Below are 57,671 nucleotides of genomic sequence, written 5' to 3'. Positions count from 1 at the left end.
GCCCAGCCGCCAGGCCCAGCCCGTGTGGCGGCGCATGTTCATGCTCGGTTCGGCGGTCAGCGGCCTGACCCTGGCCACGGCAGCCATCGCCTTGGTGCCGGTGGACAGCTTCATGCAACAGGCCTGGGTATTCGGCCTGATTGGCGCCGCGACGCTCTCGGCCAGCGTGGCCTACGCCGTGAGCCTGCCCGCATTCCTGTCCTTTGCCGTGCCGTGTCTTGTACCGGCCATCCTTTACTTGTTTTGGAACGGCGCCCCGCAGCAGCAAGGCTGGGGCGTGCTCGGCCTGATCCTGCTGGCCTCATTGAGTGTGGTGGCGTGGCAGGTCAATCGCCTGATACAGCGTGGGTTGCTACGCCGTTTCCAGAACCAGGCGCTGATCGAACACCTGCAGCAGGCGCAGCAACGCAGCGAGCAACTGAACCAGGAGCTGGTGCGCGAAGTGGAACAGCGCCGTCAGGTCGAGCAGGAACTGCGTGACGCGCAAATCGGCCTGCAAGACCGCGTGGCGCAACGCAGCCAGGAACTGGATGCCGCCAGCCTCGCCCTGAACAAAAGCGAAGCGCGCCTGGCCATGGCGCTGCAAGCCAGCGAACTGGGCCTGTGGGACTGGAACCTGCAGACCGACGAAGTCCATCACACCCAGCTTAAAGAGCTGTTTGGCCTGGAGCCCGAATACGTCACGGCGATGCTCAGCCACCTCAAGCCGCGCCTGCACCCCGAAGACTTGCCATTGCTCAAGCGCGCGCTGGTGGAGCACCTCAAGGGGCGCAGCGAGGACTACCAGGTCGAATACCGCGTGCGCCACGGTGATGGCCATTGGGTATGGATCGAAGACCGTGGCCGCGCCGTGGAGCGTGCGCCCAGCGGACGAGTCACGCGCATGCTGGGCACGCGCCGCGATATCAGTGCCGACAAGGCCCTGGAAGAGCAGCAGCGCCTGGCGTCGACAGTGTTCGAGGCCGCCAGCGAAGGCATCGTCATCCTCGACCCCAACTACGTGCTGATCGCCGTGAACCAGGCCTTCAGCCGTGTCACCGGCTTTGATATCGACGACATGATCGGTCGCAACGTCGTCGAACTGCCCAGCAGCCGCGATGCGCGCCGCCATTTTCCGGTGATCCGCCAGGCATTGCTCAGCCATGGCACCTGGCAAGGGGAGTTGGTGGAGACCCGTAAGAACGGCGAGCTGTACCCACAATGGCTGCAGCTGAACGTGGTGCGCGATGTTCGCGGAAAAGTCAGTCATATAGTGGGCTTCTTCGCCGATCTCTCGGCCCGTCGTGAATCTGAAGAGCGCATGCGCTACCTCACCCACTATGACGAACTGACCGGCCTGGCCAACCGCTCGCTGTTTCGCGAGCGCTTGCGCGAGGCTCATGCGCGGGTGCGTCAGGGCGGGCGCAGTTTGGCATTGCTGCATATCAACCTGGACCGCTTCAAGCTGCTCAACGACAGCCTGGGCCATGAAGTGGCCGACCAATTGCTGCAGAAGATGTCCCGTCGCCTGATCAATGCGCTGCCAGAAGCCGACACTATTGCGCGCCTGTCCGGGGATGAATTCGCCGTGCTGTTTGACGCCTATGGCAACCTGTCGAGCCTGGCGCGGGTGGCCACGCGCTTGCTGGCCAAGTTGCGGGTCCCGGTAACGGTGGAAGGGCATGAGCTGGTGGTGAGTGCCTCCATGGGCGTCAGCTTGCTGCCGGATAACGCGCGGGAAATTTCTGCGTTGGTCAGCCAATCGAACATGGCCATGCAACACGCCAAGCACTTGGGCGGCAATAACTTCCAGTTCTACACCGACAGCCTGCAAGCCAGCACCCTGGAACGCTTGCAGCTGGAAAACCACCTGCGCAAGGCCATCGACGAGCGCCAGCTCACGGTGTTCTACCAACCCAAGCTGTGCCTGGCCACTGGCAAGCTGAATGCCGCCGAAGCGCTGATTCGCTGGGAGCACCCACAGTGGGGCATGGTGCCGCCGGGCGATTTCATCGGCCTGGCCGAGGAGACTGGCCTGATCGTGCCGCTGGGCGAGTTCGTGTTGCGCCAGGCCTGTTGGCAGGCGTGCGAGTGGCAGCGCCAGGGGCTGGCGCCGATCCGGGTGTCGGTGAACCTGTCGGTGCATCAATTGCGCCAGGGCAAACTGGTGAGCCTGGTACGCCAGGTACTCGAAGAAACCGGCCTCGATCCGCAATACCTGGAGCTGGAACTGACTGAAAGCCAGTTGCTCGACAGCGTTGAGCACATCATCGCCACCTTCCAGCAGCTGCGTGACCTGGGGGTGAAGTTGGCGATTGACGACTTCGGCACGGGCTATTCGTCCCTCAGTTACCTCAAGCGCATCCCGGTGGACTACGTGAAGATCGACCAGACCTTCATCCGTGGGCTTGGCCAGGGCCGCGAAGACGCCGCGATCACCCGGGCGATCATCGCCATGGCCCATGGATTGGCGCTCAAAGTGGTGGCCGAAGGTGTGGAAGATCAGCAGCAGCTGGATTTCCTGCGCGGGGAACGCTGCGATGAAGTGCAGGGCTACCTGATCAGCCGGCCGATGCAGGCGCAAGGGCTGGCAGATTTGTTACGTAAAAATGCAGATTTTCCTTAGGGACGCAGGACGCGCCCCTGTGGCTACAAAGCCTGTGCCCTTTGAATCAGAGGGCAGCAGGGCGATTTAGTGATGCATCGGGCGGGCAAAACGGCAATTCTTGTAGTATAACTACAAGCTTGCTACATCCCTGGCGTCTGCCAATAACAAGAGTCCTGCCCTTTGAACCTGTTGCAACATATCGCCCAGTCGCGCCACCTGTTACGCAAATCGGAACTCAAGGTTGCCGATCACGTGCTGCTTGACCCTGCGGCCGTGATGCACAGTTCCATGGCCGACCTGGCCCACAGCGTGGGCATCAGTGAGCCGACCATCGTGCGCTTTTGCCGCGCCATCGGCTGCTCCGGGTTCCAGGACCTGAAACTCAAGCTGGCCCAGAGCCTGGCTGCGGGCGCGAGCTTCGGGCAATTTGCGATCCATGAAGACGACTCCGTCGCCGACTACAGCCTGAAGATCTTCGACACCACGTTGCACACCCTCATGGAAGTGCGCGAGAAGCTCGACCCGGTGGAGCTGCAAAAGGCCGTGACCGCCATGTCCCAGGCCCAGCGTGTCGAGTTCTATGGCTTCGGTGCTTCCGGCGCCGTGGCGGCCGACGCCCAGCACAAGTTCTTCCGCCTGCTGCTCACCGCAGCGGCCTACAGCGACCCGCATATGCAGGCGATGTCGGCAGTGACCTTGAAGCCTACGGATGTGGCGATCTGCATTTCGCAGTCCGGTCGCTCCAAGGACCTGCTGATCACCGCCAACCTGGTGCGTGAAAGCGGCGCTTCGCTGATCACCCTGTGCCCGAGCCAGACGCCATTGGCGGAGCTGTCCACGGTCAATCTGGCGATCGACGTGCATGAAGACACCGAAATCTACACGCCGCTGACTTCGCGCATCGCCCACCTGGTGGTGATCGACGTGCTGGCCATGGGCGTGGCCATGGCGCGCGGGCCGAGCCTGGTCAACCACCTCAAGAGCGTGAAGCGCAGCTTGCGCAGCCTGCGGTTGTCGCCAAAGTCCGTCAAAGCCCTCGACGACTGATCCGACCCCTTGCTGACTTTACACGACCCTTGTAGGAGCCCGGCTTGCCGGCGATTGCGATCTTGAGGGCGCCATCGCCGGCAAGCCGGCTCCTACAGGTTATCGGTGAGAATTCACCGAATTCATCGTCCTGTCATCCCCGCGCCGCTAAACCGTAACCCCCCAAGCCCATCCTGAACTCCCCGTACTCGCATTGGGAGATTCCAAATGGCACGTCCCTACGAAGACAGCAACAGCGCCGTAAAGACCCGTCGTCAGCAGGAAGACCAGCGCCGCATGGCGTTCCGTCGCGCAATCGAAGACCGTTGTGAAGAGCGTCAACTGCTCCAGAGCATCAGTGACTACCCGGAACTCCACTGGCAGGCACCCGTGGCTGCCCAGCGAAACGCTCAGCCAGCACGCTGATCTGCGCCCGTTCGCTGCGGATAAAGCCCAGGAACGCATGGGCCACCGGTGACAAGCGCTTGGCCTTGGCTTGCACCAGGCACCAACTGCGGTACAGCGGCAGTTCTTCCACCGGCAGCTCCTTGAGCCCGCCGGTGGCCAGCTCCATGTTGACCGCATGACGCGTCAGCAGGGCCACGCCCAGGCCTGCACAGACACATTCGCGCTGCGCCTCGGCCGAGGCCACTTCCACCGTCTGGGTGAAGTGCACGCGCTTCTCCTTGAAGTACTCCTCGCACGCCAGTCGCGTACCGGAGCCCGGCTCGCGCAGCAGCAGCGTGTAGGGTTCCAGGTCCTGCAGGCGCAACGGGCCTTGCAGGCTCAAGGGGTGGTCCGGTGGCGCCACGGCGACAATCGGGTTGTTGAGGAAGGGCAGGAATTCCAGGCCCATGTCCTGGGGCACCATGGACATGATCACCAGGTCGTCACGGTTGTCCGACAGCCTGCGGATCACCTGTGCGCGGTTGACCACCGTCAGGTGCAATTGCACCTCGGGATGCTGGCGCTTGAAGGCGGCAAACAGGTGCGGCACGAAGTACTTGGCGCTGGACTCAATCGCCAGCTTTAACTGGCCTTGCAGCGAGCCTTGCATGTCCGAGAGCTGCATATCGAGGTTTTCCAGGCGTCCGAAGATATCGCGGCTGGCCCGTTGCAGCGCTTCGGCGGCTTCGGTCATGTAGAGCTTTTTGCCGACGTAGTCGAACAGCGGCTGGCCGATCAGCTCTTCCAGCTGGCGAATTTGTAGGCTAACGGCTGGTTGTGTGAGGGACATTTCCTCGGCGGCGCGGCTGTAGGAGCGCAAATCACACACTTCGTTGAAGATCTGCAATTGACGCAATGTCATACGCATCAATGACTTACGCATTATTTTTGTCCTTTCGCCCTGGGCCGTCCGGCCAACTATAAGTCTTTACTTATGCGCGACCCAATAATTATTGATTTTTGTTAATCCCTTGCGCGGCTTAGTGTGTGTCTCGCGACTGTCATGAAACATTTGGTCACGCACCGACCCGGGTCTAGCGGGTTGAAGAACGCAGCAATCGGCTCAAGGGAATTTCCAAGTGATAAAAAAGATCCTGATCGCCAACCGTGGTGAAATTGCCGTACGAATCGTGCGTGCCTGCGCCGAGATGGGCATTCGCTCGGTCGCGGTCTTTTCCGACGCCGACCGCCATGCGTTGCACGTCAAACGTGCCGACGAAGCCCACAGCATTGGTGCCGAGCCACTGGCCGGCTACCTGAACCCGCGCAAGCTGGTGAACCTGGCCGTGGAAACCGGTTGTGACGCGTTGCACCCGGGCTATGGTTTTCTCTCGGAAAACGCCGAACTGGCAGACATCTGTGCCGAACGTGGGATCAAGTTCATTGGTCCGTCCGCCGAAGTCATCCGCCGCATGGGCGACAAGACCGAGGCGCGCCGCAGCATGATCAAGGCCGGCGTACCGGTCACCCCCGGCACCGAAGGCAACGTCGCCGACATCCATGAAGCGCTGACCGAAGGCGACCGCATTGGTTACCCGGTGATGCTCAAGGCCACCTCCGGTGGTGGCGGGCGCGGTATCCGTCGTTGCAACAGCCGCGAAGAACTCGAACAAGCGTTCCCCCGCGTGATTTCCGAAGCCACCAAGGCGTTCGGTTCGGCGGAAGTGTTCCTGGAAAAGTGCATCGTCAACCCCAAGCACATCGAGGCGCAGATCCTCGGTGACAGCTTTGGCAACGTGGTGCACCTGTTCGAGCGCGATTGCTCGATCCAGCGTCGTAACCAGAAACTCATCGAAATCGCCCCAAGCCCCCAGCTGACCCCCGAGCAGCGCGCCTACATCGGCGACCTGTCGGTGCGCGCGGCCAAGGCCGTGGGCTACGAGAACGCCGGCACCGTGGAGTTCCTGCTCGCCGAGGGCGAGGTGTACTTCATGGAAATGAACACCCGGGTGCAGGTGGAGCACACCATCACCGAGGAAATCACCGGCATCGACATCGTGCGTGAGCAGATCCGCATTGCGTCGGGGCTGCCGCTGTCGGTCAAGCAGGAAGACATCCAGCACCGTGGTTTCGCGTTGCAGTTCCGTATCAACGCTGAAGACCCGAAGAACAACTTCCTGCCGAGCTTCGGCAAGATCACCCGCTACTACGCGCCCGGCGGCCCCGGCGTGCGCACCGACACGGCGATCTATACCGGCTACACCATCCCACCGTTCTACGACTCCATGTGCCTGAAACTGGTGGTGTGGGCGTTGACCTGGGAAGAAGCCATGGACCGTGGCCTGCGTGCCCTGGACGACATGCGCCTGCAAGGCGTGAAGACCACCGCCGCCTACTACCAGGAAATCCTGCGCAACCCGGAATTCCGCAGCGGCCAGTTCAATACAAGCTTTGTGGAAAGCCATCCTGAGCTGACCAACTACTCGATCAAGCGCAAACCCGAAGAGCTGGCCCTGGCCATCGCCGCCGCCATCGCCGCCCACGCAGGCCTGTGAGGAAAAGAATAATGAGCAAGAAAATCTTCGTAACCGACACCATCCTGCGCGACGCTCACCAATCGTTGCTCGCGACCCGCATGCGCACCGACGACATGCTGCCGATCTGCGACAAGCTCGACAAAGTCGGCTACTGGTCCCTGGAAGTCTGGGGCGGCGCGACCTTCGACGCCTGCGTGCGCTTCCTGAAAGAAGACCCGTGGGAGCGCCTGCGCAAACTGCGCGCTGCGTTGCCCAACACCCGCCTGCAAATGCTGCTGCGTGGCCAGAACCTGCTGGGCTACCGCCACTACAGCGACGACGTGGTCAAAGCCTTCGTCGCCAAGGCTGCCGTGAATGGCATCGACGTGTTCCGCATCTTTGACGCGATGAATGACGTGCGTAACCTGCGCGTGGCCATCGAAGCCGTGAAGGCTGCCGGCAAACATGCCCAGGGCACCATCGCCTACACCACCAGCCCGGTGCACACAGTCGAAGCGTTCGTGGCACAGGCCAAGCAACTGGAATCCATGGGTTGCGACTCCATTGCGATCAAGGACATGGCTGGCCTGCTGACCCCGTACGCCACAGGCGAGCTGGTCAAGGCGCTGAAAGCCGAGCAGACCCTGCCGATTTTCATTCACTCCCATGACACCGCTGGCCTGGCCGCGATGTGCCAGCTCAAGGCCATTGAAAACGGTGCCGACCACATCGACACCGCCATCTCCAGCTTCGCCTGGGGCACCAGCCACCCGGGTACCGAGTCGATGGTCGCCGCCCTCAAAGGCAGCGAGTTCGACACCGGTCTCGACCTGGAGCTGCTGCAAGAGATCGGCCTGTACTTCTACGCCGTGCGCAAGAAGTACCACCAGTTCGAAAGCGAATTCACCGCCGTCGACACCCGCGTGCAAGTCAATCAGGTGCCGGGCGGGATGATTTCCAACCTGGCCAACCAGCTCAAAGAGCAGGGCGCACTGAACCGCATGAGCGAAGTGCTGGCCGAGATCCCGCGTGTGCGTGAAGACCTCGGCTTCCCGCCGCTGGTGACGCCGACCTCGCAGATCGTCGGCACCCAGGCGTTCTTCAACGTGCTGGCCGGCGAGCGCTACAAGACCATCACCAACGAAGTGAAGCTGTACCTGCAAGGTGGCTACGGCAAGGCGCCGGGCACCGTGAACGAGAAACTGCGGCGCCAGGCCATCGGCAGCGAAGAGGTGATCGACGTGCGCCCGGCTGACCTGCTCAAGCCGGAAATGACCAAGCTGCGCGGCGAAATCGGCGCGTTGGCCAAGTCCGAAGAAGACGTGCTGACCTACGCCATGTTCCCGGACATCGGGCGTAAGTTCCTCGAAGAACGCGACGCGGGCACCCTGGCGCCAGAAGTGCTGTTGCCGATTCCTGAAGCCGGCGGCGTGGCTCGCCCGGGTGGCGAAGGCGTACCGACCGAGTTCGTCATCGACGTGCACGGTGAAAGCTACCGCGTGGACATCACCGGTGTTGGCGTGAAGGCCGAAGGCAAGCGTCACTTCTACCTGTCCATCGACGGCATGCCCGAAGAAGTGGTGTTCGAACCGCTCAACGAGTTCGTCAGCAGCGGCGGCAGCAAGCGCAAGCACGCCACTGCGCCGGGTCACGTCAGCACGGCAATGCCGGGCAATATCGTCGACGTGCTGGTCAAGGAAGGTGACGTGGTCAAGGCCGGCCAGGCCGTGCTGATCACCGAAGCCATGAAGATGGAGACCGAAGTGCAGGCGGCCATCGCCGGCAAAGTCACCGCCGTTCATGTGGCCAAGGGCGACCGGGTCAACCCGGGTGAAATCCTGATTGAAATCGAAGGCTGATCCAGCCTTCGACACGACCGCTTAATCCTCGGGGGGGCAGGTGCCCCCCTTTTTTTTCGCCTGGGATTTGAGGGTCAGAACCGCATGCGCCACTGCCCGGTCAGGCTCTGGCTGCTGCTGTGGGTGCCGGACTCGCTGGCGTAGGCCAGGCCGATGCTATGGTTGTTCGTCAGGGCCAGGTCCAACCCCGCCTGCAGGTTGAGGCTGTTGCGGTCCAGAGATGTGCCTTGGACGGTGAAGTCGCCAATGGTGCCGCCGCCATATCGGAAAGATTGGCGTACCCGACTGTCCACATCGCCATACAGGTGTTTCCAGCCGGTGCTCAAATGCGGCGTAAGGATCATCTGGTTATCGAACCGGTACGACTTCGCCAGGCGCAGGCCGAGGGTGCTGTTGACGTTCTGCTGGGTTTGGGCGCGGACATTCAGCGCCGTCAGCCCGCCATGCTCCTGGAAGCCGTCGCGTTGATAGCGCTGGTAGCCAAGGCCGGCAAACGGCTCAAGGCTGAAGTCCCCACGGCCCAGCTGATAGCCGAATTCGGCGAAGGCCGTCTGGCTTGTCGCGTCGTAATTGCCTTTGAGCGAGTTCTTGTAGCCCAGAATCTCGACTGCACGTTTGTTCTGCCCGGCATGGTTGCTGTAGATCGCGCCAAGGCGTACGGCCAGCGGGCCGTCCTGGCGTACGGCGTAGGCGCCTAGGTGCCAGCTGTCCAGTTCGGCGGCGAAGCGTTTGGCGTCCAGGCGATGGGTGGACTTTGCGCCCAGCAGGCCGACCCGCCAGGCATGGTCCAATGCCCAATCCGCACCCAACAGCAGGCCTTGTGTGCCCTGTTTCAAGCCAGCACTGTCGCGCTGTCCGTCGAGGCGGCCTTCATTGCCGAGGTTTTTTACCCAGAAGTGGCCATCGTCGTCCGTCGGCAATTCGCGCAGGGTGGTGAGCAAGCGGTGGCTCAGTTGTTGTGTGGTGTTTTGGGTGGCAGCGGCCAGGTTGGCATGTTGGCTGCCCGCCAGTTGCTCCAGGGCTGCGCCATAGGCACCCGGTTGTCTCTTGAGCGCATCGTCCAACTTTTGCAGGGCCTTGAGCTGTTCGGAGGTCAGTTGGCCTGACTCCAGCAGGCGAATCGGCGCCGGGTCCAGTACCCGGGCCACCTGCAAACCGTTGTAGGTGGTGGCCTGCCGGGCAAGGTAGTTGTCCAAAGGCGCCGCTGGCTCTTCAGGCGGATAGTTCCACTCATCAAGCGCGCCATACGGTTGGATCGAGTACGGCAGGTATTCGATATCACCACGGGCATACGCCAGTTGAAAACCGACAGCAGCCACAAGGCTGATGATGAATGCTGATCTACGGGGTATATGGGGCATGAATTCCCGACCTCTGTTGAATGAGGTCGGGAATTTAGCGGGGTGGCGGGGGGATAACTGTCAGGTCATCGACCCCTGGTTTGCAGGAGTCGTCTCTCGTGCGCAGCGATTAAAAACTCATCTGCCATTGTCCGATCACGGCGTGGTTGCGGCTGTTGCTGCCAATCTCGCCGTTGTAGCCCAGGCCCAGGGTATGGCGGGCCGACAAGCCGACGTCCAGGCCTGCTTCCAGCAGCAGGCTGTCGCGGTCCAGGGCGCTGCCTTCGACATTGAACGCGGTGCCGCCCGCGAGAAAGGCTTGGCGTGTGTTGCTGTCGACATCGCCGTAGGTGTGCTTCCAGCCAGCGCTGACCCGTGGGGTGAGGCTGATGCCGTTTTCCAACTGGCTCAGGTGTGCCAGGCGCAGGCCCAGGGTGCTGTTGACGTTGTCCTGGGTCTGGCCGTCGACATGCAGCGCGGCGGCGCCGCCTTTTTCGTTGTAGCTGTCGCGGTGGTAACGCTGGTAGCCGAGGTTGGCGAACGGTTCGGCGCTCAAGCGCCCGCTGCCCATGGCGTAACCCAGTTCGGCAAAGGCTTGTTGGCTGTTGGCGTCGTAGTCGCCTTTGGGTTTGTCGCTGAACCCATTGAAGGCGACCGTGCGTTTGCTGTCACCCTGGTGCCCGCTGTAGGCCGCGCCCAGGCGCAAGGCCAAGGGGCCGCTCTGGCGCAGGGCGTAGACGCCGGCGTGCCAGCTGTCGACACTGCCGTCGACGCCGGTGGTGTCCAGGTCGGTCTTGGAGTAGCCGCCCAGCACACCCAGGCGCCAGTCGCTGTCGAGTGCCCAGTCGGCGCCGAGAACGCTGCCTTTGGTGCGTTGGGTCAGCCCGCTGTTGCCGTGCTCGCCGTCCAGCTTGCCGTAGCTGCCGATGCCTTGCAGCCACAGGCGGCCGCGAGCGTTCGGGTCGTTGAGGTTACGCGCCGCAGCGGGTACACCGGTGGCCGCCAGTACGGGGGTGTCGCGGCTGTCGAGCCCCACCAGCAACCCCGCGCCGCCGCCCAATTGGTGCATCGCCGCGAGCATGCTGCCGCCCACTTGGGCGCTCGCGCCGAGGGTAGCGCTGGTGAGGTTGGCGGTGCTGCTGCCGGCCAGTTGCTCGATGGCCGCACCAGCGGTAGCGGCCGTGGTGGTGATCAAGGCGTTGTACAGCGCGTTGTCTTTGCCCAGGCCTGCCAGGCCAGCGGCGGCGCTGCTGCCGTTGGCGCTGCTGGCGAAACTGTTGAAGCTGACGTCATTGCGGGTGTAGGTCAGGCCGACTTGGGTGGCGCTGTAGTCCAGGGTTGGGGTCAGGAAGGCATAGTCGCTGGTGACCTTCGCAAACTGCCCGTTGATGTTGCCTGCTTGCAGCAAGGTGTAATGGCCTTGCCACGGTGAATTGCCACTGAGTGCCAACACCGAGTTGCTGCCCAGGACCAGGTCGCGGGTGATGGTGATGGGGCCCTGGGTAGTATTGGCCTGCAGCGTACCGTTGACGGTCAGGCCGCCTACCGAGCCGTTGCCGGCATACACGCCGCCAGCGTCGACCGTCACGTTGCCCGCGATACCGCCCTGGTTGATCAGTGTGGCGCCGCTGAAAATCTCGCCGCCATCGCTGAAATCACCGCTGCCGGTGAGCGTCCAGGTGCCTCGCTTGACGTCCAGCCATTCGAAGTTGCGGCTGTCACCCAAGCTGCCGCCTGCGGCGTCATCCATCGTGACCCGGTCATAGCCGGCGCCGCCATCGACCGTACCGACAAACCGGCTGCCCGCCAGCAATACCAGTTTGTCGTCGCCGCCGCCCAGGTCCAGGGCCAGGCCGTTGCTGCCACTGATGGTGCCGCTGTTGATCACGGTGTCGGCAAAGTTGCCGACGAACTTCACGCCAAAGCCATTCAGGCCCTGGATGACGCCATGGTTTTCCAGGGTGGTGGCGGCCAGGCCCGGGCCGTCACTGCCGTCGTCCACCAGGATCGCGTTGTTCGCGCCGCTGACCAGCGCGCCCTTGGCGTTGTACACCGTGCCGCCACCCAGAGCGATGCCTTCGCTGCCGTTGGCAAAGCCGTTCTTGTCGACGCCACCTGCGCCGACGCCCTGGATGATGCCGTAGTTTTCGATGTGAGCGATCTTGTCGATGTCCACGCCATCGCCGTCGCCGTCCGGTTGCAGCCCGGAAAACGCGCCGGTGATGGTGCCATGGTTGATCACCGTGCCGTCGCCGTCGGAGCCAAAGCCCGAACCGTTGCGGCCGATCACCGTGCCGTAGTTGGTCAGCGTGGCGCCCAGGTCGGTGGTAATGCCGTGGCGGCCGCCGGAAATCAGGCCGTAGTTGGTCACCGTCACGCCGGTGGCGGAGTCGATATCGACGCCGTCGAATTTATCATCGCGGGAAAAGGTGTCGCCGGTGGAGATCTCGCCATAGTTGGTGATGCTGGCGTTGGCCCCGGTCTTCATGCCGTCGCTGGCGTCACCGCGAATCAGCCCGCCTGCGCGGTTGATAATGGTGGTGGCGACGTTGTTGCTGCGAATCGCATCCAGGTCCAGCCCTTGGCCGGTGGCCGAGCGAATGGTGCCACTGTTGTCGATCAACAGCGTGCCGCTGGCGAAATTGCTGTTGATGCGCAGCGCATCGTTGGCGCCCTGGATCACACCGCCCGCAAGGTTGTAGATGCTGTAGTTGCGCGCCCCGGTAATCGTCCCCGAGCTGTCGATACCCCGGCCGCCGCTGGACACCAGCTTGCCCGCGTTGGTGATGACCACGCCTGCACCGCTGGTGCCGTCCTTCAAGGTCACCGCCACGCCGGACGTGGTGATGCTGCCGGTGGCCGAGGTGGTCAGCGCATCACTGCCACCCAGGGTTTGCCCGGTGGTAGTGGGTGCAGTGATTTGCAGGTTCTTCGGCGGCGCAGGGTCTGCTTCAACGAAACCGCTGCCAGCCAATAAAGTGATGGCCAATGCAAGACGGTGGGGTGACGGGGGCATGACGGACGACCTTGTTATAAGAAACGAGTCGACCTGTATAGCGGAGGGTGTTTACAGGAATGTGTCGGGGAGATGACGGGTAGTAAATCTGCAGTTTATTGCTTGAGTCCATGCCATAAAGGGCATGCGCATGCATTATATTGCGCTAATTGCTCGGCGACATTCGAAATTATGCACTATATTGCAGATTAATTGCCCTCCTGATGACTTAAGGTGCATTAAATTGCAGATCGAAACCACGTTCAAATTGACGCTTCAGGTGTTCGATGCCGATGTCTGGCAGGACGCGATGAGTCTGGAATTTACCGAGCCACAAGCCGGTTTCGCCGGCCCTTGTCGCTACGCCTACGAGAGCGTCTATCTAGAGAATCACCTGGACTACATTGAGACTTTGTTTTCCGCGGCGGTCAGCGTACGAGTACCGCCCACCTGGGGACGGGAGTCGCTCAATCAGGCGCCCGCGTTCCTGTACGACATTGCCCCGGCAGGTGCTGCAAAACGCTTTCTCCTGAACCGTATTGGCGCAGAAAAACCTGACAACCTCAGCGCGGACCTGTTCCTGCTGGCGCGCAGTACGCCCGCGCCCATCGGCCATATGCGCATCAAGGAGTCTGTGCGTGCAGAGGCAAGTCGCCCTGTCGTCGGCTTTGCGCGCAAAGAGGTCGTTGAGCGCGATAACCGCTTTCTTGAGTACGCTTATGAGCAGGGAGCTGCCATTGGTGGCGCCACGGGGGCGGGTGGTGAAGCCCCAAAATTGCTGCTTGCTCAAGGCCGTGACGGGCTGCTGTACCCCGATGCGGTACTGGAGGATGAAAACGTTAGCCAGCACTGGTTTATCAAGTTCGCCCGTAACCAAGGCTTGCAGCGCGATCAGGACATCCTCAGGAGCGAATACCACTTCTACAAGGCATTGCAGGCGCTGGGCATTGAAACGGTTGCAGCAGAAGGGCTCGCGTTGGAAGAAGCCAGCAAGCCCAGTGTGTGGATGCACCGATTTGATCGTGCTGTCAGTGACAAGGGCGTAGAGCGTTTTGCGGTAGAGTCGATTTATTCGGCGGCGGGCAATACAGCGCCCGGCAGTTCCATGGATCATGTAAACGTTGTGCAACTGCTGGCCAGTCTTTGGAAAACCGCCGGTCAGGGCGAGCAAATCACGGACCTTATCGTCGATTACCTGCGTCGTGATTTGCTGAACAAAATCCTCGGTAACTCCGATAACCATGGGCGCAATACCTCCATTATCAGGGGCCCCGGCAGCTTGCGCCTTGCGCCTATCTACGACCTGGCCCCAATGGTCATGGATGATGAAGGCATCACCCGTACCACGAAGTGGCCGGGGGCACTGGAAGTTGCGGGGGACATTGATTGGCGAGGCGTTTGCAACGTGCTTTCGCCAGTGGTTGACCCAGGCTTGGTTTACGAGCGCCTTCGTGAAGAAGCGCAGCGTCTGCGAGCCTTGCCCGACATCCTTGTCGCCAGCGGCCTGCCGGAGGTCACCTTGAACCATCCTCGTATCGCGCTGCGTGAGCTGGACCGGCGTTTGGCTGAATGGGGTTTGATATGAGTATTTCCATTGACCAGCGTGCACAGGTCATTGAAGACGTTGAGCTGGGCTTGGCGCAGGGCACACTTGAGTTGGGCGAGGCCGTACGCCGTCTTCGCACCGAAGTCACCGGGCTGCACCAAAGCCAGTTCGCCAGGATGTGCAAAATCTCCGTGCGCACCTTGGTGCATATTGAGCATGGTGAAGGCAATCAGACACTGAAATCGCTGAATGCCGTGTTCAGGCCGTTCGGGCTGAAAATGGGGGTGGTGAAGGTACGACGGGAGGTGTGACAGAACGGTTCCCACTGTTGTGGGAACCGTACAAGGCGCTAGGCCCGGCACTCGGCCAAGGTTTTCAGCTGGCCATCACCCCTCTGATTCCCCTCCGACAACCATTCCTCAAAGCCCGCCCCCACCTTGGGCCATTCCGAGTCGATAATCGAATACCACGCCGTATCGCGGTTTTGGCCCTTGACCACCATGTGCTGGCGGAACACCCCTTCAAAACTGAAGCCCAAGCGTTCGGCCGCATATTTGGAGCGGGCGTTGCCGTTGTTGCACTTCCACTCCAGGCGACGGTAGCCCTGTTCGAACGCATGCTTGGCCAGCAGGTACACCGCCTCGGTGCTTTTTGGCGAGCGCTGCATGGGTGCGCCGAAGGTCACGTGGCCGATTTCGATGCGGCCCTGGGCCGGCACGATGGACATCAGGCTGAGGATGCCCTGCACCTGGCCCGTGGCGCGGTCAATCACGCTGAAGAAATACGGGTCGGCGTGCTGGGCATGGTTGTCGAGCCAGGCATCAAACGCGGCGCGCTCGGGGAACGGGCCATAAGGCAGGTAATCCCACAGTTTCGGGTCGGCGCCGGGGCCTTGCAGGGCCTGGAACAAGTCATCGCCATGGCGTGCAGGGTCGAGTTTTTCCAGGCGGATAAAGCGCCCTTCGAGCCGTTGCACGGTAGGGGCCGGGACGCCTTTCCAGTCGGCGGGGGAAATGGTCATGCTGTGCTCCTTAAAGGCCTTTGCGAAATTGAATGAAACCCGGGCGTTCGGCGATGCGTTCGTACAACTGGATCGCCGTGGCATTGGTTTCGTGGGTCAACCAATGCACCTTGCAGCAGCCGTCGGCCTTGGCGGTGGCGTAGACGAACTCGATCAGCTTGCGGCCCACACCGGTGCCGCGCTGGGCCGGCTCCACCAGCAGGTCCTGCAGGTAGCAGGAATTCTCGATGCTCCAATTGGAGCGGTGGTAAATGAAGTTGACCATGCCCACCGCCTTGCCGTCCTGCCAGGCGAGCGCCGAATGGGTCGGCTCATGGGCGTCGATCAGGCGCTGCCAGGTGCTTTGGGTCACAGCCTCCGGCAGTTCGGTCTCGTAGAACTTCAAGTACGCCTGCCACAGTGGCAGCCAGGCCGCGTGGTCGGCGGCGGTGACTTGGCGGATGTCGATCTGGCTCATTCTGAAACTCCTTGGGGAATAAAGCGTGCGAGGGTCTGGTCACGCACATCGCTGCAGGCGGCCAGGCCTTCGCGTACGCCGGCAACGTCGGCCGGGCTGCGGTTCTGGCTGAGTTTGCGTTTGCCGATCAGGCGTTCGACCGGCAAGGCAAAACCGACGATGGCCTTGAGCATGCCGTCGATGTAGTCGGCCGGGGCGTCACTGACTTTCCATGGTTGGGCGCGGCCGCCTTCATGGCGGTCGGTCAGCGCACTGACTACTGCGAGCAACCGTTCGGCATCGCTAAACACCTCAGCTTTGCCGTAGGCGTGCACGGCGATGTAGTTCCAGGTGGGCACCACTTTGCCGTGCTCGGCCTTGGCCGGGTAGAACGACGGGCTGATGTAGGCCTCGGCGCCCGCAAAAATCACCAATGCATCGCTACCGTTCTGCAGGTCTTTCCACTGCGGATTGGCCTTGGCCAGGTGGCCATAAAGTGTGCCGTTCGGGCCCTCATCGGGGTTGAGCAGCAGCGGCAAATGACTGGCTTGCAGACCTTGCTCACCAAAGGTCACCAACTGCGCCAGGCGGGTGTGCTGGATCAGTTGCTGCAGTTCGGGCAGGTCGTCGAGGGCAAAGGCGCGGGGTGTGTACATGGAAATATTCCTTGGCGAATGCCTGCATCCTAGGCAGGCTAATGGTTCGTTGTAAGAGCCATCTAAGGCCAATTTCATAGGTCCAATATGTCGCCGATCACGCCACCGCTGTCCTTCAACCCCGCCGGGATCGAGCTGGATCGCCGCCACGGTCTGACTCGCCAATTGTATGAAGCCCTGCGCCAGCGCGTGTTGGACGGGCGGTTGGTCAGCGGCACACGTTTGCCTGCGACCCGTGATCTGGCGGCAGCCTTGTCCATCTCCCGCAACAGCGTGGTGCGCGCCTATGACCAGCTGTATGCCGAGGGGTTTATCGAAAGTCGGGTCGGTGATGGCACCTATGTAGCTCAATTGCCGAGCACGAAAAAACTATCCACAAAACTGTCCACAGGGTTATCGACAGGCTTATCCCCAGCCTTATCCACAAAATGGGCAAAATTGCCGGAAGATCTGGACAGCGAAGTTATCCACAGCGCGGGTTTGGCTCGGATAAAAAATAACCATTTGGCGCAGGTCCCATTGGGGCCGCCAAGGGCATTTCGAGTGGGTGTTCCGGCGTTCGACCTGTTTCCGTTCGAGGTATGGGCCAAGCTGAACGGGGCGTTCTGGCGTAAACCCGACCTTGAGCAGCTCTGCTATGGCGACCCCGCAGGCGATGCGCGTTTGCGCGGTTTGATCGCCGCTTATTTACGCAGCTCGCGCGGCATGCAGTGCACAGCTGAACAAATTGTGATCACCAGTGGCGCGCAGCAGGCAATCAGCCTTTGTGCACAGTTGCTGGTGGAGCCGGGTGATGGGGTGGCCATAGAAAATCCTGGCTACCGCGCGGCAGGCCATGCGTTTGCCTTGGCGGGTGGGCGATTGCACGGTGTGCCCGTGGACAGTGAGGGCATCGACTGCCAGGTGTTGAACACCCTTGGTGACTGTCGCCTGGCCTATGTCACGCCGTCCCACCAATACCCGTTGGGCGTGGTGATGAGCCTGGCACGGCGCCTGGAGCTGCTGGCCTGGGCCGAGCGCACGGGCGGCTGGATCATCGAGGACGACTACGACGGCGAGTACCGCTACAGCGGCGCGCCCCTGTCGCCCCTGGCAGCGTTGGACCGTAGCGGGCGAGTGCTGTATGTCGGCACGTTCGGCAAAGTGGCCTTTCCGGCGTTGCGCCTGGGCTACCTGGTGCTGCCGGCGCGGCTGGTGGATGCCTTCTCCCGACGCCGTGCGGTGGACATGCGCCACTCGGAAGTCAGCACCCAGGCCGTCATGGCCGAGTTCATGGCGGCCGGGCATTTTCAGCGGCACATTCGCCGCATGCGCCGCGCCGCCTTGAGCCGGCGTAACGCCTTGCTGGCGGGCTGGCCTCGCGATTTGCCGGGTGTGGGTGCATTGCCTGGTGTAGCGGCGGGGCTGCATATGACCGTGCGCGTGGACAGCCTGGCCCGTGAGCAGCAATTGCTCGCGCAAGCTCACGCGGCGGATGTCGAGATCAATGGCTTGAGCACTTACTGGTTGGCGCAATCGGCCCCGCCCGACGATCAGCGCGCCGGCCTGGTGCTGGGCTTTGCTGCCGTCCCGGAAGCGGGGATTGCCCTGGCGCTGGCGCGTCTGTGCAAGGCCTGGGGGTGTGTCAACTAACTACAGACACCGCAAGGACGCGGGTCCCTACCTTGAGCACGCAAGGCCGGCGGCAATCTGCGCCCGGCGTTTCCTGTGTTTGCCAAGGTAATGATCATGTTCGACCCTTTCATGCTGCAGCTCAGCCAACTGTTTGCCCTGCGCCCCACGCTTCAATCGCTGGGGATTACCCAAGCCCGTCTCGACCAGCACTATCAGGGGGTGCTCGAACACTACTGCGAGCACCTGATCGCTTTTTTCACGGGTGCCGATACCCGCAGGTTCAGCCGCTGGCGACATCTGGCACAGCAACTGGAGCGGCGTTTGCGCACCGCTCGCAGGGCGTTGAATACCGCGTCTTCGCGGGAAATGGTCAAGGCGATCCTGGACTACCCCGACAGTGGCGAGCGCGAGCAGCAGCTTGGCGAGCGTTCGCCGCAGGTTTATCTCACCACCCGGCACGGTTGCCTGGCACTGACCATTACCCATGGCAACGACGCGCCACTGATGTTCACCGTGGCTCGAGGCCTGGACATTGAAGATCACTCCTCGGTGCCGCCGAAACCGGCAGAGCGCCTTGAACATAACGTCTTCGAAGGGTACGCCCTGGGTGCATTGGAGGGGGCGTTGCAGCGCATCGCCTGGATCGATCCCGACGCGTTTTCCTCGTTGGCGGCGTTGGATCGGCAACTGGCCTGGGCATCTGGTTTTGCCGATTTTCTCGGGCTGCAGGCGGAGCAAGACAGCCTGCGTTTCGAGCTGGAACAGCAGTTGCCGCCGTGGCTGAAAAACGCCTCGTCCTCCGGCCGCTTGGCTTATAGCCAGTGGCTGGAAGCGCTGGCGCGGTTCCACGAGAAATCCAGGGGCGCCGGCGCACTGGAGGCTGACGCGGAACAGGCACAGGCGTTGTTTACCCGGCAGTTGGCTCTGCAGCTGCGTCGCCTGGCCCTGGAATGCAGCCTGCGCAATGAGGCCAATGTCACCCATGAGGGGTATCGAACGGTGCGCGCAGCGGTGAATACCTTTGCCGTGCACCGGCGGCTGCGCGGCGTCACCATGGGGTTCATGCCGTTGCTCGATGGCAGCGGCTATCTGCTGGGCCCGCCGACGACCCTGCAAGGTCCCTGGCTGGTGCTGCGGCCCGAGGCGCAACAGGTCATCGAGCAGGTGATGCTCGCGCCGCAGGCCGGGGCGCCGCTGGAGGATCCGTTCAGCGTTCTGTACCACGCCAGCGTCTCGCGATGGTTGCCGCTGTTCGAGCATCCCTTGCATACACTGGCGCGTCTCAAGCAAGTGGGCGGCAACCTTCAGGGAGCCTGCGACGCTGAGCGAGGCTGGCGCTGTGAGGTCAGCCTGCTGCGCAACCTGGCGGTGCTGCTGGTATGTCCGGGTACGGAGCATCCCGTTGAGGCTGCGGATGCACACCCCAGGGTCAGGCGGATGGATACTGCCTGGGCCGGCGTTCGCAAGGCGTTGTCGGTTAAGCAGGAACAACGCTTGGCCGAATTGAAACGCCCGCTACCGTTGCCACTGGGCCAGCCGATTGGTGAAGGGGTTCACAAAGGTCTTCATCGCGTAGGCAATGTGCTCATCTACAACAAAGACGAAAACCACTTCAATGTTTTATCGAATAACCGGTTTGCACCCGTCGTGAACATCAACTTCGTGGAGCACCGAATCGTCGATAACCCCGAACAGCCGACAGTCTACGGGCCCGGCCTTGCTCCGGACGCGCGTGGCCGCTGGCAGTTGCAACGCGCGCCCAGGCTGCGGCGTGACATTGATCAATTGAGCCCGGCGGCGCGCCGTGCCATCAGTGCAGGCACCACCCTCAGCGCCACCTTGCCTGCGCTGCTCGGCGACGCGACCCGGCGGTCCCAGGCGCCGGGTACTTTGGCGGTAGAAGTGGAGGAAGGCCTGGAACGCAACGCGCGTCGTTTCGACGACGCGGCACAGACCATTCAACGCACCAGCAGCGCTGCGCCAATGATCACTCAGTTGCGAGGCGAGGCCGTACAACTGCGCGCCCACGGCCGCTGCCTGCGTATTGAAATGGCTCGGCACACACCCACGCCGACACTGGGTGACGTGCAATTTTTGCTTGAGCAAAAAGTGATCCGCATCCAGCGGGTCGGTGGCCGCGTGCCGGAAACCATCGATGGCGTGGTGGACTACTTGCAGGAATACGAGGTGCTGGACCTCACCGAGGGCGAGCGGCCCTTGTGGTACGCCCACTTTCATTACCCCAGCGTTGAGGCCGCCAGCGACCAACCCACGGCTGCTCACCTGAAAACAGCGGCCCAGCGCAGACTGGGCCGTGAGTACGAGCGTGAGACCGGGCGCAAGGTCTATCGTGGCCCGATCACCAATGCCGCGGGGCGACAGGTCTTCCTGGCCGTTTGAGCCCGGCTTAGGTGCCCGACTTGATCTTGGTCCAGGCCCGTGTCCTGGCCCGTTCCGCGTCACGCCCCAACGGTTTGAGGGTATAGAGCGTGCTCATCGCGGCCTCGGTCGGGTACAGGTTAGGGTTGTTGCGAATGGCCGGGTCCACCTGTTCGGTCGCGTCCTTGTTCGGGTTCGGGTAACCGACAAAGTCACTGATTGGCGCGATCACCTGGGGTTGCAGCAGGTAGTTGATGAAGGTGTAGGCGTCCTGCGGGTTTTGCGCGCCTTTGGGAATGGCGAGCATGTCGAACCAGATCGGCGCGCCTTCCTTAGGCAGGCGCATGTCCACGGTCACACCGTTCTTGGCTTCCTTGGCGCGGTTGGCCGCCTGGGAAAAACTGCCCGAATAGCCCACGGCCACGCAGATGTCGCCATTGGCGATGTCGGCCATGTACTTGGAGGAGTGGAAGTAGGTGATGTAGGGGCGGATCTTCATCAACAGCGCTTCAGCCTTGACGTAGTCCTTGGGGTTGCTGCTGTTGGGGTCCAGGCCCAGGTGCTGCAGGGCCAGCGGTAGAATCTCTGACGGCGAATCGAGGAAGGCCACGCCGCATTGCTTGAGCTTGCTGATGTTCTCTTCCTTGAAGATCAGGTCCCAGCTGTCCACCGGCGCGTTCGGCCCCAGCACCGCCTTGACCTTGTCCGGGTTGAAGCCGATGAGGATGGTGCCGTACATGTAGGGCACGGCGAATTTGTTGCCGGGGTCATTGGCTTCGATCAGCTTCATCAGCTTGGGATCGAGGTGGTTCCAGTTGGGTAGCTGGCTGCGGTCCAGGGGCTGGAACACGCCGGCTTCGATCTGCTTGGCGAGGAACACGTTGGAGGGCACCACCACGTCATACCCGGAGTTGCCGGTCAGCAGCTTGGCTTCCAGGGCTTCGTTGGTGTCGAAGATGTCGTACACCAGCTTGATCCTGGGGTTCTGCGCCTTGAAATCTTCCAGCGCCTTGGGGGTGATGTAGTCGAACCAGTTGTAGACCTTGAGGGTTTTTTCTTCGGCCTGCACTGCACCGCTCAACACGGCGGCGCATAGGGCCAGGGAGGCGAGCATCTTCATCGGGTGGCTCCTTCTTGTTCGAAACCTTCGAGCACGTTGACGGCGTTGATGCCGATTTCTTCTACCGCGTAACCGCCTTCCATCACGAACAGCGTGGGCTTGCCCAGGCGTGCTATGCGTCGGCCCATGGCCAGGTAATCCGGGCTGTCGAGCTTGAACTGAGAGATGGGGTCGTCCTTGAACGTGTCGACACCCAGGGACACCACGATGATGTCGGCGTCATAGCGTTCGGTCTCCTGACACGCCGCGTCGAGTGCGGCGCTCCACACTTCCCAACCGGAGCCGGCCGGTAGCGGGTAGTTGAAATTGAAGCCTTCGCCCGCGCCTTCTCCCAACTCGTCGGCATACCCCAGGAAAAACGGGAACTCCGCCTCTGGGTGGCCGTGGATGGAGGTGAAGAGCACGTCGCTGCGGTCGTAGAAAATCGACTGGGTGCCGTTGCCGTGGTGGTAGTCCACATCGATGATCGCAACCCGTTGGTGACCCTGATCGAGAAACGCCTGGGCGGCGATGGCGGCGTTGTTGAGGTAGCAATAACCACCCATCAAATCACTGGCGGCGTGATGCCCCGGCGGGCGGCACAAGGCAAAGGCACTGTGGGCGCCCTGTTGGATGGCCTGCTGTGCGGTGAGCGCCACTTGTGCCGCGCTGTAGGCCGCTTGCCAGGTGCCGGCCGTGATCGGTGCGCCGCCATCGAAGCTGTAATAGCCCAACTGACCATGCAGGCTGGTGGGCAATACCCGGCGCAGTGTGCGGGCGGGCCAAGTGTATGGCAGCAGGTCGCCGTCCGTGTTGAACGCGGTCCAGCGCGCCCAGGCCCCTTTGAAAAAATCGAGGTAGTCGCGACTGTGGATGCGCTGCAGCGGTGCCAGGCCGAAGTCCTGGGGAGCCTGCACTGGGCCCAGTTCGCGGGCTTTGACCCGTTGCAACACATGGTCGGCACGCGACGGCATCTCGAAGCAAGGCATCAGTTGCCCGTCCATCAGTTCGCAGCGGCCGTGGTGCAAGTGGTGGTCGTCGGAGTAGATCGTCAGCATGGGTGGCTCCCGCAGGCTCATTGTTGTGCCTTGCAGTGTTGCGTTCAGCGCGAGTCATGAAAACGGCAGGAGCGGCCAGAAGGGGATAAATGTGGCCAAAGAACGTGACCGTAATTCGCCCTTTAATGGCGCATCAGGCTGGGCGCTACCCCACTCCAGCGCACAAACGCGTGGCGAAAGCTGGCGGTTTCGCTGAAACCCAGCTGTTCGGCGATCTTGTGGATCGGCATCTGGTCTTGCGCGAGCCACAGCTTGGCCTTTTCAAAGCGCAGCTCGTCGAGCAGTTGCTGGTAGCTGCAACCCAGGGCCTGCAAGTGCCGGCGCAGCGTGCGTGCAGAACAATTCATCTGCGCGGCCAAGCCCTCAAGGCCGGGAGCGGCATGCAGTTGGTCGGCCAGCAATTGGCGCACACGGTTCAGCCAGGCCTGGCGCCCTGTGAACTCGGAGTTCTGTTTGCGACAGCGGTCGGCCATAGCCCGATGGGTGATGGCGTCTGCCAGGGGCAGGGGTTGTTCCAGCAATGCCTGGTCAAAGGCAAACCCGTTGACCGGGGCGTCGAACTGCAGCGGGCAGCCAAAGCGTTCGGCATAGCGGGCGTGATAATCCGGCGCCGGGTAGTCGAAGCGCGCCTCACGCAAAGGCAGCGCGCAGCCGAGCAAGTCATCGCAGATGACCTTCATCGACACCAGGCAAAACTCCACGTTGAACGCTGCCAGCGCCGGATCTTCCCGATAGTCGCCGGCGGTCAGCCAGACCTGCTCGCCGTCCTCCATCAGGCGCAGCTCGAAAAGTGTTCCCAACAGCGCCGGGTAGCGCAGTGCCAGGCGCAAAGCGTCACCTAAGGTGGCACTGGTGAGCAGCGCGTAACCCAGCAGACCGTAGCTCGACACATGCATGCGCTGGCCCAGCTCCAGGCCGATGTCCTGGCGCAGCGCCACGGCGTTGGCACACACCCGCATCTCCTGGCACGTGGTGATACGTGTGTCGGCGTGGCGCAGATCCGTCAGGCCAATGCCGCTGCCGGCCAGCAACACCTCGCTCGCCAGACCCTGGGCGTTGAAGGTGGACAGCACCAGGGACACGGCGTTGAGCGTGGTCAGGTGTGAGTGCAGCATGGGCAAACCTGTAGAGGGTATGGCTTACGGGCAGCAAGTTACATGCCGGGTGTCAGTTCCCGGACTCGGACTTCGGTCGTTGAAAAAACAGTTCGCGGGCCTGTTCCAGGCTTATCTCGCTGCGATAGAACGCCACGGTCCGGGCGCGGTCAAGGCCCTTGGCCGTATCGGCAGCCGCGCCCAGGCGGTACTCGTCCGGGGTTTTCAGGCGGGCAGACAGGTAGGCTTTGTCCGGTGTCCAGTGAGTGCTGTAATGAAAATGTGCGTACCACAGCACCTGCCCCGTCACGCGATCGCTGATGGTGTATTCATCCAGGTAGTCCGGGTTTATGGACTTGATGCGACGGCGGGCCACGGTTTTCTTGATGGATATCACATTGTGCCGCTTGAGCCATTCAACCCCCGATACGGTGGGTGGCCGCAGCTTGAGCGTGCGTTGCACCAGCTGATTGCTCTGCTGATAGAGGTCGGCCAAGGCGTCGTCGAGGGCTTTGATCACGGCGCTGGCCGGTGCTGACAAGGCTTCACTGTCGGTGATGTTGCGCTGCGTCAGGGCCTGTTCGATCGAGTGACGCGCCAACTCCAGCCTACTGGCATGCTGGTGGTACAAGTGCTCGATGCCAAACGGTGCACGATCAGCGAGGTTGGCGTGGGTACGGGCCCGTGCGAGAAATGCGGGCAGCTCACTCAACAGGCGCTGGCCCTGGCTGATGCTCTGCTGCAGATCCACGGCAATGGGCCCGGCCGACGGCGGCGGGGTGCGGTCGCGTACAACCCAGACGCCCTTGGTTTTTTCATGATAGGTAGCCAGCACCTGCTGGGTCAGGGGTGAGCGAATATCCACGAGGCCGGTTTCCAGGCCCAAGTCGGTCAGGCGCGGCTCACCGATCAACAGGCCGTTGTAGCGGGTGTGGATAAATTGTTTCCTGGGGCGCGGCGGCGTAGACGGCGGGGTGGGGCGGTTTCTGAGCGCGGTTCTTTCCAGGCTCAGCATGCCGAGGTTGCTGGTGGCCCGGTGCTGGAACTCGCTCAGCTCCCCGCGCAGTTCAAGCAACTGATCGGTGATAGCTTGTTCGGAGAACTCCACGGGAAAATCCTGCAAGCGCTCGTCCAGTAATTGAAACTGTTCGATCAGGCTGCTCAAGGTATCAATGCGTTCGTCCAGGCGTCGATCGCTGTGCTCCTCCAGGGTGTCACGCAGGCATTGGATCGCGATGTCGGCGGTGTCGACAATCTGGTCAATCGCCAACCAGGCTTGCGGCGTGCTCTTGATGCTTGTCTCGGGCAGGCACAGGTTGCGCGTCAGTGATATGCGTATCGCCTTGAGGTCGTCGGGGGTGTAGACCGGCATCGAGCCCTTGAGGGTATTGAGTAACAGCGCACCATCCCTGGCCAGGCCCTTGAGTTGGATGAAGCGACCGTGCATGTAGTCCAACTGCACGAGCAGCTTGCCGGCCAGCTCGCGCATTTCGCGAAAGTCCTCGATATGACGCTCTTGCGGCACTTCGATCTGGCGCTGCATCTGATCGTGCACGGTGCGCCACTTGGGGGTGAAGCGGGCGAGGATATCGCTGAGCGCGGCCTGGGTCAGCCTGGCCTGGGCCTTGATGTAGTTGAGGGCCTTGGGCGCGTACTCTGCGCTGGGTTCGTGGACATTCATCTCCTTGAGCATCTGCAGGGCCGACTCGTATTCCGTACGCTGGGTCTCCAGGGTCTGGATATAGGTGTGCCTGAGCGCATCGGCCGAGGAGGAGGGCGCGGCGTCCAACGCTTGCCGGGCCCGTTGCAGCGCGTCTTGGGCGGCCCGTTTACCTTTTTCGAAGGCCTCCAGGCGCTCGCGCAATTGCTGCGCCTTTTGCCTGGCTTGCGCGCGGGCCTTGGCGGTCAGGAGCTTGGGACCGCCTCCCCGCAGACGCAGGCGGGTATCGATAAACCACTGACCGCTGCGGTTGTGAATCAACAGCGGGCCGGTACGACTGGGTTGCGCGGGGTCGACAATCTGTACATCGTCGTTTTCGTCGACCAACACTTTGAACCAGCGATGTGCCACCGGGGCGTACCAGCTTTGCCCGTCGCCATACAGAAGATGATAAGCCCCAGGTTTGTTGTGGACTTCTTCCAGCGCGTCGGGTTTGGCCACCATGAAGCTGTCCAGCACGGTGGCCAGGCGGGTAGACGCCCGGTTGATTGCGCCGCTGACGTGCAAGGGCTGGTCATGGGCGATCAGCGCGTCTGAGGCAATCGGCGTCAGTCGAGTGATGCTGACGGGTGTTGGAGGGGACGGTTGTTTTGGCACCACCACAGTGTTGCCGAGCGTTGGTCGGCGTGGTGTGGTGCGGGTGACACTGTGCAGGGTCAGGGCCGTGCCGAGGTTGAGCAGCAATTCGGCGAGTGCGGCCCAGGTGGATCGCTGCTCGGGATGCTCCTGGGCGTCGACCACGGTTTGCAGCTGAACCATGATTTGCCAGATCCAGGCCGCCACACCGACGGTGCGCCCCAGAAACGGCAGTGCGCTATTGAAGATCAGCCAGCCGGCGCGTTTGAACGTGGCCCAGCGCGCTTCGGCGTTGGACACCGATTGCCGGTCGGCGAGAGTGATCAGCGCGTTGGCATTGGCATCGTACAGTACGCCTGGCAGGTCGCCTTCGATGGCCTCCTGGCCGAGCGCCAGCGGCCCGCCCATGATCCATAGCTTGAACGGGTCTACCAGGAATTCGACCACGGCCCAGGGCGACGGCAGGTCGCCGGGAAACACGTATTGGGCATAATCATCGCGCACGTCATCCGGCAGCCACGCCAGCACCGAATCGCGCAGGCTTCTGGACTGCTGCAAGGCATAGAGCAGGTTGCTTTGCGAAGGGAACTGGGAAAGGGGTTTGTCCAGCAGCGGCCGGTACAGTAGGCAGGGGCCGGTGGTCGGGTCTTCCGGCCCGATCACGAACATATTGGTGACCTGGTCGGCAATGTTGCCCTGCCGACGGGTTGGCACGAACGCCAGCGCTCGCATCACAATGCGCTGGCCCTGTACCTGGCGTTCTGCGGTCTCAGCCTGTGTCACGGCTTTTACATACGCATAGCCTTGTTCATCGATGCCATCTTCGTGGCGCAACTTGCACTGCAAAGCCAATAACGGCAGTTGAATGCGCAAGTGCTGGGCGTAGAGCGAGCGTCGGCGTGCGGACTCTTGAGCGTTATCCAGCAGCGTCCGGCGGATCAGCGCCAGGTAGGTGCTGCCGATGTCCACGCGGCTGATCAAGCCTTCCAGGTACTCGACGGTCAGCCAGTCCGGCAGCGGGTGTGGGTTTCGCAGGCGCAGGGACTTGATGCCCAGCGGCAAGGCAATCAGGTTTTGCAGGGCCAGTTCCACCAGGCTGAACACCGTGGTGTCGATTTGCCCCGGCACCGCGAATGTGCCCCAGACCACGGGGCTGCGCACGACGATGTCGAGGTCGCTCAGCCACTGCGTGAGTGCGTCGGGGTGGTCCTTGAGCATTTCCGCGCTGAGCTGTTCGAGCGTGTATTGAGGGAGCGGGCTGATGCCTTCGTCATAAGTACGGCCCTCGTTGGCGTTATGCAGGGCTGCCAGGTCCTTGAGGTGGCGTGAGTACGCCGCCTGGTCTGCCGCAGTGGCGCTGGTGAGCCAGTCGGGGAGCGCTTGGATGTAATCGAGCAGGGCCGGTGTGCTTCGTTTGGCGCGGGGGGTTGGCGGTTGCGCCAGCACGTGCTGTGAAACGTTCGGCTCGCGCAGGTAGGAAAAGTCGATAGCTCCGATCGCCTTGGTCTGGATGCCGATGAAAGCAATGGCCAGGTAGTCGAAAAAATCACCATCAGGTTCGACCAGGCGCCACTCCAGTTTTTTGTACACCGCCGGCAGTGACAGGTCCTTGCCCAGTTCGTCGAGGGAGCGGTACTTCTTGAAACCCGCCATCAGTGAATGGGTGAGGACCACCTCGGTGCCTTCCGGTTTGCCGATAAGCACGCTGATCAGGTTCTCATCAAGGTGGGAGGTATTGCCCGCGTCATCAATCTGGTCGACATCCACCACATAGGCTCGAGCGCCATTTGGGTTTTGTTGCTTGCGAGTAGCCGCGTCCGGGGTTTGAAACAGCTGGCGTGCCATTTGGCAATCAGCCGTGGTCCAGCCAGGCACTTGTTCCAGGTTCCAGTGGTCGCGCAGCACGGTCGATAGCCCGTGCCAGCGTGGGCCGCTGTCACTTTCGGTGGTGTTCCAGTACTCCAGTTGGGCCTGTTGGTAGCCGCGCAACATCACGGGTGCCAGGGTATTGAGGATACTGGCGATATCGAGGATGCGCACCGGCAGGTGGATCGCTGGCTCAATGACGGGCAGTTGGGTCAGAAAATGCTGGCCTTCGATATAGAGCGTAGGCACTGCCAACACGGATTGCACGGCGAGCACGTCGGTGAGCACCTGGTAATGGCGGCCGGCCGGTACGACCTGGTCATCCTCGATGTCCCACAGCGGAGTACCGACCACGGCGGTATTCGGGTCGATATCGAGCGTGGGGTACAGCGCCTGCAATTGCTCACGCAGCAAGGTGGCGGCCACTTCGCGAAACGCGGGGCCAGTGGACATTTGCGCGATCAGCGCGTCAGTGAGGCTTTGATGAGGTTCGGTTGAAGGGGATGCAGTCATGACGCTTCCTTGCACGAAAGAATGGCAACAGGCCCAGTAAAAACCTGGGCGTTGCCATGCTAGGAAGCGTCGAACCGGGTGCGGTGGTGCTTATGTAAGGCGGGTATTCACTGCAACTCGCCGCACAGGTCCAGCTCCACCAGACGCCGTACTTCCTGAGTGTCGAGCCCGCTGCCGAGCAGCGCATTGAGCTTGCCGAACGCCGCCTCGCGGGTCATGCCACCACCGGACAGCACACCGACGCGGCGCAGGCGGCTGCCGGCCTCATAGACATCCAGCTCCACACCGCCCTCATGGCATTGGGTGATCGCCACTACCACAATGCCGTGCTCCTGGGCGAGCTGGAGGCTGGCGAGAAAGCCCGCATTGTCACTCGGGCCGGTGCCGCTGCCGAAGCATTCAAGAATCAGGCCCTGGATGCCGCTGCCGATCATGGCGTCCAACTGCGCAGCGCCAATACCCGGCACCAGCGGCAGTACGCCGACGGTGACCAGGGCTTTGGGCAGGCGATAGTCCAGAATCTGGGGAAGGGTGTCTGCACGGGCTGCACCGCCTTGGCGATTCAGCGCCGCGAACGGGTTGCGGCCGAAACTGCGGATCTTCGCGCAGCGGGTCGGCGCGATCATTGCGCCGTGGAAATGCAGGTGCACACCCGGCGTCAGGCCCGTGCCCAGTGCCTGCAAGGCGCCACTGACGTTTTCCCACGCATCGCTGTCCGGCACGCCGGCCGGCAACATGGAACCGGTGAACACCACCGGTGCCGGCAAGCCCAACAGTTGAAAGCTCATGGCCGCCGCGCTGTAAGCCAGCGTGTCGGTGCCGTGCAGGATCAGCACGCCATCGCAGCCTTGGTCCACCGCGTCGATCACGGCGATGCGCAGGCGCTGCCAATACGCGGGCGTCATGTTGGCGCTGTCGATCAGCGGGGTCATTTCCTGGAAACGCCAGGTGGGCAGTGGCTGGCCGGCAAGCTGTTCGCGCATGCGCGCTTCGAAACCGGATGCGGGGGCCAGGCCGTTGGCGCTGGCCTGCATGCCGATGGTGCCGCCGGTGTAGAGCACCATGACGTTATTGGATGCTGACATTGAGATTCTCCTGAACGAAAAACGCCGCCGGGCCCAGAGCATGCCCAAGGCCGGGCGGCGTGTCATCTATCTACGCTTAGCGTTGCGCTTGAGCGTTCAGTTCAGCCGAGGGGGCCGCTTGCGGTTTCACCGGGTTGGCCGGCCAGGCCTTCAGGTCCAGATCCAGGTCAGAGAACTGGCTGGAGTCGAACACCGGGGTCTTGATACCCGCTGCACGCTGGTTGTCGTAGTCGTTCAGGATACGCATGGCAATCTTGAACAGGAACGCCAGGGCGAACAGGTTGACGAATGCGAGCATCGTCATAGTGATGTCGGCGAACGCGAACACGGTGCTCAGGTTCTCGATCGAGCCCCAGAAAATCAGCGCCAGCACCACTGCACGGTAGGCCATCAGCATCTTGCGGTTGTTGCCAACCAGGAAACGCAGGTTGCTCTCGCCCAGGTAGTAGTTGTACATGATCGAGGTGAACACGAACAACGCCAGGGCCACGGAGATGAACATGCGGCCCCAGTCACCGACTACAGCGGCCAGGGAGTTCTGGGTCAGGGCAATGCCGTCGCCTTCGAAGCCTGGGGTGTAGAAACCGGAGAGCAGGATCAGCAGCGCGGTGCAGGTGCAGATCACGAAGGTGTCGAGGAACACGCTGAACGCCTGGACCACGCCTTGGGCGATCGGGTGTTCTACGGAAGCGACTGCGGCCACGTTAGGCGCACTGCCCAGGCCGGCTTCGTTGGCGAACACGCCGCGCTTCACACCCATGATGATCGCGCTGCCGACCAGGCCACCGAAGGCCTGGTCGAGGCCGAAGGCGCTCTTGACGATGGTCGCGAGCATGGCCGGCACGTGGTCGAACTGCAGCACGATCACGTACAGGGTCACCGCGATGTAGATCAGGGTCTTGACCGGCACCAGCAGGTCGGCGATCGAGGCGATACGCTTGATCCCGCCGATGAATACCATGCCCAGCAACACGGCCAGGGCCAGGCCGGTGTAGGTGGTGTCCAGGCCAAAGGCGCTGTTCAGGGAGTGGGTCACGGCGTGGGCTTGCAGGCCGTTGAAGGCGAAACCGAAGGTCACCAGCAACAGGAACGCAATGACCATACCCAACCAGCGTTTTTGCAGGCCGTGCTGGATGTAATACGCCGGGCCGCCACGGAAGGTGCCTTCGGCATCGGTGCGCTTGTACAGCTGGCCGAGGGAGCACTCGATAAAGCTCGACGACATGCCCACCAACGCGGTGACCCACATCCAGAACACGGCACCCGGGCCACCCAGGGTCACGGCAATGCCGACACCGGCGATGTTACCCGCACCTACACGGCCAGCCAGGCTGAGCATCAGCGCCTGGAACGAGCTGAGTTGGTCGGAGCTGTTCTTCAGGCTGTCGCGAAACACCGAGAACATGTGGAAAAAGTGACGCAGCTGTACGAAACGCGAGCGAATCGTGAAATAACCGCCGAGCCCGACAATGAGCACGATCAGTACTTTCCCTGAGAGGAAGTCGTTGATGACTTCGAGCATGGAGTGTTCCTCGCTGATTTTTCTAATGGCAAACGCAGGACGGTCCGACGCATCGCTCAGCACCAGGCAGTGCACGACGCTTGGACCCCAATCCTTTTGCGGGTGTTGTTATTCATGCGCTTTCGCGTTGTGTCCGGGCCTCGTTACCGACGGCCGCAGGCGCGAAGAGGGGCGGCACTATACCTAGGCGAGCGTGATCCGTCTGCACGGGGCGATTAAAGGTTTCAGCCGAGCTGTGGCGGGGGGAGTGGGTTTGCAGGGCGATATTGGATTTTTTATAAGCGTCATTTCACAACCTTGAGGCAAAAAAAAGGGCCTGAAGAACGAGCCTTCAGGCCCTCAAAAGGTGAGAGGTGTCTAGTCCCTCAACCTGGTGAGCGGTGCAACAAACGCTTAGGCCTTCAGTGGAACCAAGCGTGGGGCAATCATGTTTTCGGGGCGCAGGATGTCGTCGAGCATGGCGTCGTCGAGCAAGCCTTCTTCGCGCACCAGTTCCAGCACGCCGCGGCCGCTTTCAAGGGCGATACGGGCGATGCGGGTGGCGTTTTCATAGCCGATGTACGGGTTCAGCGCGGTGACCAGACCAATGGAGTGCTCCACCAGCTCGCGGCAGCGGGCTTCGTTGGCGGTGATGCCAGTGATGCAATGTTCGCGCAGCATGTCCATGGCACGTTGCAGCAGGCGGATCGAGTCGAAGATCTTGAAGGCGATCAGCGGTTCCATCACGTTCAGTTGCAGTTGGCCGCCTTCGGCTGCCATGGTCAGGGCCAGGTCGTTGCCGATTACTTGGAATGCCACTTGGTTTACGGCTTCCGGGATCACCGGGTTGACCTTGCCGGGCATGATCGAGCTGCCTGGCTGGCGTGCCGGCAGGTTGATCTCGTTGATGCCAGTGCGTGGGCCGCTGGACAGCAGGCGCAGGTCGTTGCAGATCTTCGACAGCTTCACCGCAGTACGCTTGAGCATGCCGGAGAACAGCACGAAGGCGCCCATGTCGGAGGTGGCTTCGATCAGGTCGGCGGCTGGAACAACCGGCTGGCCGCTGATGACGGCCAGGCGTTGTACGGCCAGGGCCTGGTAGCGCGGGTCGGCGTTGATGCCGGTGCCGATGGCGGTGCCGCCCAGGTTCACTTCGGTCAGCAGCTCTGGCGCCAGGGTTTTCAGGCGGGCCAGGTCTTCACCCAAGGTGGTGGCGAAGGCACGGAATTCCTGGCCGAGGGTCATCGGCACGGCGTCTTGCAATTGGGTGCGGCCCATTTTCAGCACGTGGCTGAATTCGACACCTTTGGCGGCGAATGCCTGGATCAGGCTGTCGAGGCTGGCCAGCAGCGCGTCATGGCCCAGCAGCAGACCCAGGCGGATCGCGGTCGGGTAGGCGTCGTTGGTCGACTGCGCCATGTTCACGTCGTTGTTGGGGTGCAGGTACTGGTATTCGCCCTTGTTGTGGCCCATGGCCTCCAACGCGATGTTGGCGATGACTTCGTTGGCATTCATGTTGGTTGAAGTGCCAGCGCCGCCTTGAATCATGTCCACCACGAACTCTTCGTGGAAATCGCCGCGGATCAGACGGGCACAGGCTTCGCTGATGGCAGCGTGCTTGGCCTCGCTGAGCTGACCCAGCTCGCGGTTGGCGTCAGCCGCTGCTTGCTTGACCATTGCCAGGCCGACCACCAATTTCGGGTAATGCGAAATCGGAACGCCCGAGAGGCGGAAGTTGTTCACCGCTCGCAGGGTCTGGATGCCGTAATACGCTTGAGCCGGTACTTCGAGTACGCCAAGCAGGTCTTTTTCTGTGCGGAAAGATGCAGCGGAGGACATGACGGAAATCATCTCGATATGGACCCGGAACTGGCCGGAACGCTGCGAATGCTAGGCTTGTAGAAGTTTTTGGGCCAATGCTGTTAAGCACTAACCTATGCACAAACGGCATAATGTGCGTGTGACCCGGTTATCATGGCGGGCGTGTGTGCCAAAATGGTGCGTACCTGCGGGAGGAAGTGATGAACCTTGAGAGCAAATGGCTGGAAGACTTCAGCGCCTTGGCGGCGACGCGCAGTTTTTCCCAGGCGGCGGAACGGCGCTTTGTAACCCAGCCGGCGTTCAGTCGCCGTATCCGTAGCCTGGAGGCGGCGTTGGGCCTGACGCTGGTCAACCGCTCGCGCACACCGGTCGAGCTGACGGCGGCGGGGCAATTGTTCCTGGTGACGGCGCGTACCGTGGTCGAACAGCTGGGTGAAGTGCTGCGCCATTTGCACCATCTGGAAGGCGGGCAGGGCGAGGTCATGCAAGTGGCTGCTGCTCACTCCCTTGCGTTGGGCTTCTTCCCGCGCTGGATTGCACAACTGCGCAACGAAGGCTTGAACATCGCCACACGGCTGGTGGCGACTAACGTGGGCGACGCGGTACACGCCCTGCGTGAAGGCGGTTGCGACCTGATGCTGGCGTTCTACGACCCTGATGCAGCCATGCAGATGGATGCCGAGATTTTCCCTTCGCTGCACTTGGGCAATACTGAAATGCTTCCGGTGTGTGCCGCCGATGCCGAGGGCAAGCCGTTGTTCGATCTGGAAGGCGAAGGCAGCGTGCCGTTGCTGGCGTACAGCGCAGGCGCGTTCCTTGGCCGTTCGGTGCACTTGCTGCTGCGCCAGCGCGCCCTGCGCTTCACCACCGTGTACGAAACCGCCATGGCCGACAGCCTCAAGAGCATGGCGCTGGAAGGCCTGGGCATCGCCTGGGTGCCGCAGTTGAGTGTGCGGGCTGAATTGGCGCGTGGTGAATTGGTGGTGTGCGGCGGCCCGCAATGGCACGTGCCGCTGGAGATTCGCCTGTATCGCTGTGCGCTGGTGCGCAAGGCGAATGTGCGGTTGTTGTGGCGCAAGTTGGAAGGTGGGGCGGCCGCCGAACGCAGTTAACTGTAGGAGCCGGCTTGCCGGCGATCGCGGTTTGTCCGGCAGCATTTGTGTCACTGATCCACCGCTATCGCTGGCAAGCCGGCTCCTACAGGTTTTAGGGTGTTTTGACTGACTCTTGAGTCAATAAAACCGCCACTTTGCCCCGCTAGACAGATGGTCATGCCAGGGGCTGTTTATCTTGATTATTACGGTATACTGCGCGGCCTTCGGCCGGTCCAACCGGCCAAATTTCGTACAACAAGCCACGCCGGATTTCCCGCGTGGCTTGTTGTTTTTTGACGCGCCTGCGGGCGCCCAGAGAGAAGAGGCACGACGATGAGTGCATTGGTTGGCGTGATCATGGGCTCCAAGTCCGATTGGTCCACCCTTAGCCACACCGCCGATATGCTGGAAAAACTCGGCATTCCGTATGAAGTGAAAGTGGTCTCTGCCCACCGCACCCCGGATCTGCTGTTCCAGTATGCCGATGAAGCAGAATCCCGTGGCATCGAGGTGATCATCGCCGGTGCCGGTGGTGCGGCGCACCTGCCGGGCATGTGTGCGGCCAAGACCCATCTGCCGGTACTCGGCGTGCCGGTGCAGTCGGCAATGCTCTCGGGCGTGGACTCGCTGTTGTCCATCGTGCAGATGCCGGCCGGTATCCCGGTGGCCACCCTGGCAATCGGCAAAGCGGGCGCGATCAATGCCGCGTTGTTGTCCGCCAGCATCCTGGGCGCCAAGCACCCGCAGTTCCATGCGGTGCTGAAAAAATTCCGTGCTGAGCAGACAGACAGCGTGCTGGACAATCCAGACCCACGCATCGCCTGAGGTTGTTGACGATGAAAATCGGTGTAATCGGTGGCGGCCAACTGGGTCGTATGCTGGCCCTGGCGGGAACCCCGCTGGGGATGAACTTCGCTTTCCTGGACCCGGCGCCGGACGCCTGTGCGGCCGCCCTGGGTGAACATCTGCGTGCTGACTACAGCGACCCGGACCACCTGCGCCAGCTGGCCGACGAAGTCGACCTGGTGACCTTCGAGTTCGAAAGCGTCCCGGCTGAAACCGTAGCCTTCCTGTCGCAGTTCGTGCCGGTGTACCCGAGCGCCGAAGCCTTGCGCATTGCCCGCGACCGCTGGTTCGAGAAAAGCATGTTCAAGGACCTGGGCATTCCGACCCCGGCCTTCGCCGATATCCAGTCCCAGGCAGACCTGGACGCGGCCGTTGCCAGTATCGGCCTGCCGGCCGTGCTGAAAACCCGCACCCTGGGTTACGACGGCAAGGGCCAGAAAGTCCTGCGCACCGCGGCTGATGTGGTCGGTACCTTCGCCGAGTTGGGCAGCGTTGCCTGCCTGCTGGAAGGCTTCGTGCCGTTCACCGGTGAAGTCTCGCTGATCGCCGTGCGTGCCCGGGATGGCGAAACCCGCTTCTACCCGTTGGTGCACAACACCCACGACAGCGGCATCCTCAAGCTGTCCGTGGCCAGCACCGACCATCCGCTGCAGGCCCTGGCCGAAGACTACTCCAGCCGTGTGCTCAAGCAGCTGGATTATGTCGGTGTGATGGCGTTCGAGTTCTTTGAAGTCGACGGTGGCCTCAAGGCCAACGAAATCGCCCCGCGTGTGCACAACTCCGGGCACTGGACCACCGAAGGCGCCGAGTGCAGCCAGTTCGAAAACCACCTGCGGGCGGTTGCGGGCTTGCCGTTGGGTTCCACGGCCAAGGTGGGCGAGAGCGCCATGCTCAACTTCATCGGCACCGTGCCTGCGGTGGAAAAAGTCATCGCCATCGACGACTGCCACCTGCATCACTACGGCAAGGCCTTCAAGGCCGGGCGCAAGGTGGGTCACGCCAACCTGCGTTGCAAGGACCGTGCGACGTTGCAGGCGCAGATCCTCAAGGTTGAAGCGCTGATCGCCGAGCAATAAGCCAAGTCCGACGGGAACCATTGGTGACCGTCGTCTCTCTGATTGCAGGACGCCAAAGTCTGACTAGGCTTTCGTGTAGCTCACTTCATTCAGAGGGAAATGCCATGGGTATCATCGGAACCATCTTTATCGGCCTGATCGTCGGCCTGCTGGCGCGTTTCCTCAAGCCAGGCGACGACAGCATGGGCTGGATCATGACCATCCTGCTGGGTATCGCCGGTTCCCTGGTCGCCACCTACGGTGGCCAGGCGCTGGGTATCTACCAGGCGGGCCAGGGTGCAGGCTTCATCGGCGCACTGATCGGCGCCATCGTGCTGCTGGTGATCTACGGCCTGATCAAAAAGAAATGATCTAAGCGACAAAGCCCTCTGCGCTGCGCAGGCGCAGAGGGCTAGAATGCTCGCCACCTGTATTTGTCGAGCCTCTCCATGCGCCGTCTTCTGTTGACTCTCCTCCTGCTGGGCTCTGGCCTGGCGCACGCCGGCGAACTGCCGGAAACCGACTGGCTCGACCTGATGCCGCTGTCGGATCAGAAAGCCCTCGAGGCCATGCCCGAGATCGACCACAACTCCCCTGAAGCCCAAGGCACGTTCACCGACAAAGGTGGCTTGAAGCAAAGCAAAGGCTTGCCGGCGGTGATGTACTCCACCAAGACCGTGGCTGCCATGAACGGCAAGAACATCCGCATCGGCGGTTACCCGGTGCCGTTGGAAACCGACGCCAAGGGCCGCAGCACCTTGTTCTTCCTTGTGCCGTACCCAGGCGCCTGTATCCACGTGCCGCCACCGCCGCCTAATCAGCTGGTGCTGGTGCGCTACCCCAAAGGGTTGAAGCTGGATGATATCTACACGCCTTTGTGGGTGACGGGCACACTGAAGGTGGAGAAGGTCAATAACGACCTGGCGGACGCGGCGTATGCGCTGGATGCGGGGAAGGTGAGGGTGGTGAAGGAGTCGGATCTCTAAAACCCAACACCTATCAATGTGGGAGCTGGCTTGCCTGCGATGCAGGCACCTCGGTGTATCAGTGTCGCCGAGGCGATGCTATCGCAGGCAAGCCAGCTCCCACATTTGGATCGGGTTTACAGCGCGATACTGGTGATGCTCACGCCCAAGGTGTGGTGTTGGCCTGGTGCCAAGGTCACCACATCATCCAGCACATTCGCCGTCTCGATACACAGCATGCCCGTCCAGCCATCATCGGCCATGTCGTCGAACGCCTTGGCGCGCTCGGTCCATGGGTTCCAGATTACGGTGGACGTCGACCCCTCGGCCGTGAGCTGGATGCGGCGCTGCCAGTCTTTGTCGACGATGTTCAGTTGCGCCGGGGTGTCGAGGTAGATGCGATCAGTCTCGGCGGTGAAGTGCAGGGGCCCAGCCTGTTGCTTGGTGGTCCAGCCGTCGGCGGTGTCGATGTAGGTTCCACCGTCCAACCCCTCGACGTGCACATTGCGCACGTCGCTCACGGCGAAGTAGGTGTGCAGTGCCTGGCTGAGGGTCACGGTGTCGGTGCCACGGTTATGGCTGGTCAGGCGGATGTGCAGTTGGTCGTCCAGCAGCAGGCTCAGGTTCAGGTCGACCTTGTGGGGCCAGCCCGGGAAACCGCCTGCAGGTACTGGAAGCACCAGGTCCACGCGCAGTGCTTCGCCTTCGAGTGTGGTTCCGGCCAATTCCCAGAGCGCCGTGCGCACAAAACCGTGGGCACCGGCAGGCTGTTCGCTTTGGCGCATGGCCTTCACGCTGGGCGGGTTGCGGTCGAACACGCCGAACCACGGCCAGCACACCGGTACGCCAGTACGGATGCCTTTGCCCTGCTTGAACACTGCCTCAGGGTTGGGCCAGATCAGCGGCTGTTCGCCCTCGCGGCCGTAACTGAAGATATGCGCGCCTTGTTGGGCGATCATCAATTCAGCGCCGTTGTGGCGAATGCGCCAGCAGTCCAGCTCGTCGATTTTCACGGTTTCAACGTGGGGCACAGGCATACAAAGCACTCTTTATGGCAGGCAATGGGGCAATTGACCGTCAAAACCCGATGAGGTTTAACGTGCGCGCGACGGAACCGAGCGCGTGCGACCGCTGCCATCGATGGCGACGAACACGAACACGGCCTCGGTGACCTTGCGCCATTCGCTGGACAGCGGGTCATCGCTCCACACTTCGACCATCATCTGGATCGAGCTGCGGCCGATTTCCAGGGCCTGGGTATAGAAGGACAACTGCGCGCCCACAGCGACCGGTACCAGGAACGCCATGCGATCGATGGCCACGGTGGCCACGCGGCCGCCTGCGACCTTGCTGGCCATGGCGGTGCCGGCCAGGTCCATCTGCGCGACCAGCCAGCCGCCGAAGATATCGCCAAAACCATTGGTTTCACGCGGGAGCGCGGTGATTTGCAGGGCGAGATCGCCTTGCGGGATAGGATCTTCTTGTTCGAGTTCGATCATGCCAAGGGTGCCTCTGACCCGTAACGCTTCATGGGTATTTCAAGTGGATAGCCGTCTTCGAAAAAAACGTTTCAGCACCAACATACACCGCGTGATGCGTTTCTCGTAAGGCGTACTAAAGGGAAACTCTGCCAAATCGGCTGGATGGCACCCAACGACGTTTTGGCACAGCAGCCCCTCAAGACAGCGGGTTTGGCGCTTGCAAGGGCCGAGTATATCGAGACGCTGGCGTCGCGACGACCTCCCAGCGTTCATTTGGTCGCCAAATCCCAGCTGTAATGGGGCTTTTTCCGGAAACTGTGCTCGTTGCACGGAATATTTACCGGGCGTGGAGTGTTGTTCCGGCAAGTACCCGTCTTTATAGAGAAGCCTTGCCATGCCGACTGCTGCGCCCCTTGCGCGCTCGCTGACCCGCAGCGACTACAAAACCCTGTCGCTTTCCGCCCTGGGCAGTGCGCTGGAGTTCTATGACTTCATCATCTTTGTGTTTTTCGCGGCCGTGGTGGGCAAGCTGTTTTTCCCGCCGGACATGCCCGAATGGATGCGCCTGGTGCAGACCTTCGGCATTTTTGCCGCCGGCTACCTGATCCGGCCCTTGGGCGGCATCGTCATGGCGCACTTCGGCGACCTACTGGGGCGCAAGAAGATGTTCACCCTCAGTATCTTCCTGATGGCGTTGCCGACCCTGGCCATCGGCTTGCTACCGACGTATGCGCAGGTCGGCCTGCTGGCGCCGGTGCTGTTGCTGTTGATGCGCATCATCCAGGGCGCGGCGATTGGCGGTGAGGTACCGGGCGCGTGGATTTTTGTGGCCGAACACGTGCCGGCCAAGCGAATTGGCTATGCCGTCGGCGTGTTGTCGGTGGGCCTGAACCTGGGGATTCTGCTCGGCTCGCTGGTCGCCACGGGTATCAATGGTGCGTACAGCCCCGAGCAGGTGGCCGATTATGCGTGGCGCATTCCGTTTCTGCTGGGCGGGGTATTCGGCTTGATGTCGGTGTACCTGCGCCGTTGGCTGCATGAAACGCCGGTGTTCGCCGAGTTGCAGCAGCGCAAGGCGTTGTCCCGGGAAGTGCCGCTGCGCACGGTACTGCGCGAGAGTCGTGAGTCGATTGTGTTGTCGATGTTGATGACCTGGTTTTTGTCGGCCGGTGTGGTGGTGGTGATCCTGATGACGCCCGCCCTGCTGCAAGGTGTCTACCATGTCGCCCCTAAAGTGGCGTTGCAGGCCAATAGCCTGGCGATCATCAGCATGGCGCTGGGCTTGGTGATTGCCGGCAAGTTGTGCGACCGCCTGGGGGCTGGCCGCGTGTTGGTGTTCGGCTGTTTCGGCTTGATGGTGACGTGCTGGGCGCTGTACGCCAGCCTGGCTGGCCACCCTGAATGGCTATTCCCGTTGTACATGTTGACCGGGCTGTTTGTCGGCACCGTGACCGCAGCCCCCTTCGTCATGGTCACGGGTTTCCCGGCGGCCGTGCGTTTCAGTGGCCTGTCGTTTTCCTACAACCTGGCCTATGCCGTGCTTGGCGGGCTGAGCCCGGTATTCGTGTCGCTGCTGCTCAAGGAGAGCCCGATGGGCCCGGCCTACTATGTGGCGCTGGTGTGTGTGATGGGGATGCTGGTGGGTGGATACCTCTGCAAGCGCGGGCGCTAAGCAACGCTGTGCTTTTGCGGGCGATTTGTTATCGTGCCGAACCGACCCCGGCGCTTGCCGGGGTCTCGCGTTCGCCGTCCTGACAATAAGAGAAGCCTTGCCATGTCCTCCGTGCCCGCAAGCAGTGCGCAACCTTCGCGCCCGCTGACCCGCAACGACTACAAAACCCTGTCGCTGTCTGCCTTGGGCGGGGCGCTGGAATTCTACGACTTCATCATTTTCGTGTTTTTCGCCACTGTGGTCGGAAAACTGTTCTTCCCCGTCGATATGCCCGAGTGGCTGCGCATGATGCAGACTTTCGGCATCTTCGCCGCGGGCTACCTGGCGCGCCCCCTGGGCGGCATTATCATGGCGCACTTCGGTGACCTGCTGGGTCGCAAGAAGATGTTCACCTTGAGCATCTTCATGATGGCCGTGCCAACCCTGATCATGGGCCTGTTGCCCACCTACGCGCAGATCGGTTTGTGGGCGCCGCTGCTGTTGCTGCTGATGCGCGTCATCCAGGGCGCGGCGATCGGCGGCGAAGTGCCGGGCGCCTGGGTGTTCGTGTCCGAACACGTGCCACCCCGTCATATCGGCTACGCCTGCGGCACCCTGACCAGCGGCCTGACTGCGGGCATCCTGTTGGGCTCGCTGGTGGCCACTGGCATCAATACCGTCTATAGCCCGGAACAGGTTTCGGACTACGCATGGCGTATCCCGTTCCTGCTCGGCGGCGTGTTCGGTTTGCTCTCGGTGTACCTGCGCCGCTGGCTGCATGAAACGCCAATCTTCGCCGAAATGCAGCAGCGCAAAGCCCTGGCGGCCGAGCTGCCGTTGCGTGCGGTGTTGCGTGACCACCGTGGCGCCATCGTGCTGTCGATGCTGCTGACCTGGCTGCTGTCAGCCGGTGTGGTAGTGGTCATCCTGATGACCCCGACCGTGCTGCAGACCGTCTACCACTTCAGCCCCACTGTTTCGTTGCAGGCCAACAGCCTGGCCATCGTCACCTTGAGCCTGGGTTGTATTGCCTCCGGTGCCCTGGCCGACCGCTTCGGCGCAGGCCGTGTGCTGGTGATCGGTTGCCTGCTGCTGCTGGCAACCTCGTGGACGCTGTATCACAGCCTCATCGAGCACCCGAACTGGCTCTTCCCGCTGTACACCCTGACCGGCCTGTTTGTGGGCGTGATTGGTGTGGTGCCCTACGTGATGGTGAAAGCCTTCCCGCCTGTGGTGCGTTTCAGCGGGTTGTCGTTCTCGTACAACGTTGCCTACGCCGTGTTCGGCGGCCTGACGCCGCTCGCGGTATCGCTGCTGATGAAGGAAAGCCCGATGGGCCCTGCCTACTATGTCGCCGTGCTGTGTGTGATGGGGACGCTGGTGGGTGGCTACCTGTGGAAGCGCGGGCGCTGACTCGCTGATAACCGTGTAGCGAGGGCGCAAACTGCCTCGCTACACGTTTCGTTTATGCCAACGTTTGCAGAGTGTTTCTGAAACATCGCCTAAATCCCCGCTTTTCCCCCGCAAGCCCCGGTTTTATTGATCTTTGCCCTTCCTGTCAGGATTTTCACAAATGCTGGCCTTTCATCTAATTGTCATATTCCAGACATAGAGTGTTCACACGGCCTACCGATACTTGGCCCCGATCCAACTATCCCTATCTGCTAGGAGCAAGGCATGAAACTGAAGCGTTTGATGGCGGCAATGACTTTTGTCGCTGCTGGCGTTGCGACCGCCCACGCGGTGGCCGCTGGTGTTGACCCGGCAATTCCGGCTTACGCCAAGACCACCGGTGTATCGGGCAACCTGTCCAGCGTTGGTTCCGACACCCTGGCTAACCTGATGACCCTGTGGGCTGAGTCCTACAAAAAGGAATACCCGAACGTCAACATCCAGATTCAGGCTGCCGGCTCCGCCACTGCACCACCTGCGCTGACTGAAGGCACCTCCAACCTGGGCCCGATGAGCCGCAAGATGAAGGACACCGAACTGGCTGCCTTCGAGCAGAAGTACGGCTACAAGCCAACCGCTATCCCGGTTGCCGTAGACGCCCTGGCTGTGTTCGTGCACAAGGACAACCCGATCCAGCACCTGACCATGGAACAAGTCGACGCGATCTTCTCCTCGACTCGTCTGTGTGGCGCCAAAGCCGACGTGAAAACCTGGGGTGACCTGGGCGTGACCGGCGACCTGGCCAACAAGCCAGTGCAACTGTTCGGTCGTAACTCGGTATCCGGCACCTACGGCTACTTCAAAGAAGAAGCCCTGTGCAAAGGCGACTACAAGCCAAACGTGAACGAACAACCAGGCTCGGCTTCGGTCGTGCAGTCGATCAGCTCCTCGCTGAACGGCATCGGTTACTCGGGCATCGGCTACAAGACTGCAAGCGTGAAGACCGTTGCTCTGGCCAAGAAAGGCAGCACTGACTTCATCGAAGACAGCGAAGAAAACGCCCTGAACGGCAAATACCCGCTGTCCCGCTTCCTGTACGTGTACGTCAACAAAGCCCCGAACAAGCCTCTGGCCCCGCTGGAAGCTGAGTTCGTGAAGCTGGTTCTGTCCAAACAGGGCCAGGAAGTTGTAGTGAAAGACGGCTACATCCCACTGCCAGCCAAAGTCGCCGCCAAGGCCCTGGCTGACCTGGGTCTGAAAGAAGGCAACTAAGCCTGCAATACCCTGTGTAGGGGCAGGCTTTTCTGTGGGAGCGGGCTTGCCCGCGATGCTGGCGACGCGGTTCAAGATTGAAATCGTGTTGATGCCATCGCGGGCAAGCCCGCTCCCACACAAGCCTACCTACACCACTATTTTTTAGTCCGCTGCCAGCCCTGCTCCGCGGCGGATTTCTTGCGTCACTGCATTGTCATCTTTCTGTCATACAGGATCGCTAGGGTGTGCGCATGAATGATCTGGCCAATTCCACCATGACGACGACTTCTCCCCCCAAGCGCATTGATTTCAATACGCCTGAGCTGCAACGCAAGCGCCGCATCCGCGCGCTCAAAGATCGCCTGACCCGTTGGTACGTCTTGATCGGCGGCCTCGCCGTCCTCGGCGCCATCACCCTGATCTTCTTCTTCCTCGCCTATGTCGTTGCGCCGTTGTTCCAGGGTGCCTCGTTGACCAAGGAAGACGCCCTCACGCCTGCGTGGATCCAGGACGCCGGCAAGCCGCTGATGATCTCTCTGGAAGAACAGAACCAGGTCGCCATGCGGGTTTCCGACAAGGGCCAGGCGCTGTTCTTTGATGTGGACAGCGGCGCTGAGATCAAGCGCGTCGACTTGCCGTTGCCGGCTGGCAGCCAAGTGGTGTCCATTGGTAAAGATCAGCCGGGCAGCCCGTTGGTGATCCTCGGTTTGTCCAATGGCCAATCCCTGGTGTTCCGCCACACCTATAAAGTGTCGTACCCGGACGGCAAGAAAACCATCAACCCGGCAGTCGAATACCCTTACGGTGAAACGCCAATCGTGCTGGACGATGGCGGTCGCCCGCTGGAACACGTTGCACTGAACGCCACTGACTCCTCCCTGGTGGTCGCCGGTTCGTCGGGCTCGCACTTGAACGTGCTGTCGCTGAGCCGCGAAGAAAACATGATGACCGGTGAAGTCACCAGCGAGCAGAAGCGTATCGAGCTGCCGCAAATGACCGAGCCGGTGAAGGCGATCTTCATCGACCCACGCCAGCAGTGGCTGTACGTGATCAACGGTCGCGCGCTGGCCGATGTGTTCAGCCTGCGTGACAAGAGCCTCAACGGCCGCTACAAACTGCTAGAAGACGGCGCTGCCGACATCACTGCCAGCACCCAACTGGTGGGCGGTATCTCGCTGATCGTCGGTAACTCCAAGGGTGGCCTGGCCCAGTGGTTCATGGCTCGCGACCCGGATGGCGAGCAACGCCTGAAACAGATCCGCACCTTCCAGATGGGCACTGCGCCGATCGTGGAAATCACCGCTGAAGAACGTCGCAAAGGCTTCACCGCCCTGGATGCGTCCGGCAAGTTCGGCGTGTTCCACAGCACTGCCCACCGTACCCTGCTGGTCGACCCGGTGGTTGATGGCCAAGGCCTGTTCGGCCTGTCGCCGCGCGCCAACCGCGTGATCGTGGAAGCCGGCGGGAAGCTGCAACCGCTGGTGCTGGACAACCCGCACCCGGAAGTGTCCTGGAGCGCGCTGTGGAGCAAGGTCTGGTACGAAAACTACGACGAGCCTAAATACGTCTGGCAATCGACCGCCGCCAACACCGACTTCGAACCGAAGATGAGCCTGGCTCCGCTGACGTTCGGTACGTTGAAGGCTGCGTTCTACGCCATGCTGCTGGCTGCACCGCTGGCAGTTGCCGCTGCGATCTACACCGCTTATTTCATGGCCCCGAGCCTGCGCCGCAAGGTCAAGCCGGTGATCGAGTTGATGGAAGCGATGCCGACGGTGATCCTCGGCTTCTTCGCCGGCCTGTTCCTGGCGCCGTATGTGGAAGGGCACCTGCCGGGCATCTTCAGTCTGCTGATGCTGTTGCCGATTGGCATCCTGGTGGCCGGTTTTATCTTCAGCCGTTTGCCCGAGTCGTTGCGCCTGCGCGTTCCTGATGGCTGGGAAAGCGCGATCCTGATCCCGGTGATCCTGTTCGTGGGCTGGCTCTCGCTGTATATGAGCCCGTACCTGGAAACCTGGTTCTTCGGCGGCGACATGCGCATGTGGATCTCCCACGACCTGGGCATCACCTACGACCAGCGCAACGCACTGGTGGTCGGCCTGGCCATGGGTTTTGCGGTGATCCCGAACATCTACTCCATCGCCGAAGACGCCGTGTTCAGCGTGCCACGCGGCCTGACCCTGGGTTCCCTGGCCCTCGGCGCCACGCCATGGCAGACCATGACCCGCGTGGTCATCCTGACCGCCAGCCCGGGTATCTTCTCGGCGCTGATGATCGGCATGGGCCGTGCGGTCGGCGAAACCATGATCGTGCTGATGGCCACCGGTAACACCCCGGTGATGGAGATGAACCTGTTCGAAGGCCTGCGCACCCTGGCGGCCAACGTGGCGGTCGAGATGCCGGAATCGGAAGTGGGCGGTAGTCACTACCGTGTGCTGTTCCTCTCGGCACTGGTACTGCTGCTGTTCACCTTCATCATGAACACCCTCGCCGAGCTGATCCGTCAGCGTCTGCGCAAGAAATACTCGTCGCTTTAAGAAAGGTAGAAGTCTGTGAAACAGAACTCCCTGAATGGATGGTTCAAGAGCGGCGCCCCCGGCGTCTGGATCAGCGGTGGCGCGGTGTCCATCGCGGTCATCATGACCATTGGTTTGCTGGCGGTGATTGCCGTGCGTGGCCTCGGCCACTTCTGGCCGGCCGACCTGATCCAGGCCAACTACAGCGTGCCGGGTCTGGAAAACCATATCGTCATCGGCGAAGTGGTGCAGAAGGAAGAAGTGCCGCGCGAGCGCCTGAAAAGCGCTGGCCTGCCTGTGCCGGAGCAAGGCCCGGAATTCATGACCCGCGAGCTGATCAAGGTCGGTAACCGGGACCTGAACGGCAACGACTTCACCTGGATCGTCGGCGAATGGTTGAAGGACCAGACCAAGCCGGTCGAGTTGATGGCCATCGAGCGTCGCGAGTGGGGCAACTTCTACGGCACCCTGGTCAACGTCAAGCAGGACGGCAAGGTCATTGCTGAAGGCGAGGCCGCATGGCCTGAGCTGCAGGCGCGTGTCGACCGTGTGAACAAGCTGGCGGCCCAGCTCAAAAGCCTGGAAAAAACCGATATCGGCGCGATCAACGCCGGGCTGGAGCGCATCCGCCTGCACGGTCGCAAGCTGGAGCTGGAAGGCAAGCTCGACGCCACCGCCCAGGCCGACATGGACACTGGCCGTGCCGAGCTGAACAACCGCTATAAAGAGATCGAAGCGCGCCTGGCTGACCTGCACACCCAGTTCAACCGCGACTCGCTGACGGCCCGCGATGGCAACGGCAAGGAAGTGGAAATCGGCATCGGCAAAGTGGTGCACGCCTACCAGCCGAACGCCATGGGCACCATGACCAAGATCGGCTTCTACTTCAGCAAGGTCTGGGAGTTCCTCAGCGACGACCCGCGGGAAGCCAACACCGAAGGCGGGATCTTCCCGGCCATCTTCGGTACCGTGATGATGACCTTGATCATGGCGATGATCGTGACCCCGTTCGGCGTACTGGCGGCGGTGTACCTGCGTGAATACGCCAAGCAGAACACCCTGACGCGGGTTATCCGCATTGCGGTGAACAACCTGGCGGGCGTACCGGCCATCGTCTACGGCGTGTTCGGCCTGGGCTTCTTCGTGTATGTACTGGGTGGTTCGGTTGACCGCCTGTTCTTCGCCGAAGCCTTGCCGGCACCGACCTTCGGTACCCCGGGCCTGTTGTGGGCTTCACTGACCCTGGCGCTGCTGGCAGTGCCGGTGGTGATCGTGGCCACTGAAGAAGGCCTGGCGCGAATTCCTCGCACCGTGCGTGAAGGCTCCCTGGCATTGGGCGCGACCAAGGCGGAAACGCTGTGGAAAATCGTGCTGCCGATGGCCAGCCCGGCAATGATGACCGGCATGATCCTCGCCGTGGCCCGTGCCGCCGGTGAAGTGGCGCCGCTGATGCTGGTCGGTGTGGTGAAGCTGGCGCCGTCGCTGCCGCTGGATGGCAACTACCCGTACCTGCACCTGGACCAGAAGATCATGCACTTGGGCTTCCATATTTATGACGTCGGCTTCCAGAGCCCGAACGTCGAAGCCGCACGGCCACTGGTGTACGCCACCGCCTTGCTGCTGGTGCTGGTGATCGCCACGCTTAACCTGTCGGCAGTGTGGATTCGTAACCACCTGCGCGAGAAATACAAAGCGCTGGATAGCTGATTTATAAGTCAACGCAGAATAAATGTGGGAGGGGGCTTGCCCCCGATAGCGGCGGATCAGAAACAGATGTGCTGACTGACACACTGCCATCGGGGGCAAGCCCCCTCCCACACAACAGCACAGGGAGCATCCCATGCAACACGAAACCCCTACCCACGGCATCAACATGTCTGCCCTGGGTCGCGACAAGCAGAGCCTGAGCCTGGCCCAGGAAACCGTGGCCATCGAAGTCCCGGGCCTGAGCCTGTTCTACGGTGAAAAGCAGGCGCTGTTCGACGTCAGCATGAACATCCCCAAGCAGCGCGTGACCGCCTTCATCGGCCCGTCGGGCTGCGGCAAGTCCACGCTGCTGCGTACCTTCAACCGCATGAACGACTTGGTGGACGGTTGCCGTGTGGAAGGCGCCATCAACCTCTACGGCAGCAACATCTACCGTAAGGGCGAAGACGTGGCCGAGCTGCGTCGCCGCGTGGGCATGGTGTTCCAGAAGCCCAACCCGTTCCCCAAGACCATCTACGAAAACGTGGTCTACGGCCTGCGCATCCAGGGCATCAACAAGAAACGCATCCTCGACGAAGCCGTTGAGTGGGCGTTGAAAGGTGCGGCGCTGTGGGACGAGGTCAAGGACCGTCTGCACGACTCGGCACTCGGTCTGTCCGGTGGCCAGCAGCAACGTCTGGTGATCGCCCGTACCATCGCCGTGGAGCCGGAAGTATTGCTGCTCGACGAACCGTGCTCGGCACTCGACCCGATCTCTACGCTGAAAGTCGAAGAACTGATCTACGAGCTCAAGTCCAAGTTCACCATTGTGATCGTGACCCACAACATGCAACAGGCGGCACGGGTTTCCGACTACACCGCGTTCATGTACATGGGCAAGCTGGTGGAATTCGGCGACACCGATACTCTGTTCACCAACCCGGCCAAGAAGCAGACCGAAGACTACATCACCGGTCGCTATGGCTAGAGCACGCTGGTTCTGATTGCACTGAATGCTGCGGTTCTCCGCACCTTACCGGACGCTCCAAGGACACCCACATGATTAGCAAAGAAGGCCTTACCCATCACATCTCCGCGCAGTTCAACGCCGAGCTTGAGGAAGTGCGCAGCCACCTCCTGGCGATGGGCGGGCTGGTGGAGAAGCAAGTCAACGACGCCGTCACCGCGCTGATCGAGGCCGACTCGGGCCTGGCCCAGCAAGTGCGCGAGATCGATGACCAGATCAACCAGATGGAGCGCAACATCGACGAAGAGTGCCTGCGCATTCTGGCCCGTCGCCAACCAGCGGCCTCCGACCTGCGTTTGATCATCAGCATCTCCAAGTCGGTGATCGACCTGGAGCGCATCGGCGACGAAGCCACCAAGATCGCCCGCCGTGCCATCCAGCTGTGCGAAGAAGGCGAAGCCCCGCGCGGTTATGTGGAAGTGCGCCATATCGGCGACCAGGTGCGCAACATGGTGCGCGATGCTCTGGACGCGTTTGCCCGCTTCGACGCCGAACTGGCGTTGTCGGTGGCGCAGTACGACAAGATCATTGACCGCGAATACAAGACGGCGTTGCGTGAGCTGGCCACCTACATGATGGAAGACCCACGCTCTATCTCGCGGGTCTTGAACATTATCTGGGTGCTGCGTTCCCTGGAGCGTATCGGCGACCACGCGCGCAACATCTCTGAGCTGGTGATCTACCTGGTGCGCGGCACCGACGTGCGGCACATGGGCCTCAAGCGCATGAAAGCCGAAGTTGAAGGCACAGCCGACCAAATCCCTAATGTTCCGGGCGAACCTGACGATAAGTAAGGTTGCCCGAGAAATTAACGCCCGGCCTCAGGCCGGGCGTTTTTGTTTGTGGCACATGAATTTTTTGCGCAGCCGGGGTAATAAAGTCCGACTGTGACTACCGAGTTTTGGCAAAATGCCATCAGTCAGGCGTCTTGCGTGCCGTTTATAGGGTGAAGGGTCGATGAGTAAAGTCAGTGTATTGGTGGTGGATGACGCCTCGTTTATCCGCGACCTGGTGAAGAAGTGCCTGCGCAACTACTTCCCCGGGATCAAGATTGAAGATGCGGTAAACGGCAAAAAGGCCCAGGCCATCCTGATGCGCGAGACCTTCGACCTGGTGCTGTGCGACTGGGAAATGCCGGAAATGTCGGGCCTGGAGCTGCTGACCTGGTGCCGTGAGCAAGCCCATCTCAAGGCCATGCCTTTCGTGATGGTGACCAGCCGTGGCGACAAGGAAAACGTGGTCCAGGCGATTCAGGCCGGCGTCTCCGGCTACGTCAGCAAGCCGTTCACCAACGAGCAATTGTTGAACAAGGTCAAGCAGGCCCTGCACAAGATCGGCCGCCTCGACGCCCTGATCGCCAGTGCCCCGACCAAGATGAGCTCGGCTTTCGGTAACGACTCCTTGAGCGCCCTGACCGGCGGCAAGCCCGAAGCAGTACGCCCGGCACCGGTGGCCGCAGCGGCACCCGCACCGAGCAAAGGCCTGCTCAACAGCCCACCGGTCCAGGCACCTGCTGCCGCGCCGGCGGGCGGTCGTGGCCAAGGCCAACTGCGCTTGTCCAGCGGCAACCAGCAATGCGTGATCAAGGCGCTGAGCATCAAGGAAGCGCTGCTGGTGGTACGCCGTGGTGAAGTCCTGCCTCAGGTACTGGAAAGCGCGGTGCTCGACCTTGAGCAAGGTGACAACGCCGAAGTGGCGCGCCTCAACGGCTACCTGCACGCTATCGTCGCCTACGAGCCCAAGCCCGACAGCGACTGGCTGCAACTGACCTTCCGCTTCATCGACCAGGACGCGCAGAAGCTCGACTACATCTCCCGCCTGATCGCACGCGGCACGGCGCAAAAGCACTTCGTGCCGGGCGCTTGATCGCCTGAATCAAGGGAATCGACCGACCGTCTGATTCCCGTAAGGTCGCTTGATTTATATCTGTTTCGATATAGCCTCCCGATAACGCGTCAGTGTTTTCGAGCTTTTGCTATGCCTTGAAACACACCCGCACCGCCTCTGGTTGAATCGTTGATTAGGCTTCTTCTTTCCAGGAAAGGAGAAGTCAATGCCAAGGCACAAGGATGTGGTGTTTCTAGGCAGCTCGCTCAAGGATCTCAAAGAATTCCCTCTCGACGCCCGAAGGGCTGCCGGCTTTCAGTTGGATCTATTGCAGCAGGGTGAACAGCCTTTTGATTGCAAACCGATGAAGACTATCGGGAGGGGGGTCAGCGAAATTCGGATCACTGAGGAATCAGGAGCTTTTCGAGTGTTTTATGTGGTCAACCGGCCAGAGGCCATCTATGTGCTGCACGCGCTGCGCAAGACCACACAAAAAACCGAAGGGCGAGATATCGAGCTGGCTCGCGCCAGGTTGCAGGAGTTAGGTTGAGCCCATGACCAATCAAAAAGTTTACGGTGAGCGTTTCAGCTGTGTTTGGGACGCGCTGGAAGATACGCCCCAGCAAGCTGCCAATATGCGGCTGCGTTCAAAATTGCTGTTGGAGCTGTGCCAGGTCATTCGCAGCTGGGAGCTTTCTCAAAAAGATGCGGCACACAGATTGGGCATCAGCCAGCCCCGACTTAACGACGTCCTCACTGGCAAGATCGACAAGCTCTCTCTGGACGCCTTGGTCAATCTATCGGCGGCTGCGCAAATGAACGTGGATATCTGTTTCAACGGGCTGCCAGCCTAAACAAAAGTTGTCATCAAACCGCGCTAACCTGCCGCTCAGTCATCTCGGCAGGTTCACGCTATGCTCGTGCGCTTATTGCTGTGCAGTGGGCTGGCGACGGTCGCTTTGTCGGCCCAAGCCATGACCCTCTACAAATCCACCGATGCCAATGGCGTGGTGTTCTTCAGTGACCGGCATACCCCGGGCGCCCAAGCGTTTGTGATCCAGGAGCGCAGGGTTGAACGCGTGAAACCCCCGATGCCTGGAGTGCCCAAGCCGACTTATTCACCACAAGCCTACCGCTACCCGCTGCCCTGGCGTGGTGGCCCGTTTCGCCTCACCCAAGGGCCCAACGGCAGCTTCAGCCATACCGACGCCAAAAGCCGCTACGCCATGGACATCGCCATGCCCGAAGGCACGCCGATCATTGCGGCGCGCAATGGCATGGTGGTGAAAACCGAGAACGAGCAAGTCGGGCGTGGCAATGATGCGTCGGGGAATTTTGTACGGGTGCGCCATGACGACGGCAGCGAGGCAGTGTACCTGCACCTTAAGCAAGGTTCGGTGAGTGTCCGGGTAGGGCAGCGTGTGAGTGTGGGAAGCCCACTGGCGCTGTCGGGCAATACTGGCAACAGCAGCGGGCCGCACCTGCATTTTGTGGTGCAGCGCGCCACGGAGGCGGGGCTGGTATCGATTCCGTATGAATTCAACCAGCCGGTGGGCACGCTGCCCAATTTTGCAGCAGGCCTGTAGGAGCCCGGCTTGCCGGCGATGGGGCCAGTGAGAACATCACTGTTTCCACGGTCGCTATCGCCAGCAAGCCGGGCTCCTACAGGGGGTGTTTAGTCGAGCAGCAGGACCTTGGCCAGCACAATTTTCGGGCCTTTCATCTTCTTGATGATGATGCGCAGGCCTTCCACTTCCAGCACTTCTTCCTCTTCCGGCACGCGCTTGAGCGTGTCGTAGATCAGGCCGGCCAGGGTTTCGGCTTCGATGTGGTCCAGGTCCACGCCCAGCAGGCGCTCCACCTTGAACAGCGGCGTGTCGCCGCGCACCAGCAACTTGCCCGGCTGGTACGCCAGGATGCCGCGTTCGGCCTTGCGATGTTCGTCCTGGATATCGCCCACCAGCACTTCCAGCACGTCTTCCATGGTGAGGTAGCCGATGATCTTGCCGTCGGCCTCTTCCACCAGGGCGAAGTGCGCGCCGCCTTTGCGGAACTGCTCCAGCAGTTGCGACAGCGGCATATGCCGCGATACACGCTCCAGCGGGCGGGTCAGCTCGGCCAGGTTGAACGACTCGGGAATGTGGTCCAGAGCGGCCAGTTCCAGCAGCAGGTCCTTGATATGCAACAGGCCCACGAATTCGTTGCGATCGGCGTCGTACACCGGATAGCGGCTGAATTTGTGGCGACGGAACAGCGCGAGGATTTCCTTGAGCGGGGCGTTGAAATCCAGGGTTACCAGGTCTTCCCGGGAATTAGCCCAGTCCACCACTTCCAGTTCGCCCATTTCCACGGCCGAGGCCAGCACGCGCATGCCTTGGTCGCTCGGGTCCTGGCCACGGCTGGAGTGCAGGATCAGCTTGAGTTCTTCGCGGCTGTAATGGTGTTCATGGTGCGGGCCAGGCTCACCCTGGCCGGCAATGCGCAGGATCGCGTTGGCGCTGGCATTGAGCAGGTAGATCGCCGGGTACATGGCCCAGTAGAACAGGTACAGCGGCACCGCCGTCCACAGCGACAGCAACTCGGGTTTGCGGATGGCCCAGGATTTGGGCGCCAACTCGCCGACCACGATGTGCAGGTAGGAAATCACGAAGAACGCCGCAAAGAACGACACGCCCTTGATCACTTCCGGCGATTGCACACCGACGGCGCCCAGCAGCGGCTCGAGGATGTGCGCGAAGGCCGGCTCACCGACCCAGCCCAGGCCCAGGGAGGCGAGGGTGATACCCAACTGGCAGGCCGACAGGTAAGCGTCGAGCTGGCTGTGCACGGTGCGCAGGATCTGCCCGCGCCAACCGTTCTTGTGGGCAATGGCCTCGACCCGGGTGGCACGCAGTTTGACCATGGCAAATTCCGCCGCAACGAAGAAACCGTTGAGCAGTACCAGGATCAGTGCAAAAAGAATCATGCCGAAGTCGGCGAAGAGTGTGGCGAGGGTGATACCAGGGGAAGGGTCCATGATGGGGTTTTGCAGGTTCCGTGTGTTCAATAAGGGGTGGCAGGTGGGCCGCAAAGGCGGGCGCAAGTCGGCCAATGTAGCGGCTGACGGGGCGCTTGCCTAGTGCCCGCTGCCGGGTGGGACGTGGAAAGTCGTATAGCCGAACCCCTGTAGGAGCTGGCTTGCCGGCGATAGCGGAGTGTCAGGCGAGCTCTCTATTGGCTGTGCCAATGTCATCGCAGGCAAGCCAGCTCCCACACCGGGCAACTGTTACTTCAGGTTATTCATCATTTTCGACCAGCCGCGAACGGGTCATCTGCACCGGGGGAAAGTGGCAGGTAAAGGTACTGCCATGGCCCAGCACGCTGCTGATCTCCAGGCGCGCACGGTGGCGCAGCAACACGTGCTTGACGATGGCCAGGCCGAGCCCGGTGCCGCCGGTGTTGGAGTTGCGGCTGGAGTCCACACGGTAGAAACGCTCGGTCAGGCGCGGCAGGTGCTTGGCGTCGATGCCGATACCCGAATCCTGCACGCTGAGGTGCGCGCCGTGCTCGTCGGCCCACCAGCGGATGCGGATATTGCCCTTGTCCTGGGTGTATTTCACGGCGTTGAACACCAGGTTGGAAAAAGCGCTGCGCAACTCGCCTTCACTGCCTTTGAGCAGCACGGCCGGGTCGGCCTCCAGGGTGATCTGTTGTCCGCGCTGGCCGGAAAGGGCCTGGGCGTCGTTCTTGATGGTCTGCAACAGGCTTTGCACGGCCACCGGGTGGTTGTCCGACGGGTAATCGGTGGCCTCCAGCTTGGCCAGCAACAGCAGGTCGTTGAGCAGGGTCTGCATGCGTGAACCTTGCTGCTGCATTTGCTGCAGGGCACGGCTCCAGCGCGGGTTGATCTCGTCGACGTTGTCCAGCAGCGTCTCCAGGTAACCGCAGATCACCGTCAACGGCGTGCGCAGTTCGTGGGAAACGTTGGCGACGAAGTCTTTGCGCATCTGCTCAAGCTGGTGGATGCGGGTGACATCGCGCACCAGCATCAAGTGTTCATTGTTGCCGTAGCGCGTCAGGTACAGCTGGATGCGCACGCGGTCGTTGGTGGGCGAGGGGATTTCCAGGGCTTCTTCGTAGTTCTCCTGTTCGAAGTACTCCTTGAAGCGCGGGTGGCGCACCAGGTTGGTCACCGGTTGGCCGCTGTCCTGGGGTGTCTTGAGGCCCAGCAAGGTCTCGGCGGCGCGGTTCCACCATTCCAGGTTGCCGTCGCTGTCGAGCATGATCACCGCGTCTTTGAGCGCGGCAGTGGACTCTTGCACGCGGTCGATCACCGCTTGCAGGCGCCCGCGGACCCGTTGGTCGCGGCGTTGCAGGTGGTAGATGCTGTCGAACACCTCGCCCCACAGGCCGTAGCCGTCGGGTGGCGCTTCATCGGGTTTGTGCTGGCGCAGCCATTCATGCAGGCGCAACAGTTGCTTGAGGGTCCAGCCCAGGTACAGGCCGATACCGACGGCCAGGCTCCAGCCGTAATAACCGCTGACCAGGCCCACCAACAGGCAGCCGGTGATCAACAGAAGCATGTGGCGGATCAGGGTGCCATGCCAGTTCTGGTTCACTTAAACATGCGTCCTTGTCAGCTGTTAAGGAAGGAAAGGGCTGGCTCAGCCTTTGGTAGAAAAGCGATAGCCAGTGCCGCGCACGGTTTGTACCAGATTCTCGTAGGCATCGCCCAAGGCTTTGCGCAGGCGACGGATGTGCACGTCCACGGTGCGTTCTTCCACGTACACGTTGCCGCCCCAGACCTGGTCCAGCAGTTGGCCACGGGTGTAGGCGCGTTCCTGGTGGGTCATGAAAAATTGCAGCAGGCGGTATTCGGTCGGGCCCATCTCGGCCGGCTTGCCGTCGATGGTCACGCGGTGGCTGATCGGGTCCAGGATCAGGCCGTCGACTTCGATTGGTGCTTCACCGTCGGTCGGGCCAGCGCGGCGCAATACGGCCTTCAGACGCGCGACCAGCTCACGTGGGGAAAAAGGTTTGGTGATGTAGTCATCGGCGCCCACTTCCAGGCCCTGGATCTTGTTGTCCTCTTCGCCCTTGGCGGTGAGCATGATGATCGGGATGTCCCCGGTCAGCTCGTCACGCTTGAGGCGACGGGCCAGCTCGATGCCGGAGGTGCCGGGCAGCATCCAGTCCAGCAGGATCAGGTCCGGCTTGCGGTCGACGATAATGGCATGGGCCTGCTGGGAGTTCTCCGCCTCCAGGCAGTCATAGCCGGCCATTTCCAACGCAACGGCGATCATCTCGCGAATGGGCGCTTCGTCGTCAACGATCAGAATGCTCCTGCCAACCATGCCTAAATCCTCTTGTCATTTAACTGTCTTGCGCCGCATTAGATAACGGAATTATTGCAGTCGTGTGACAGTAATTTAGTCGCTTGGGCAATTCGCGCCTCTCTGGACTACGCTTTGGGTCCGAATCCTTACAACCACAAAAGGAAGGTTCCGATGGCTATCAACAGTGTTTCCTGGAAAGCCCTGCTGGTCACGGCGGCGTTGACGCTGCCGACGCTGGCCTTCGCGGCGGACCCCGCGATGACGAAAGACGGGATGCTGGTGGATCACAAGGGCATGACGCTCTATACCTTCGCCAAGGATGCTGACGGCAAGTCGGTGTGCAACGACAAGTGCGCGACCAACTGGCCACCGTTGACGGCCGCCTCGACTGACAAGTCTTCAGGCAAATGGACGGTGATCACCCGCGATGATCAGAAAAGCCAATGGGCCTATGACGGCAAGCCGCTCTACACCTTCGTGATGGACAAGAAGGCGGGGGACATGACCGGTGACGGCAAAATGGACGGCGCCTGGAAAGTCGCCAAACCTTGATACACCGCTATCGCCGGCAAGCCGGCTCCTACAGGGGAATGCATTCCAAATGTGGGAGCGGGCTTGCCCGCGAAGGCGCCAGACCAGCCGCTACGAAACTTCAGCGAAACGCGTAGTCCGCCACAATCCCGACAAAGATCGCCAACCCAGCCCAATGGTTATGCAGGAACGCCTTGAAGCACTTCAAGCGGTCCTTGTCCCGGGTGTACCAGAACTCCCAGGCAAAACAGCCCGCTGCGGCCAACAGTCCCAAATGGAACCAGCCTCCCAGTTCGAACCGTGCCCCCGCCAGCAACAGGCACACCAGCGACAGCCCCTGCAAGGTGAGGATGATCACGCGGTCGGCATCGCCGAACAGAATGGCGGTGGATTTCACACCGATCTTCAAGTCGTCGTCACGGTCAGTCATCGCGTAATAGGTGTCGTAGCCCACCGTCCACAGCAGGTTGGCAATATAGAGAAGCCACGCCGTGGCCGGCAGGTGGCCGGTTTCTGCGGTGAACGCCATCGGCATGCCCCAGGAAAACGCTGCACCCAGCACCACTTGCGGGTAATAGGTGTAGCGCTTCATGAACGGGTAGCTCGCCGCCAGGGCCAGGCCGCCCAGGGACAGCAGGATGGTGGTGGCGTTGGTCAGCAATACCAGCAGGAAACTGATGCCCATCAGCACTGCAAAAAACACCAGCGCCTCTTTTGAGCTGATCTTGCCGCTGACCAGCGGGCGTTGCTCGGTGCGCTTTACATGGCCATCGACCTTGCGGTCGGCCCAGTCATTGATCACGCAACCACCGGCGCGGGTCAGCACCACACCCAGCACGAAAATCACGATGTTGATCAGGGAAGGCGAGCCCTTGCCGGCAATCCACAGTGCCCACAATGTCGGCCACAGCAGCAGGTAGATGCCGATCGGCTTGTCCATGCGGGTCAGCTGAATGAAGTCCCAGGCCCTGGGGTTCAGGTGGTTCAAGGACTTGAGCACACGTTGATACATCAGCAGTTCTCCGGGTGGTCGTGCAGCGCGTGCCAGAAACTCGGCAAGAAGATTTCCGCCACCAGCACACTCAGCGCCCCACGGTCGAAGCGCGAACGGCGCCCCCACAACCCCTCAGCCTTGTCCGCCGCAGGCAGCCAGTCCCTTGGGTAATGGCACACTTCAATGGCTTGGCGGGTGAACGCCTGATCGCAAAACAGCAGCTCGCCCAGCGAACGGCTGCCCAGTTCGTCCATGTGCAGGCCGTCGCCTTGCAAGGCACCGCGCGACGCCACGCTGCGGGCGAACACCCACGGCTGGCCGTGCCCACGCAGGTACACCTCACGCACCCAGCCGATGGTGGCCGCGGGCAGGCCCAGGGCCGCGCACTCGTCATCGCGCAGCGGCTGCCAGCCTTCGAACAGCGGCGTCACGCTGAAACCGTCGTTGGACAGCCACGTCAGCCGTCGCGTCAGCGAGTCTTCGTTGAACAGCCAATTGAGGGTCAGGGGCGTGGGCAAGGGGCTCAGAAGGCTCTGGGTCAGCCATTGGCAAGCATCGGGACGGGCGATTGAGTGCGGCACGGTGAGTCAGTATTGGCAGCAAAAGAGGCGGCGAGCTTACCATGGCGTCTTGAACTTTTGCCGGGCCGAACCGGCCCCATGCGTCGATCATGCTTGCATCTGCCGGCCCCGATCAGTACAAAACGCCCTGAGCCGCACGGCAACGTTGGTCTATCGACCGTCGGCCAAGATGCCTGGACCCTGAGGAAGCAAGTAAATGAAGAAGTGGCAATGTGTAGTCTGCGGCCTGATCTATGACGAGAAAGACGGTTGGCCAGATGACGGAATCCTGCCTGGCACCCGTTGGGAAGACGTCCCGGAAGACTGGCTGTGCCCGGACTGCGGCGTGGGCAAGATGGATTTCGAAATGATCGAAATCGGCTGATCTGAATTTTAAGAACCGTACTACAAGGAGAAAGGAATGAACGCACCTGTCGTGATCATCGGCACAGGATTGGCCGGTTACAACGTGGCCCGGGAGTTTCGCAAGCTCGACAGCGAGACCCCATTGCTGCTGATCACCGCGGATGACGGGCGCTCCTACTCCAAGCCCATGCTCTCCACCGGCTTTGGCAAGAACAAGGAAGCCGATGGCCTGAGCATGGCTGAACCCGGCGCGATGGCCGAGCAACTCAAGGCCGAAGTGCGCACCCACACCCGCGTCAGCGGCATCGACCCCGGCCACAAGCGCCTGTGGATCGGCGAGGAAGCGGTGGCCTACCGCGACCTGGTCTTGGCCTGGGGCGCCGAGACCGTGCGCGTACCGGTCGAAGGTGACGCCG

48 protein-coding genes (2 of these 48 running past the window's edge) are annotated in these 57,671 nt (G+C 61.6%); 28 read left to right on the top strand and 20 right to left on the bottom strand.

Features of this window, described 5'->3' with window-relative positions:
- From HX792_RS01920 to HX792_RS01910, 3 genes are all read left to right on the top strand, one after another.
- A protein-coding gene (locus HX792_RS01920; RefSeq protein ID WP_176994522.1) for an EAL domain-containing protein crosses the window boundary here: on the top strand, nt 1-2,605 show its 3' portion. 269 nt of this gene lie to the left of the window's left edge; 2,605 of the gene's 2,874 nt are visible here — the last part of the coding sequence; its start codon lies beyond the left edge, outside the window; the stop codon is at nt 2,603-2,605.
- 162 nt (nt 2,606-2,767) lie between these two features.
- On the top strand, nt 2,768-3,634 hold the full coding sequence (gene hexR, locus HX792_RS01915; protein WP_003177007.1) for a transcriptional regulator HexR: 867 nt from the start codon (nt 2,768-2,770) through the stop codon (nt 3,632-3,634).
- Nucleotides 3,635-3,841: 207 nt separating this feature from the next.
- Complete coding sequence (locus HX792_RS01910) at nt 3,842-4,039, top strand: PA3496 family putative envelope integrity protein (RefSeq protein ID WP_081609292.1); 198 nt, start codon at nt 3,842-3,844, stop codon at nt 4,037-4,039.
- Here the strand turns inward: HX792_RS01910 and HX792_RS01905 are convergent.
- Nucleotides 3,969-4,943, bottom strand: a complete 975-nt coding sequence (locus tag HX792_RS01905) for a LysR family transcriptional regulator (protein ID WP_176994521.1) — start codon at nt 4,941-4,943, stop codon at nt 3,969-3,971. The two genes, HX792_RS01910 and HX792_RS01905, sit on opposite strands and share 71 nt — an antisense overlap.
- 196 nt (nt 4,944-5,139) lie before the next feature.
- On the opposite strand from HX792_RS01905, the gene HX792_RS01900 reads away from it, so the two are divergent.
- Nucleotides 5,140-6,555: an acetyl-CoA carboxylase biotin carboxylase subunit gene (locus tag HX792_RS01900; protein WP_016971700.1), complete on the top strand. Its 1,416-nt coding sequence runs from the start codon at nt 5,140-5,142 to the stop codon at nt 6,553-6,555.
- An 11-nt stretch (nt 6,556-6,566) separates the two neighbouring features.
- Nucleotides 6,567-8,375, top strand: a complete 1,809-nt coding sequence (gene oadA, locus HX792_RS01895) for a sodium-extruding oxaloacetate decarboxylase subunit alpha (RefSeq protein ID WP_016971699.1) — start codon at nt 6,567-6,569, stop codon at nt 8,373-8,375.
- A 74-nt stretch (nt 8,376-8,449) separates the two neighbouring features.
- On the opposite strand, the gene HX792_RS01890 is transcribed toward oadA, so the two are convergent.
- Nucleotides 8,450-9,736: an autotransporter domain-containing protein gene (locus HX792_RS01890; protein ID WP_176994520.1), complete on the bottom strand. Its 1,287-nt coding sequence runs from the start codon at nt 9,734-9,736 to the stop codon at nt 8,450-8,452.
- 109 nt (nt 9,737-9,845) lie between these two features.
- The gene (locus tag HX792_RS01885; protein ID WP_176994519.1) at nt 9,846-12,731 is read right to left on the bottom strand and encodes an autotransporter domain-containing protein; all 2,886 of its coding nucleotides are present in this window, start codon (nt 12,729-12,731) and stop codon (nt 9,846-9,848) included.
- Nucleotides 12,732-13,020: 289 nt separating this feature from the next.
- On the opposite strand from HX792_RS01885, the gene HX792_RS01880 reads away from it, so the two are divergent.
- Nucleotides 13,021-14,295, top strand: coding sequence for a HipA domain-containing protein (locus HX792_RS01880; protein ID WP_176994672.1), 1,275 nt, complete (start codon nt 13,021-13,023; stop codon nt 14,293-14,295).
- Entirely contained in the window at nt 14,292-14,567 is a 276-nt protein-coding gene (locus tag HX792_RS01875) for a helix-turn-helix domain-containing protein (RefSeq protein ID WP_176994518.1), read from the top strand. Before HX792_RS01880 ends, HX792_RS01875 begins: the two co-directional genes overlap by 4 nt.
- Nucleotides 14,568-14,605: 38 nt before the next feature.
- Here the strand turns inward: HX792_RS01875 and HX792_RS01870 are convergent, their stop codons facing one another.
- The 3 genes from HX792_RS01870 to HX792_RS01860 are packed head-to-tail and all read right to left on the bottom strand — an operon-like array spanning nt 14,606 to nt 16,369.
- Complete coding sequence (locus HX792_RS01870; protein ID WP_176994517.1) at nt 14,606-15,277, bottom strand: GNAT family N-acetyltransferase; 672 nt, start codon at nt 15,275-15,277, stop codon at nt 14,606-14,608.
- A 10-nt stretch (nt 15,278-15,287) separates the two neighbouring features.
- Entirely contained in the window at nt 15,288-15,734 is a 447-nt protein-coding gene (locus HX792_RS01865; RefSeq protein ID WP_176994516.1) for a GNAT family N-acetyltransferase, read from the bottom strand.
- Complete coding sequence (locus tag HX792_RS01860; RefSeq protein WP_176994515.1) at nt 15,731-16,369, bottom strand: FMN-binding negative transcriptional regulator; 639 nt, start codon at nt 16,367-16,369, stop codon at nt 15,731-15,733. Before HX792_RS01860 ends, HX792_RS01865 begins: the two co-directional genes overlap by 4 nt.
- A gap of 87 nt (nt 16,370-16,456) precedes the next feature.
- Here HX792_RS01860 and HX792_RS01855 point away from each other — a divergent pair, with 87 nt between their 5' ends.
- Together HX792_RS01855 and HX792_RS01850 are read left to right on the top strand one after the other, a co-directional pair.
- Nucleotides 16,457-18,001, top strand: a complete 1,545-nt coding sequence (locus HX792_RS01855) for a PLP-dependent aminotransferase family protein (RefSeq protein WP_176994514.1) — start codon at nt 16,457-16,459, stop codon at nt 17,999-18,001.
- A gap of 96 nt (nt 18,002-18,097) precedes the next feature.
- Complete coding sequence (locus HX792_RS01850; RefSeq protein ID WP_176994513.1) at nt 18,098-20,383, top strand: hypothetical protein; 2,286 nt, start codon at nt 18,098-18,100, stop codon at nt 20,381-20,383.
- 7 nt (nt 20,384-20,390) lie between these two features.
- Here HX792_RS01850 and HX792_RS01845 read toward each other — a convergent pair whose 3' ends face one another.
- From HX792_RS01845 to aspA, 7 genes are all read right to left on the bottom strand, one after another.
- Nucleotides 20,391-21,482: a polyamine ABC transporter substrate-binding protein gene (locus HX792_RS01845; protein ID WP_176994512.1), complete on the bottom strand. Its 1,092-nt coding sequence runs from the start codon at nt 21,480-21,482 to the stop codon at nt 20,391-20,393.
- Nucleotides 21,479-22,519 (bottom strand): histone deacetylase family protein, encoded by a 1,041-nt coding sequence (locus tag HX792_RS01840; protein ID WP_176994511.1) that lies wholly within the window; start codon nt 22,517-22,519, stop codon nt 21,479-21,481. Before HX792_RS01840 ends, HX792_RS01845 begins: the two co-directional genes overlap by 4 nt.
- A gap of 122 nt (nt 22,520-22,641) precedes the next feature.
- Entirely contained in the window at nt 22,642-23,634 is a 993-nt protein-coding gene (locus HX792_RS01835; protein WP_176994510.1) for an AraC family transcriptional regulator, read from the bottom strand.
- 52 nt (nt 23,635-23,686) lie between these two features.
- Nucleotides 23,687-28,288 carry a hypothetical protein gene (locus HX792_RS01830; protein WP_176994509.1) on the bottom strand — a complete coding sequence of 1,534 codons (4,602 nt, stop codon included), beginning with the start codon at nt 28,286-28,288 and terminating at the stop codon, nt 23,687-23,689.
- Nucleotides 28,289-28,395: 107 nt separating this feature from the next.
- Nucleotides 28,396-29,373 carry an asparaginase gene (locus HX792_RS01825; RefSeq protein WP_176994508.1) on the bottom strand — a complete coding sequence of 326 codons (978 nt, stop codon included), beginning with the start codon at nt 29,371-29,373 and terminating at the stop codon, nt 28,396-28,398.
- Between the two features lie 76 nt (nt 29,374-29,449).
- Nucleotides 29,450-30,895: a sodium:alanine symporter family protein gene (locus tag HX792_RS01820; RefSeq protein WP_176994507.1), complete on the bottom strand. Its 1,446-nt coding sequence runs from the start codon at nt 30,893-30,895 to the stop codon at nt 29,450-29,452.
- Between the two features lie 393 nt (nt 30,896-31,288).
- On the bottom strand, nt 31,289-32,713 hold the full coding sequence (aspA, locus tag HX792_RS01815; RefSeq protein ID WP_123716599.1) for an aspartate ammonia-lyase: 1,425 nt from the start codon (nt 32,711-32,713) through the stop codon (nt 31,289-31,291).
- A 182-nt stretch (nt 32,714-32,895) separates the two neighbouring features.
- On the opposite strand from aspA, the gene HX792_RS01810 reads away from it, so the two are divergent.
- The 5 genes from HX792_RS01810 (at nt 32,896) to HX792_RS01790 (ending at nt 36,676) form a co-directional block, all read left to right on the top strand.
- Nucleotides 32,896-33,807: a LysR substrate-binding domain-containing protein gene (locus HX792_RS01810; protein WP_176994506.1), complete on the top strand. Its 912-nt coding sequence runs from the start codon at nt 32,896-32,898 to the stop codon at nt 33,805-33,807.
- A gap of 315 nt (nt 33,808-34,122) precedes the next feature.
- Nucleotides 34,123-34,614: a 5-(carboxyamino)imidazole ribonucleotide mutase gene (gene purE, locus HX792_RS01805; RefSeq protein WP_003176980.1), complete on the top strand. Its 492-nt coding sequence runs from the start codon at nt 34,123-34,125 to the stop codon at nt 34,612-34,614.
- A gap of 11 nt (nt 34,615-34,625) precedes the next feature.
- On the top strand, nt 34,626-35,711 hold the full coding sequence (locus HX792_RS01800) for a 5-(carboxyamino)imidazole ribonucleotide synthase (protein ID WP_176994505.1): 1,086 nt from the start codon (nt 34,626-34,628) through the stop codon (nt 35,709-35,711).
- A 104-nt stretch (nt 35,712-35,815) separates the two neighbouring features.
- Nucleotides 35,816-36,061: a GlsB/YeaQ/YmgE family stress response membrane protein gene (locus tag HX792_RS01795; RefSeq protein ID WP_017253508.1), complete on the top strand. Its 246-nt coding sequence runs from the start codon at nt 35,816-35,818 to the stop codon at nt 36,059-36,061.
- Nucleotides 36,062-36,139: 78 nt separating this feature from the next.
- Nucleotides 36,140-36,676, top strand: a complete 537-nt coding sequence (locus HX792_RS01790) for a DUF3299 domain-containing protein (RefSeq protein ID WP_050784921.1) — start codon at nt 36,140-36,142, stop codon at nt 36,674-36,676.
- 116 nt (nt 36,677-36,792) lie between these two features.
- Here the strand turns inward: HX792_RS01790 and HX792_RS01785 are convergent, their stop codons facing one another.
- Both HX792_RS01785 and HX792_RS01780 read right to left on the bottom strand, forming a co-directional pair.
- On the bottom strand, nt 36,793-37,692 hold the full coding sequence (locus tag HX792_RS01785) for a D-hexose-6-phosphate mutarotase (protein WP_176994504.1): 900 nt from the start codon (nt 37,690-37,692) through the stop codon (nt 36,793-36,795).
- Nucleotides 37,693-37,749: 57 nt separating this feature from the next.
- Complete coding sequence (locus HX792_RS01780) at nt 37,750-38,154, bottom strand: acyl-CoA thioesterase (protein ID WP_003176975.1); 405 nt, start codon at nt 38,152-38,154, stop codon at nt 37,750-37,752.
- Between the two features lie 376 nt (nt 38,155-38,530).
- On the opposite strand from HX792_RS01780, the gene HX792_RS01775 reads away from it, so the two are divergent.
- The 11 genes from HX792_RS01775 to HX792_RS01725 all read left to right on the top strand — a co-directional run bounded on the left by HX792_RS01775 (nt 38,531) and on the right by HX792_RS01725 (nt 51,075).
- Nucleotides 38,531-39,808, top strand: coding sequence for an MFS transporter (locus HX792_RS01775; protein ID WP_176994503.1), 1,278 nt, complete (start codon nt 38,531-38,533; stop codon nt 39,806-39,808).
- A gap of 102 nt (nt 39,809-39,910) precedes the next feature.
- Nucleotides 39,911-41,200 (top strand): MFS transporter, encoded by a 1,290-nt coding sequence (locus HX792_RS01770; RefSeq protein ID WP_176994502.1) that lies wholly within the window; start codon nt 39,911-39,913, stop codon nt 41,198-41,200.
- A gap of 264 nt (nt 41,201-41,464) precedes the next feature.
- Nucleotides 41,465-42,451, top strand: a complete 987-nt coding sequence (locus tag HX792_RS01765) for a phosphate ABC transporter substrate-binding protein PstS (protein ID WP_053258707.1) — start codon at nt 41,465-41,467, stop codon at nt 42,449-42,451.
- Between the two features lie 485 nt (nt 42,452-42,936).
- A complete protein-coding gene (locus HX792_RS01760; RefSeq protein WP_176994671.1) occupies nt 42,937-44,970 on the top strand; it encodes an ABC transporter permease subunit in 2,034 nt (677 codons plus the stop codon).
- Nucleotides 44,971-44,985: 15 nt separating this feature from the next.
- Nucleotides 44,986-46,656, top strand: a complete 1,671-nt coding sequence (gene pstA, locus HX792_RS01755) for a phosphate ABC transporter permease PstA (protein ID WP_176994501.1) — start codon at nt 44,986-44,988, stop codon at nt 46,654-46,656.
- 133 nt (nt 46,657-46,789) lie between these two features.
- The gene (gene pstB / locus HX792_RS01750; protein ID WP_176994500.1) at nt 46,790-47,623 is read left to right on the top strand and encodes a phosphate ABC transporter ATP-binding protein PstB; all 834 of its coding nucleotides are present in this window, start codon (nt 46,790-46,792) and stop codon (nt 47,621-47,623) included.
- A 71-nt stretch (nt 47,624-47,694) separates the two neighbouring features.
- Nucleotides 47,695-48,456: a phosphate signaling complex protein PhoU gene (gene phoU / locus HX792_RS01745; RefSeq protein WP_176994499.1), complete on the top strand. Its 762-nt coding sequence runs from the start codon at nt 47,695-47,697 to the stop codon at nt 48,454-48,456.
- Between the two features lie 163 nt (nt 48,457-48,619).
- A complete protein-coding gene (locus HX792_RS01740; protein ID WP_176994498.1) occupies nt 48,620-49,528 on the top strand; it encodes a response regulator in 909 nt (302 codons plus the stop codon).
- 187 nt (nt 49,529-49,715) lie between these two features.
- Nucleotides 49,716-50,039: a type II toxin-antitoxin system RelE/ParE family toxin gene (locus HX792_RS01735; protein WP_176994497.1), complete on the top strand. Its 324-nt coding sequence runs from the start codon at nt 49,716-49,718 to the stop codon at nt 50,037-50,039.
- Between the two features lie 4 nt (nt 50,040-50,043).
- Nucleotides 50,044-50,343, top strand: coding sequence for a helix-turn-helix domain-containing protein (locus HX792_RS01730; RefSeq protein WP_176994496.1), 300 nt, complete (start codon nt 50,044-50,046; stop codon nt 50,341-50,343).
- 60 nt (nt 50,344-50,403) lie between these two features.
- Nucleotides 50,404-51,075: a M23 family metallopeptidase gene (locus HX792_RS01725; protein WP_176994495.1), complete on the top strand. Its 672-nt coding sequence runs from the start codon at nt 50,404-50,406 to the stop codon at nt 51,073-51,075.
- Between the two features lie 89 nt (nt 51,076-51,164).
- Here HX792_RS01725 and HX792_RS01720 read toward each other — a convergent pair whose 3' ends face one another.
- The 3 genes from HX792_RS01720 to phoB form a co-directional block, all read right to left on the bottom strand.
- On the bottom strand, nt 51,165-52,505 hold the full coding sequence (locus HX792_RS01720; protein ID WP_078739814.1) for a hemolysin family protein: 1,341 nt from the start codon (nt 52,503-52,505) through the stop codon (nt 51,165-51,167).
- A 259-nt stretch (nt 52,506-52,764) separates the two neighbouring features.
- Nucleotides 52,765-54,051, bottom strand: coding sequence for a phosphate regulon sensor histidine kinase PhoR (gene phoR / locus HX792_RS01715; RefSeq protein ID WP_218172521.1), 1,287 nt, complete (start codon nt 54,049-54,051; stop codon nt 52,765-52,767).
- An 81-nt stretch (nt 54,052-54,132) separates the two neighbouring features.
- Nucleotides 54,133-54,822: a phosphate regulon transcriptional regulator PhoB gene (gene phoB, locus HX792_RS01710; RefSeq protein WP_003195617.1), complete on the bottom strand. Its 690-nt coding sequence runs from the start codon at nt 54,820-54,822 to the stop codon at nt 54,133-54,135.
- 153 nt (nt 54,823-54,975) lie between these two features.
- Between phoB and HX792_RS01705 the strand changes: the two genes are divergently transcribed.
- Nucleotides 54,976-55,356, top strand: a complete 381-nt coding sequence (locus HX792_RS01705; RefSeq protein WP_176994493.1) for a hypothetical protein — start codon at nt 54,976-54,978, stop codon at nt 55,354-55,356.
- 100 nt (nt 55,357-55,456) lie between these two features.
- On the opposite strand, the gene ubiA is transcribed toward HX792_RS01705, so the two are convergent.
- Together ubiA and HX792_RS01695 are read right to left on the bottom strand one after the other, a co-directional pair.
- The gene (gene ubiA / locus HX792_RS01700; protein WP_176994492.1) at nt 55,457-56,347 is read right to left on the bottom strand and encodes a 4-hydroxybenzoate octaprenyltransferase; all 891 of its coding nucleotides are present in this window, start codon (nt 56,345-56,347) and stop codon (nt 55,457-55,459) included.
- Nucleotides 56,347-56,910 carry a chorismate lyase gene (locus tag HX792_RS01695; protein ID WP_176994491.1) on the bottom strand — a complete coding sequence of 188 codons (564 nt, stop codon included), beginning with the start codon at nt 56,908-56,910 and terminating at the stop codon, nt 56,347-56,349. Before HX792_RS01695 ends, ubiA begins: the two co-directional genes overlap by 1 nt.
- A gap of 196 nt (nt 56,911-57,106) precedes the next feature.
- Between HX792_RS01695 and HX792_RS01690 the strand changes: the two genes are divergently transcribed.
- On the top strand, nt 57,107-57,274 hold the full coding sequence (locus HX792_RS01690) for a rubredoxin (RefSeq protein ID WP_015886569.1): 168 nt from the start codon (nt 57,107-57,109) through the stop codon (nt 57,272-57,274).
- A 36-nt stretch (nt 57,275-57,310) separates the two neighbouring features.
- Nucleotides 57,311-57,671, top strand: the 5' end (the start) of a protein-coding gene (locus tag HX792_RS01685; RefSeq protein ID WP_176994490.1) for an NAD(P)/FAD-dependent oxidoreductase. It continues 788 nt past the right edge of the window; only the first 361 of its 1,149 coding nucleotides appear in the window; the start codon lies at nt 57,311-57,313; its stop codon lies beyond the right edge, outside the window.

The sequence above is a fragment of the Pseudomonas sp. B6002 genome (assembly GCF_013385985.1).
Taxonomy (GTDB): domain Bacteria; phylum Pseudomonadota; class Gammaproteobacteria; order Pseudomonadales; family Pseudomonadaceae; genus Aquipseudomonas.
This window is presented reverse-complemented; position numbering and strand designations above follow the sequence as displayed.

What these genes read in the sequence shown, in the direction of transcription:
- HX792_RS01910 (WP_081609292.1), top strand. Translation starts at nt 3,842, where the DNA reads ATGGCACGTCCCTACGAAGACAGCAACAGCGCCGTAAAGACCCGTCGT.
- HX792_RS01905 (WP_176994521.1), bottom strand. Translation starts at nt 4,943, where the DNA reads ATGCGTAAGTCATTGATGCGTATGACATTGCGTCAATTGCAGATCTTC.
- oadA (WP_016971699.1), top strand. Translation starts at nt 6,567, where the DNA reads ATGAGCAAGAAAATCTTCGTAACCGACACCATCCTGCGCGACGCTCAC.
- HX792_RS01890 (WP_176994520.1), bottom strand. Translation starts at nt 9,736, where the DNA reads ATGCCCCATATACCCCGTAGATCAGCATTCATCATCAGCCTTGTGGCT.
- HX792_RS01885 (WP_176994519.1), bottom strand. Translation starts at nt 12,731, where the DNA reads ATGCCCCCGTCACCCCACCGTCTTGCATTGGCCATCACTTTATTGGCT.
- HX792_RS01880 (WP_176994672.1), top strand. Translation starts at nt 13,021, where the DNA reads ATGAGTCTGGAATTTACCGAGCCACAAGCCGGTTTCGCCGGCCCTTGT.
- HX792_RS01875 (WP_176994518.1), top strand. Translation starts at nt 14,292, where the DNA reads ATGAGTATTTCCATTGACCAGCGTGCACAGGTCATTGAAGACGTTGAG.
- HX792_RS01870 (WP_176994517.1), bottom strand. Translation starts at nt 15,277, where the DNA reads ATGACCATTTCCCCCGCCGACTGGAAAGGCGTCCCGGCCCCTACCGTG.
- HX792_RS01865 (WP_176994516.1), bottom strand. Translation starts at nt 15,734, where the DNA reads ATGAGCCAGATCGACATCCGCCAAGTCACCGCCGCCGACCACGCGGCC.
- HX792_RS01860 (WP_176994515.1), bottom strand. Translation starts at nt 16,369, where the DNA reads ATGTACACACCCCGCGCCTTTGCCCTCGACGACCTGCCCGAACTGCAG.
- HX792_RS01855 (WP_176994514.1), top strand. Translation starts at nt 16,457, where the DNA reads ATGTCGCCGATCACGCCACCGCTGTCCTTCAACCCCGCCGGGATCGAG.
- HX792_RS01850 (WP_176994513.1), top strand. Translation starts at nt 18,098, where the DNA reads ATGTTCGACCCTTTCATGCTGCAGCTCAGCCAACTGTTTGCCCTGCGC.
- HX792_RS01845 (WP_176994512.1), bottom strand. Translation starts at nt 21,482, where the DNA reads ATGAAGATGCTCGCCTCCCTGGCCCTATGCGCCGCCGTGTTGAGCGGT.
- HX792_RS01840 (WP_176994511.1), bottom strand. Translation starts at nt 22,519, where the DNA reads ATGCTGACGATCTACTCCGACGACCACCACTTGCACCACGGCCGCTGC.
- HX792_RS01835 (WP_176994510.1), bottom strand. Translation starts at nt 23,634, where the DNA reads ATGCTGCACTCACACCTGACCACGCTCAACGCCGTGTCCCTGGTGCTG.
- HX792_RS01830 (WP_176994509.1), bottom strand. Translation starts at nt 28,288, where the DNA reads ATGACTGCATCCCCTTCAACCGAACCTCATCAAAGCCTCACTGACGCG.
- HX792_RS01825 (WP_176994508.1), bottom strand. Translation starts at nt 29,373, where the DNA reads ATGTCAGCATCCAATAACGTCATGGTGCTCTACACCGGCGGCACCATC.
- HX792_RS01820 (WP_176994507.1), bottom strand. Translation starts at nt 30,895, where the DNA reads ATGCTCGAAGTCATCAACGACTTCCTCTCAGGGAAAGTACTGATCGTG.
- aspA (WP_123716599.1), bottom strand. Translation starts at nt 32,713, where the DNA reads ATGTCCTCCGCTGCATCTTTCCGCACAGAAAAAGACCTGCTTGGCGTA.
- HX792_RS01810 (WP_176994506.1), top strand. Translation starts at nt 32,896, where the DNA reads ATGAACCTTGAGAGCAAATGGCTGGAAGACTTCAGCGCCTTGGCGGCG.
- purE (WP_003176980.1), top strand. Translation starts at nt 34,123, where the DNA reads ATGAGTGCATTGGTTGGCGTGATCATGGGCTCCAAGTCCGATTGGTCC.
- HX792_RS01800 (WP_176994505.1), top strand. Translation starts at nt 34,626, where the DNA reads ATGAAAATCGGTGTAATCGGTGGCGGCCAACTGGGTCGTATGCTGGCC.
- HX792_RS01795 (WP_017253508.1), top strand. Translation starts at nt 35,816, where the DNA reads ATGGGTATCATCGGAACCATCTTTATCGGCCTGATCGTCGGCCTGCTG.
- HX792_RS01790 (WP_050784921.1), top strand. Translation starts at nt 36,140, where the DNA reads ATGCGCCGTCTTCTGTTGACTCTCCTCCTGCTGGGCTCTGGCCTGGCG.
- HX792_RS01785 (WP_176994504.1), bottom strand. Translation starts at nt 37,692, where the DNA reads ATGCCTGTGCCCCACGTTGAAACCGTGAAAATCGACGAGCTGGACTGC.
- HX792_RS01780 (WP_003176975.1), bottom strand. Translation starts at nt 38,154, where the DNA reads ATGATCGAACTCGAACAAGAAGATCCTATCCCGCAAGGCGATCTCGCC.
- HX792_RS01775 (WP_176994503.1), top strand. Translation starts at nt 38,531, where the DNA reads ATGCCGACTGCTGCGCCCCTTGCGCGCTCGCTGACCCGCAGCGACTAC.
- HX792_RS01770 (WP_176994502.1), top strand. Translation starts at nt 39,911, where the DNA reads ATGTCCTCCGTGCCCGCAAGCAGTGCGCAACCTTCGCGCCCGCTGACC.
- HX792_RS01765 (WP_053258707.1), top strand. Translation starts at nt 41,465, where the DNA reads ATGAAACTGAAGCGTTTGATGGCGGCAATGACTTTTGTCGCTGCTGGC.
- pstB (WP_176994500.1), top strand. Translation starts at nt 46,790, where the DNA reads ATGCAACACGAAACCCCTACCCACGGCATCAACATGTCTGCCCTGGGT.
- phoU (WP_176994499.1), top strand. Translation starts at nt 47,695, where the DNA reads ATGATTAGCAAAGAAGGCCTTACCCATCACATCTCCGCGCAGTTCAAC.
- HX792_RS01740 (WP_176994498.1), top strand. Translation starts at nt 48,620, where the DNA reads ATGAGTAAAGTCAGTGTATTGGTGGTGGATGACGCCTCGTTTATCCGC.
- HX792_RS01735 (WP_176994497.1), top strand. Translation starts at nt 49,716, where the DNA reads ATGCCAAGGCACAAGGATGTGGTGTTTCTAGGCAGCTCGCTCAAGGAT.
- HX792_RS01730 (WP_176994496.1), top strand. Translation starts at nt 50,044, where the DNA reads ATGACCAATCAAAAAGTTTACGGTGAGCGTTTCAGCTGTGTTTGGGAC.
- HX792_RS01725 (WP_176994495.1), top strand. Translation starts at nt 50,404, where the DNA reads ATGCTCGTGCGCTTATTGCTGTGCAGTGGGCTGGCGACGGTCGCTTTG.
- HX792_RS01720 (WP_078739814.1), bottom strand. Translation starts at nt 52,505, where the DNA reads ATGGACCCTTCCCCTGGTATCACCCTCGCCACACTCTTCGCCGACTTC.
- phoR (WP_218172521.1), bottom strand. Translation starts at nt 54,051, where the DNA reads ATGCTTCTGTTGATCACCGGCTGCCTGTTGGTGGGCCTGGTCAGCGGT.
- phoB (WP_003195617.1), bottom strand. Translation starts at nt 54,822, where the DNA reads ATGGTTGGCAGGAGCATTCTGATCGTTGACGACGAAGCGCCCATTCGC.
- HX792_RS01705 (WP_176994493.1), top strand. Translation starts at nt 54,976, where the DNA reads ATGGCTATCAACAGTGTTTCCTGGAAAGCCCTGCTGGTCACGGCGGCG.
- ubiA (WP_176994492.1), bottom strand. Translation starts at nt 56,347, where the DNA reads ATGTATCAACGTGTGCTCAAGTCCTTGAACCACCTGAACCCCAGGGCC.
- HX792_RS01690 (WP_015886569.1), top strand. Translation starts at nt 57,107, where the DNA reads ATGAAGAAGTGGCAATGTGTAGTCTGCGGCCTGATCTATGACGAGAAA.